The 57671-nt window shown below is 35.1% G+C and carries 51 protein-coding genes and 2 tRNA genes (1 of these 53 only partly in view); 30 read left to right on the plus strand and 23 right to left on the minus strand.

What is annotated here, in order from left to right:
* Positions 1–2318, minus strand: a 2318-nt coding sequence (locus LV89_RS25310) for an immunoglobulin domain-containing protein (protein WP_158279638.1), incomplete at its 3' end; no start/stop codon positions are given.
* A 1125-nt stretch (positions 2319–3443) separates the two neighbouring features.
* On the opposite strand from LV89_RS25310, the gene rplM reads away from it, so the two are divergent.
* From rplM to tsf, 4 genes are all read left to right on the plus strand, one after another.
* Entirely contained in the window at positions 3444–3887 is a 444-nt protein-coding gene (gene rplM, locus LV89_RS19435) for a 50S ribosomal protein L13 (protein WP_109744591.1), read from the plus strand.
* Between the two features lie 112 nt (positions 3888–3999).
* Positions 4000–4389, plus strand: coding sequence for a 30S ribosomal protein S9 (gene rpsI / locus LV89_RS19440; RefSeq protein WP_109744592.1), 390 nt, complete (start codon positions 4000–4002; stop codon positions 4387–4389).
* A gap of 238 nt (positions 4390–4627) precedes the next feature.
* Positions 4628–5431, plus strand: coding sequence for a 30S ribosomal protein S2 (rpsB, locus tag LV89_RS19445; RefSeq protein WP_109744593.1), 804 nt, complete (start codon positions 4628–4630; stop codon positions 5429–5431).
* 181 nt (positions 5432–5612) lie between these two features.
* Entirely contained in the window at positions 5613–6446 is an 834-nt protein-coding gene (tsf, locus tag LV89_RS19450) for a translation elongation factor Ts (protein ID WP_109744594.1), read from the plus strand.
* Positions 6447–6606: 160 nt separating this feature from the next.
* Here the strand turns inward: tsf and LV89_RS19455 are convergent, their stop codons facing one another.
* From LV89_RS19455 to LV89_RS19465, 3 genes are all read right to left on the minus strand, one after another.
* Positions 6607–7863, minus strand: a complete 1257-nt coding sequence (locus LV89_RS19455; protein WP_229201558.1) for an efflux RND transporter periplasmic adaptor subunit — start codon at positions 7861–7863, stop codon at positions 6607–6609.
* A gap of 9 nt (positions 7864–7872) precedes the next feature.
* Positions 7873–12312, minus strand: coding sequence for a CusA/CzcA family heavy metal efflux RND transporter (locus LV89_RS19460; RefSeq protein ID WP_109744648.1), 4440 nt, complete (start codon positions 12310–12312; stop codon positions 7873–7875).
* Between the two features lie 190 nt (positions 12313–12502).
* A complete protein-coding gene (locus LV89_RS19465; RefSeq protein ID WP_146199213.1) occupies positions 12503–12889 on the minus strand; it encodes a hypothetical protein in 387 nt (128 codons plus the stop codon).
* A 187-nt stretch (positions 12890–13076) separates the two neighbouring features.
* Here LV89_RS19465 and LV89_RS19470 point away from each other — a divergent pair, with 187 nt between their 5' ends.
* From LV89_RS19470 to LV89_RS19485, 5 genes are all read left to right on the plus strand, one after another.
* On the plus strand, positions 13077–14303 hold the full coding sequence (locus LV89_RS19470; protein WP_109744597.1) for a metallophosphoesterase family protein: 1227 nt from the start codon (positions 13077–13079) through the stop codon (positions 14301–14303).
* Positions 14304–14374: 71 nt separating this feature from the next.
* Positions 14375–14887 (plus strand): hypothetical protein, encoded by a 513-nt coding sequence (locus LV89_RS19475; RefSeq protein WP_109744598.1) that lies wholly within the window; start codon positions 14375–14377, stop codon positions 14885–14887.
* Complete coding sequence (locus tag LV89_RS25315; RefSeq protein ID WP_158279639.1) at positions 14877–15050, plus strand: hypothetical protein; 174 nt, start codon at positions 14877–14879, stop codon at positions 15048–15050. The genes LV89_RS19475 and LV89_RS25315 overlap by 11 nt, the downstream gene beginning before the upstream one ends.
* 105 nt (positions 15051–15155) lie before the next feature.
* Positions 15156–18251 (plus strand): AAA family ATPase, encoded by a 3096-nt coding sequence (locus LV89_RS19480; protein WP_158279640.1) that lies wholly within the window; start codon positions 15156–15158, stop codon positions 18249–18251.
* A 19-nt stretch (positions 18252–18270) separates the two neighbouring features.
* Positions 18271–19251: a glycosyltransferase gene (locus LV89_RS19485; protein ID WP_109744600.1), complete on the plus strand. Its 981-nt coding sequence runs from the start codon at positions 18271–18273 to the stop codon at positions 19249–19251.
* Positions 19252–19861: 610 nt separating this feature from the next.
* On the opposite strand, the gene LV89_RS19495 is transcribed toward LV89_RS19485, so the two are convergent.
* The gene (locus LV89_RS19495; protein ID WP_109744602.1) at positions 19862–20848 is read right to left on the minus strand and encodes a DUF8428 domain-containing protein; all 987 of its coding nucleotides are present in this window, start codon (positions 20846–20848) and stop codon (positions 19862–19864) included.
* A 393-nt stretch (positions 20849–21241) separates the two neighbouring features.
* Here LV89_RS19495 and LV89_RS19500 point away from each other — a divergent pair, with 393 nt between their 5' ends.
* Positions 21242–21910, plus strand: a complete 669-nt coding sequence (locus LV89_RS19500; RefSeq protein WP_109744603.1) for a YggS family pyridoxal phosphate-dependent enzyme — start codon at positions 21242–21244, stop codon at positions 21908–21910.
* A 42-nt stretch (positions 21911–21952) separates the two neighbouring features.
* Positions 21953–22843, plus strand: a complete 891-nt coding sequence (locus LV89_RS19505) for a carbohydrate kinase family protein (protein WP_109744604.1) — start codon at positions 21953–21955, stop codon at positions 22841–22843.
* A 244-nt stretch (positions 22844–23087) separates the two neighbouring features.
* On the opposite strand, the gene LV89_RS19510 is transcribed toward LV89_RS19505, so the two are convergent.
* From LV89_RS19510 to LV89_RS19530, 5 genes are all read right to left on the minus strand, one after another.
* Complete coding sequence (locus LV89_RS19510; RefSeq protein ID WP_109744605.1) at positions 23088–23378, minus strand: hypothetical protein; 291 nt, start codon at positions 23376–23378, stop codon at positions 23088–23090.
* 160 nt (positions 23379–23538) lie between these two features.
* Positions 23539–24390, minus strand: coding sequence for an anti-sigma factor (locus LV89_RS19515; RefSeq protein WP_158279641.1), 852 nt, complete (start codon positions 24388–24390; stop codon positions 23539–23541).
* Complete coding sequence (locus tag LV89_RS19520; protein WP_109744607.1) at positions 24387–24980, minus strand: RNA polymerase sigma factor; 594 nt, start codon at positions 24978–24980, stop codon at positions 24387–24389. Before LV89_RS19520 ends, LV89_RS19515 begins: the two co-directional genes overlap by 4 nt.
* A 541-nt stretch (positions 24981–25521) precedes the next feature.
* Positions 25522–26073 (minus strand): fasciclin domain-containing protein, encoded by a 552-nt coding sequence (locus LV89_RS19525; RefSeq protein ID WP_109744649.1) that lies wholly within the window; start codon positions 26071–26073, stop codon positions 25522–25524.
* Between the two features lie 196 nt (positions 26074–26269).
* A complete protein-coding gene (locus LV89_RS19530; RefSeq protein WP_109744608.1) occupies positions 26270–26761 on the minus strand; it encodes a DUF1573 domain-containing protein in 492 nt (163 codons plus the stop codon).
* Positions 26762–27301: 540 nt separating this feature from the next.
* On the opposite strand from LV89_RS19530, the gene LV89_RS19535 reads away from it, so the two are divergent.
* Positions 27302–29710, plus strand: coding sequence for an alpha-ketoacid dehydrogenase subunit alpha/beta (locus tag LV89_RS19535; RefSeq protein ID WP_229201559.1), 2409 nt, complete (start codon positions 27302–27304; stop codon positions 29708–29710).
* Positions 29711–29916: 206 nt separating this feature from the next.
* Here the strand turns inward: LV89_RS19535 and LV89_RS19540 are convergent, their stop codons facing one another.
* From LV89_RS19540 to LV89_RS19550, 3 genes are all read right to left on the minus strand, one after another.
* Entirely contained in the window at positions 29917–30501 is a 585-nt protein-coding gene (locus tag LV89_RS19540) for a DNA N-6-adenine-methyltransferase (protein WP_109744609.1), read from the minus strand.
* Entirely contained in the window at positions 30501–31667 is a 1167-nt protein-coding gene (locus tag LV89_RS19545; RefSeq protein ID WP_146199214.1) for a hypothetical protein, read from the minus strand. Before LV89_RS19545 ends, LV89_RS19540 begins: the two co-directional genes overlap by 1 nt.
* Before the next feature lie 89 nt (positions 31668–31756).
* Positions 31757–32536 (minus strand): TdeIII family type II restriction endonuclease, encoded by a 780-nt coding sequence (locus LV89_RS19550; RefSeq protein WP_109744611.1) that lies wholly within the window; start codon positions 32534–32536, stop codon positions 31757–31759.
* A gap of 54 nt (positions 32537–32590) precedes the next feature.
* On the opposite strand from LV89_RS19550, the gene LV89_RS19555 reads away from it, so the two are divergent.
* The gene (locus LV89_RS19555; RefSeq protein WP_109744612.1) at positions 32591–32701 is read left to right on the plus strand and encodes a T9SS type A sorting domain-containing protein; all 111 of its coding nucleotides are present in this window, start codon (positions 32591–32593) and stop codon (positions 32699–32701) included.
* 185 nt (positions 32702–32886) lie between these two features.
* On the opposite strand, the gene LV89_RS19560 is transcribed toward LV89_RS19555, so the two are convergent.
* The 4 genes from LV89_RS19560 to msrA form a co-directional block, all read right to left on the minus strand.
* The gene (locus LV89_RS19560) at positions 32887–35022 is read right to left on the minus strand and encodes a protein-disulfide reductase DsbD family protein (protein WP_109744613.1); all 2136 of its coding nucleotides are present in this window, start codon (positions 35020–35022) and stop codon (positions 32887–32889) included.
* Between the two features lie 174 nt (positions 35023–35196).
* Positions 35197–35853, minus strand: a complete 657-nt coding sequence (locus LV89_RS19565) for a peroxiredoxin-like family protein (protein ID WP_109744614.1) — start codon at positions 35851–35853, stop codon at positions 35197–35199.
* 54 nt (positions 35854–35907) lie between these two features.
* Complete coding sequence (locus LV89_RS19570) at positions 35908–36462, minus strand: RNA polymerase sigma factor (RefSeq protein WP_109744615.1); 555 nt, start codon at positions 36460–36462, stop codon at positions 35908–35910.
* Positions 36463–36729: 267 nt separating this feature from the next.
* Entirely contained in the window at positions 36730–37395 is a 666-nt protein-coding gene (gene msrA, locus LV89_RS19575) for a peptide-methionine (S)-S-oxide reductase MsrA (protein ID WP_109744616.1), read from the minus strand.
* A gap of 137 nt (positions 37396–37532) precedes the next feature.
* Here msrA and LV89_RS19580 point away from each other — a divergent pair, with 137 nt between their 5' ends.
* Together LV89_RS19580 and LV89_RS19585 are read left to right on the plus strand one after the other, a co-directional pair.
* On the plus strand, positions 37533–38249 hold the full coding sequence (locus LV89_RS19580; protein ID WP_109744617.1) for a phosphatase PAP2-related protein: 717 nt from the start codon (positions 37533–37535) through the stop codon (positions 38247–38249).
* Between the two features lie 530 nt (positions 38250–38779).
* On the plus strand, positions 38780–39595 hold the full coding sequence (locus tag LV89_RS19585; RefSeq protein WP_109744618.1) for a phytanoyl-CoA dioxygenase family protein: 816 nt from the start codon (positions 38780–38782) through the stop codon (positions 39593–39595).
* 221 nt (positions 39596–39816) lie between these two features.
* Here LV89_RS19585 and LV89_RS19590 read toward each other — a convergent pair whose 3' ends face one another.
* Both LV89_RS19590 and LV89_RS19600 read right to left on the minus strand, forming a co-directional pair.
* Positions 39817–40458, minus strand: a complete 642-nt coding sequence (locus tag LV89_RS19590; protein ID WP_109744619.1) for a VTT domain-containing protein — start codon at positions 40456–40458, stop codon at positions 39817–39819.
* A gap of 297 nt (positions 40459–40755) precedes the next feature.
* On the minus strand, positions 40756–41517 hold the full coding sequence (locus tag LV89_RS19600; RefSeq protein ID WP_109744621.1) for a phosphosulfolactate synthase: 762 nt from the start codon (positions 41515–41517) through the stop codon (positions 40756–40758).
* A 360-nt stretch (positions 41518–41877) separates the two neighbouring features.
* Here LV89_RS19600 and LV89_RS19605 point away from each other — a divergent pair, with 360 nt between their 5' ends.
* The 10 genes from LV89_RS19605 to LV89_RS19650 all read left to right on the plus strand — a co-directional run bounded on the left by LV89_RS19605 (position 41878) and on the right by LV89_RS19650 (position 51166).
* Positions 41878–42300: a DUF2147 domain-containing protein gene (locus tag LV89_RS19605; protein WP_109744622.1), complete on the plus strand. Its 423-nt coding sequence runs from the start codon at positions 41878–41880 to the stop codon at positions 42298–42300.
* A gap of 43 nt (positions 42301–42343) precedes the next feature.
* A complete protein-coding gene (locus tag LV89_RS19610; protein ID WP_109744623.1) occupies positions 42344–42955 on the plus strand; it encodes a TetR/AcrR family transcriptional regulator in 612 nt (203 codons plus the stop codon).
* Positions 42952–43392 carry a PaaI family thioesterase gene (locus LV89_RS19615; RefSeq protein ID WP_109744624.1) on the plus strand — a complete coding sequence of 147 codons (441 nt, stop codon included), beginning with the start codon at positions 42952–42954 and terminating at the stop codon, positions 43390–43392. The genes LV89_RS19610 and LV89_RS19615 overlap by 4 nt, the downstream gene beginning before the upstream one ends.
* Positions 43393–43522: 130 nt before the next feature.
* Positions 43523–44866, plus strand: a complete 1344-nt coding sequence (locus LV89_RS19620) for a TolC family protein (RefSeq protein WP_158279642.1) — start codon at positions 43523–43525, stop codon at positions 44864–44866.
* A 205-nt stretch (positions 44867–45071) separates the two neighbouring features.
* Positions 45072–46112, plus strand: coding sequence for an efflux RND transporter periplasmic adaptor subunit (locus LV89_RS19625; protein ID WP_109744626.1), 1041 nt, complete (start codon positions 45072–45074; stop codon positions 46110–46112).
* A gap of 84 nt (positions 46113–46196) precedes the next feature.
* Positions 46197–49247, plus strand: coding sequence for an efflux RND transporter permease subunit (locus LV89_RS19630; protein ID WP_109744627.1), 3051 nt, complete (start codon positions 46197–46199; stop codon positions 49245–49247).
* A gap of 170 nt (positions 49248–49417) precedes the next feature.
* Positions 49418–49666 (plus strand): acyl carrier protein, encoded by a 249-nt coding sequence (locus tag LV89_RS19635; protein ID WP_109744628.1) that lies wholly within the window; start codon positions 49418–49420, stop codon positions 49664–49666.
* A 171-nt stretch (positions 49667–49837) separates the two neighbouring features.
* Positions 49838–50176: a helix-turn-helix domain-containing protein gene (locus tag LV89_RS19640; protein ID WP_109744629.1), complete on the plus strand. Its 339-nt coding sequence runs from the start codon at positions 49838–49840 to the stop codon at positions 50174–50176.
* A gap of 12 nt (positions 50177–50188) precedes the next feature.
* Positions 50189–50404 (plus strand): hypothetical protein, encoded by a 216-nt coding sequence (locus LV89_RS19645; protein WP_109744630.1) that lies wholly within the window; start codon positions 50189–50191, stop codon positions 50402–50404.
* 57 nt (positions 50405–50461) lie between these two features.
* Positions 50462–51166: a DNA cytosine methyltransferase gene (locus LV89_RS19650; protein ID WP_109744631.1), complete on the plus strand. Its 705-nt coding sequence runs from the start codon at positions 50462–50464 to the stop codon at positions 51164–51166.
* On the opposite strand, the gene LV89_RS19655 is transcribed toward LV89_RS19650, so the two are convergent.
* Entirely contained in the window at positions 51163–51549 is a 387-nt protein-coding gene (locus LV89_RS19655) for a hypothetical protein (protein ID WP_109744632.1), read from the minus strand. The genes LV89_RS19650 and LV89_RS19655 overlap by 4 nt on opposite strands.
* Positions 51550–51619: 70 nt before the next feature.
* Between LV89_RS19655 and LV89_RS19660 the strand changes: the two genes are divergently transcribed.
* From LV89_RS19660 to LV89_RS19670, 3 genes are read left to right on the plus strand one after another with little or no spacing between them, the layout of a single operon-like run.
* Complete coding sequence (locus tag LV89_RS19660; protein ID WP_109744633.1) at positions 51620–52000, plus strand: helix-turn-helix domain-containing protein; 381 nt, start codon at positions 51620–51622, stop codon at positions 51998–52000.
* Positions 51975–53330, plus strand: a complete 1356-nt coding sequence (locus LV89_RS19665) for an McrB family protein (RefSeq protein ID WP_109744634.1) — start codon at positions 51975–51977, stop codon at positions 53328–53330. Before LV89_RS19660 ends, LV89_RS19665 begins: the two co-directional genes overlap by 26 nt.
* Positions 53327–54979, plus strand: coding sequence for an LlaJI family restriction endonuclease (locus tag LV89_RS19670; RefSeq protein WP_109744635.1), 1653 nt, complete (start codon positions 53327–53329; stop codon positions 54977–54979). The genes LV89_RS19665 and LV89_RS19670 overlap by 4 nt, the downstream gene beginning before the upstream one ends.
* A gap of 51 nt (positions 54980–55030) precedes the next feature.
* Here the strand turns inward: LV89_RS19670 and LV89_RS19675 are convergent.
* Together LV89_RS19675 and LV89_RS19680 are read right to left on the minus strand one after the other, a co-directional pair.
* Positions 55031–55117 (minus strand) — tRNA-Leu (locus LV89_RS19675).
* Between the two features lie 66 nt (positions 55118–55183).
* Positions 55184–55256 (minus strand) — tRNA-Gly (locus tag LV89_RS19680).
* A 232-nt stretch (positions 55257–55488) separates the two neighbouring features.
* Between LV89_RS19680 and LV89_RS19685 the strand changes: the two genes are divergently transcribed.
* The gene (locus tag LV89_RS19685; protein ID WP_109744636.1) at positions 55489–56208 is read left to right on the plus strand and encodes a DUF2490 domain-containing protein; all 720 of its coding nucleotides are present in this window, start codon (positions 55489–55491) and stop codon (positions 56206–56208) included.
* A gap of 82 nt (positions 56209–56290) precedes the next feature.
* On the opposite strand, the gene LV89_RS19690 is transcribed toward LV89_RS19685, so the two are convergent.
* Positions 56291–57136 (minus strand): T9SS type A sorting domain-containing protein, encoded by an 846-nt coding sequence (locus tag LV89_RS19690; RefSeq protein WP_109744637.1) that lies wholly within the window; start codon positions 57134–57136, stop codon positions 56291–56293.
* A gap of 290 nt (positions 57137–57426) precedes the next feature.
* On the opposite strand from LV89_RS19690, the gene LV89_RS19695 reads away from it, so the two are divergent.
* Positions 57427–57671: the start of a sensor histidine kinase gene (locus LV89_RS19695; protein ID WP_109744638.1), read on the plus strand. The gene runs 1492 nt beyond the window's last position; 245 of the gene's 1737 nt are visible here — the first part of the coding sequence; the start codon lies at positions 57427–57429; the stop codon falls past the right edge of the window.

Raw genomic sequence — 57671 nt, forward strand, 5'->3', positions numbered from 1 at the left:
TATGTTGTGGTTGCACTCAAACTTGGCGTTGTAAAGCTCGCTCCACTTGAAATTGATGTTCCACCTGTTGAAGCTGAATACCAAGTTGCCGTTGTTCCTGTTGCACAAGTTGCTTTTAAAGTAACTGTTCCCGTTCCACAAATTGATGCAGGCGTAGTTGTCGGGGCTGTTGGAAGTGGGTCAATAATTACTGAAACTACATTTGTTTCGCCCACGAAATCCGTACAACCTGCACGACGAGAGCAACGTTGAAAATAGGTAGTTTGTGAAATGTTAGTTAAGTCAAGTGTTGCACTGTTTGAATTAACAATTGCAACCCATTCACTTGCATTTGCTTGCGTAAACGTTGAAGCTGTTGTACTCTTCAACCACATATATTCAATCACTCCGCTCCCACCAGATGGCGAAGTAACATTTGTAAACACTGCTGGGTCAAACGCTCCACAATTTCTTTGGTTTCCACCAATCTGACCACCATTTGTAACATTATCACAACAATTTGCACTAAGAGCAACAGCCGTAGTTCCAGTCACAGAACATTTACTACCATTTTTCGCTGTAAAAGTTACAGTTACGGTATAAGTAGTTGCCGCTTGTACACTTGTGTTTGTTACAGTAGCTTGTGTACTTGTAAATCCATTTGAACCAACCCATGAATAGGTTGGAGAACAATTAGCTGATTTTGACGCAGCATCAAGAGTTGCAGTTAATACCACATTTGAACCTTTACATATTGATGTTGGATTTGCCGTAGCAGTTACCGAAGCAATATTTGTTGCAGTTCCCAAATTAATATTAATGTCACCGTCTTTTGAAGCAGTCGTCCAATTATTAGTCCCTCCACTTGTGAGGTTGATTTTAAACCAACTACTTGCTCCAAATTTTGAAATATCATTTAAACTTCCACCTGTTCCAACTTGGAATGCCGCCATATTTTGCGTGTAAGTTCCTGCCAAACCTGCAAAAATACCTGTACCAGAAAATGTACCATTTGAAGTTGGATAATAGTACCAATTTCCTACATTTGGAGCATATCCAGAACAGTGTGTATTGGTAAGTGGGCTACCTGCGGGAGGCGTTCCTGTACGACCCGAATAATTTACAGTTGCCGTAATACAGTCACTTGCACCACCTCCTGTTACACATCCTACAACTTTTAAAATAGCAGTTCCATCGCAAAACTCTGTCAATTCACCCGACTTTACTGTAAAATATTGAGATGGACAAGCAACATTAGCACTACTCTTTAAATCTGAAAACCACAAACCATACGACTTTGTAGCATCACCACAAAGACTACTACTTGATACTGAACTTTTACGAGATAAACATACGGGGTCTTTCCCTTGACAATTTGCATTAACAGTTGCTGTAATAACATTTGCTTCACCTACATAAGCAGTACAACCTGCACGACGAGAACAACGTGTGAAATAGGTTGTTTGTGTAATTGGACCTGCATCATACGTTAAACTTGTTGCTCCAGGAATAATTGACCACTGACTTTGCGTTGTTGTGTTCAAAACTGAAGAAGTCGTACTTTTCATCCAAATAACCTCTAATGCCCCTGCACCACCCGACGGGTCAGTTACACTTGTAAAAGGTGTAGGGTCAAAACCACTACAACCTGTTTGATTAGAACCAATTGTTCCACCTGAGGTTAAATTACTACAAGTTGACGTTAAAGAAACAGACACATTATCCAATTTCAAAGCCGTTCCATTTGTATAACCAACCACTCTTATCTTTGCTGTTCCTGTCGGAGCAGTTACACCTAAAAATTCATATTTAGAATATCCTGAAGAATTATAAACACTACCTGTTACTCTTTTTTCTACTCTACTACCGATAATTAATCCCAAAGAATTATAGAATTCATAACCAACTGAAGCATAATATACAGGATTATGCGTTGAAGCCATAAAACTAATATCATACTTTATACCTGCCGTAGCACTAATAGTTTGCCAAGTATAGTAATTACCCCAAGAGTCATTATTATTCAAAGCAAGTGTATTTCCAGAGTAAGCATATTGTCCAGAAAAAGTAAAAATAGAACCTGCCGGAGAGGCACTCCATCCAGTTGTACCACTATCAAAACCATTATTTGAAAGTAGATTTTGAGAAAATGTCTGCAAAGAGGCACTAAATAGAAAGAAAAGTAGAAATACCTTCCACATTTTAGTTCTACTTAACACATTTGGCATACAATTTGCTTCTTTTTTGATACCGAAATTAGATGATTTGCATAGATTGGACTCAGGCAGATAATCGACTTCAGCACAATTAAAGCTTAAAAACTTAGTAGAGTTTTTCATAAATAGCTATTGTGTTGTTTTAATTTTAGAAACATTTATTTTTTGAGGGTTATTCAAACACTTTTAGAGTGCAATTATTCCTTTTGCATTTGTTGCGAAATGCAAAACACAAGCAACCAATAATTATATCCACTGAAAATATGTTTAGCATTTTCAAAGACATAATTGACTTAGAGACACAAGCCCACAATACTTTTGTTGTGAAAAGCAATTGCGTAAAAAAAAGCGGCAATTTTTCAAGGCCAAAGCGGAACAGGCCGAGATAAATTAATATCACAGAATACTGAATATTATTTTTGGAAGGTAAGGAATATACAAATCAAGCTGAGAATGCTTTACCAATCACGGCAAACACTCACAGTTTAAATCATACAGGATACTCGAATAGAATATATAAATTGATATAACACAGCAGGCTAAGACATTGAGAGAATCGGCGGATTATTTTCAAGGTTTCTTAAATAAAAACGAGGTATTGGCACTCAATGAGCAACGCTATTAATGCACTCAAAGTTTAGACTGATACCAATTCTTATTAAGATATTTGCTGTATTAGAGGGTAAAATTATGTAATTCACTATTAAATTCAAATAAATCTCTCTTAATTTATCATTAATTTTATTTCATATTTAGGCTATACGTAGAATTTAAACATTCAAAGTCATAAAATAGCATATTAGCATTTCTTGCTTATATCTTTTATCATCATTTTTCTCAATTCTCCACGCAATTTCTATTTTTTTCTTTCTCCAAAATCATTATTTAGTGTTACAGACATGGTTATTTTCAGGCACTAAACAATCGTTATTTAGCTTGTTTAAAATCGTTTTGAGTCATCATTTCATATTTTTTTAGAATTATATAAACATTCCCGAAAAGTTTTACAATTCTCTTTGTAAAATATCGAAAAATTCACTAATTTTGCGTTCCCAAATTTTAGCTGGATGCCCGTTCAGAAAAAAATAAGGTCAAATCATTGAAAATCAGAGTCGTTCCAACATCTGATGTACAAATGAAACATTTCCGAATCTTAATAAAAGTCCAACGTAAATGTGAATTTTGTAACACCTTCTGGCAGAGGTGCTTTCGTGAGAAAATATTATCGGACTTTTAAACTATAATAAAGTGGATACTTTAAGTTATAAAACCATCTCATCAAACGTAGCTACTGTTGAAAAAGCATGGGTAGTAGTTGATGCAGAAAACCAAGTTGTTGGTCGTTTAAGTTCACAAATCGCAATGATTTTGCGTGGAAAAAACAAGCCTTCATATTCACCACACGTAGATTGTGGAGATAACGTTATCGTAATCAATGCTGATAAAATTCGTTTTACAGGAAAGAAAATGAATAACAAGGTTTACATCCGCCACACAGGCTACCCAGGTGGACAACGTTTTGCTACTCCAAGAGAAGTATTAGCAAAAAATCCAAGAGGAGTTGTAGAATCTGCGGTAAAAGGTATGTTACCTAAAAACCGTTTAGGAAGTCGTTTGTTTACAAACTTGTATGTATATGCAGGTTCTGAGCATCCACACGCCGCACAACAACCAAAAGAAATCAAATTCTAATCATCGTTATCTTTTATTTAGGGATTAGGAGTTAGGAATTAGGGGTTCGGTTCGCCAACCAACTGATGACTGATAACTGATAACTGATGACTGATAACTTCTCTATAAAAAAATGGCAGAAGTAACTAATACATTAGGAAGAAGAAAAACGGCTGTTGCTCGTCTATATATGACTCCGGGCAACGGTGCATACTCAATAAATGGTCGTACTTTAGAAGACTATTTTCCATCAGAAATTTTAAGAATTATCGTTAACCAACCTTTCGCTTTAACAAAAACTGAAGGTTCTTATGACGTTAAAGTTAATCTTGACGGTGGTGGAATTAAAGGACAAGCGGAAGCACTTCGTTTGGCTATTTCACGTGCATTACAAGAAATCGATGCAGAACGTCGTCCTGCATTGAAAAAAGAAGGATTCCTTACTCGTGACCCACGTATGGTTGAACGTAAAAAACCAGGTCGTAAGAAAGCACGTCGTAAATTCCAATTCTCGAAACGTTAATATTTGGTTATTCGTTATTAGTTACTGGTTATCAGTTGTTAGAAAATTTCTAATCCAATAACCAGTAGCTGATTACTAATAACTATTATTATATTCGTTAGCAAGGCTTACAGTGACCGGTGTCTTGTTGATATTTTTATATTTCATTTTAAATCTTTCAAGGTTTTAGGTATAAGATTTTAGGTTTTAGTTGCATTACTAACCCCTAACTCCCAAGCCCTAACACCTAACACAAAAAATGGCACAATTAGAATACAAAGAATTATTAGATGCTGGTGTTCACTTCGGACACTTAACACGTAAGTGGGATCCAAGAATGGCTCCGTTTATCTTCATGGAGAAAAATGGTATCCACATTCTTGACCTTAACAAAACTTTAGGTTGTTTAGATGAGGCTTGCAATGCTATCAAAGGTATTGTTCGTTCTGGACGTAAAATCATGTTTGTTGCTACTAAGAAACAAGCTCAAGAAATCGTTTCAGAAGAAGCTCGTCGTTTGAAAATGCCATACGTAACTGACCGTTGGTTAGGTGGTATGCTTACAAACTTCCAAACTGTTAGAAAGTCTATCAAGAAAATGGGGACTATCGACAAGTTGTTGAAAGACGAAGTAACTGTTAAAGCATTAGCAAAACGTGAGCGTTTAATGATGTCTCGTGATAAGGAGAAAATGGAAAGAGTATTAGGTGGTATCACTGAATTAACTCGTCTTCCTGCAGCTCTTTTCATCGTTGACGTTAAGCGTGAACATATCGCAGTAGCTGAAGCACAACGTTTAGGTATCCCAGTTTTTGCTATGTGTGATACTAACTCAAACCCTGATTTAGTGGATTTCCCAATCCCAGCTAATGATGATGCTTACAAATCAATCGCTTTAATTACTTTAGCAATTGGTAAGGCAATCGAAGAAGGTTTGATGGAACGCAAACAAGATAAAGATGACGCTCGTTTAGCAGAAGAAGAAGAAGCAAAACGTCTTGCTGATGAGGAAGAAGCTAAAGAAGCAGCTAAAGTAGCGGCTAAATACGAGAAAGAAGATTAATATAATGAATAAGTAAGAATGAATAATTATTAGTTTTCGTTCTTAGAATTATAAAATAATCATTTGCCTAAATAGCCCATAGTTTTCTGTGGGCTATTTGAGTAAAAAATCAACTGAATAATAATTTCTTTACAATTATTTTCAAATTAATAAATTTTCAAATTTTCAAATTAACAAGACAATGGCTATTTCAGCAGCAGACGTTAATAAATTAAGACAAATGACTGGTTCGGGCATGATGGATTGTAAGAAAGCCCTTACTGAAGCAGGTGGTGATTTTGAAGCCGCTATTGATATTCTCCGTAAAGCTGGTCAGAAAGTGGCAGCAAAACGTGCAGATAACGAAACTAACGAAGGTACTGTATTAATCGCAATCAGTGCTGACGGAACAAACGGTAAATTAGTAGCTTTAGCTTGCGAAACTGAACCAGTTTCAAAAGTTGCTGACTTTACTGAATTAGCTTCTGCTTTATTGGCTTCAGCAGTTGCAAATAATGTTGCTGATAAAGATGCTTTATTAGCTTCTACTTTAGCTGACGGACGTGTTGCTCAAGAAGCAATGGTTGAATTGACTGGTAAAATTGGTGAAAAAATCACTATCGCTGGTTATGAAAACGTAACAGCTGACAAAGTTGTTTCTTATATCCACTCTAATAATAAAATCGGTGTTTTAGTAGCATTTGCTAACGTCCAAGGTACTGATGTTCAAGAAGTTGGAAAAGACATCGCTATGCAAATCACGGCAATGAAGCCAGTTGCTTTGGATAAAGATGGCGTTGATTCAGCTACTATCGAGCGTGAAATTGAAGTTGGTAGAGAGCAAGCTCGTGCTGAAGGTAAACCAGAAGCAATGTTGGATAAAATCGCTGCAGGTCGTTTAGAGAAATTCTACAAAGAATCTACTTTGTTGAACCAACAGTTTGTAAAAGACGGTTCTATCAACATTAAGCAGTTATTAGAACAAACTCAAAAAGGTTTAAGTATCTCTTCTTTCAAAAGAATTGCTTTAGCTTAATCTCTGAGTTAGGAAATATTAAAAAGGGCTTTTTCTTCGAGAAAAAGCCCTTTTTATTTGGAATGGATTATCTGAATTATGATTTTTTGGATTTAATAATTGCAGGATTTTTAGTAATCTTAAAATCCTGCAATCGTATCAATCTTAGTTCTAACATCCTCTACTCCTCTTCAGTCATATTTTTCATCTTCATCAATAAAGTATAAGCTCCTTTTGTTACAATTGACTTATTAGTGAATGCTTCTCCATTGAGGATTTCGATGAAACCGCCTTCTTTATTACCAACTTTGACTTCTATAATTGAAAATTGATTGGTTTTATCTTCAATAAAAATGAAATCTTTTCCTTCAAAATTAACTACTGCGTCTTCAGGCAGTGTTAAGGCTGAATTGTTTTTTACTTCAATCTCAGCATTCATATACATTCCCGGCAAAAGATTTTTATCATAATTTTCAAAGTGACAATGCACATCTGCAATATGCTCGGGAGAAAGGTCTTTACTAATTAGAATTATCTCACATTGATGTTTTTTATTAGGTTGATTATTGGTGTAAGCAATTACTTTTTGCCCAATCGACAATTTATTAAGGTCTTTCTCAAATACACTAAGGTTCAAATGTATATCGGTTGGATTGACCAATTCAAATAAAATATCAGATGGATTGACGTATTTACCAATATTAACATTCACTTTTGAAACAAAACCGTTGATAGCAGAATAAATATGAACACTTTTAGAAAGGTTTCCTTCGGTCAAAGTTTTAGGATTGATATTGATTAATTTCAACTTTTCAGCCAATGCACTTAGATTAATTTTTAGCATTCTATATTCCGATTCTGCTTGTTGAAAAACCTTATCACTACTGGCTTGGCTTTGATTTAATTCCTTTTGGCGTTGGTATTCTTTCTCGACAAAAAACAATTTCGATTGATTGATTAAATAATCTTGTTGCAACTGAATATACTGCTGGTCTTCCATCGTGGCGATGATTTCTCCTTTACGGACAAACATTCCCGGTAATAATTTTGACGACTTTAAATATCCACCTAAAGGCATACTTACCGAAACCATATTTTGAGGCGGAACGTCAATTTTGCCATTCAATTTAATGATGGAAGAAATGTTTTTACGTTCCAAACTCCCCGTAACGATTTCAGTATTTTTACGCTGCGCAGCCGTAAGTGTTACGGTATTTTCTTCTGTATTTTTAGCTTCTGAAACTTGTTCAGTAGTAGGTTTTGAGCCACACGCCCAACATAAAATAAGGCTTGAAATTAATAACAACCTCACCCCCAACCCCTCTCCAAAAGAGGGAGTCTTCATCCGAAAAAACGTCTTATTAAATAGCGTTAAAATTATGCTATAAATCGCTTTTATCACTTTTTTAAATATTGAAATGATGATTATATTTTTCATGATATTATCTTAATTTCTTGATGTGAAATAATTGATGTGAATGATGCTTAAATTAAGTTCTTTAATAGCATCAATATAATTTGCCTGAATACCAATTGCCTGATTGGTCAGCATTACCCAATCTAAATAATTAATATCTCCGTTGGTAAATTGTTTATTTGCCGTTTGGATAATTTGAGTAGCATTTGGCAAGGCTTGTTGTTCGTAATATTGAATGGTTGCCAAATTGTTTTGGTACATCAAAAAAGCCTTCTGAAACTCTTTTTCAAGCGATTGTTTTTGTTGTAAAAAAGCACTTTCAGCTACTTCTTCGTACATTTTTGAAGCGGCAACTTTTGCCTTCGTAGCAGATTTAAAAATCGGGACATTTACCCCAACTTGAACTGTTGTAAAACGACTACCTAACGAATAATAAACATCATCTGAGCCAATACCTCTAATTGTACCAGAAAAAAGCCCTACGTTGAAATCTGGCAAAAGTTTAGTTTTTTCCAAAGCGGTATTGGCAATACTTAATTGCTTTTGCTGACTATAAATTTTGAGTAAAGGATGGTCGGCAATTGCGGTGCCGTCTGCCGTTAAAATATCTTTAATTTTAAATTCTTTAGCGTCAGGTTCTAAATCGGCATCTGTATTGAGTAATAATTTGAATTGAATTTTAGTTGCGTCTTTCTCTTGACGAACCATTTTCAATTGTAAATTGATATTTCCTCTTTGGCTTTCGGCGGTCGTTTTTTCTAAAATATTCGTTTCACCTTTTGTTAAACGCAAATCGGCTTTTCTGAGAAATTCTGCGTAAATCGTATCAATTTTGAGCAGTAATTTTTCTTTTTCGTTCCAATAAACAAGCGAGTAAAAAGTCTCAGTAACGGCTCGTTTCAGCTCTGCTTCTCTGAGCGTTACGCCCAAAGCTACCACTTTCCATTCTTCGGTAAGTAAATCTTTTTGGCGAGCATACACTTTGGGAGAACTAAACGATTGCGAAGCTCCTAAACGATTATCAAAATAAATACTATTGTTTTGACCGAAATCACCTACAAAATTGGTAGTGGGCAAATTATGATAAGTTTTTATGAGTTGCTCCTGATAATTAGCTCGCAACTTTTCACTTTTAACCCCTAAATTTTGATTTATTGCCGTACTAATGGCAGTTTCTAAAGTTATAACCTCACCCGAAGCGTCGGTCGCCCCAGCCCCTCTCCGTTGGAGAGGGGAGTTTTGAGCGTTGATGTTATTATTCAATGAAAATAAAGTCAATAAAATGACAATGCTTGTCGCTGTTTTTAGGTCTAATGTTTTCACTCCTTTTTCAAAAATGATGTATAAAATTGGTAGAACGAAAAGCGTTAGGAATGTAGCTAATAACAAACCACCAATAACAACTGTTGCTAATGGACGTTGAACTTCTGCTCCTGCTCCATTGCTTACTGCCATTGGCAAGAAACCCAAAGACGCAACAAAGGCAGTCATTAAAACAGGTCTTAAACGCAACATTGTACCTTCCAAAACTATCTTTTTCAAATCGGTCATACCATCGTGTTTGAGTCGGTTGAATTCAGCAATTAAAACGATACCGTTCAATACCGCAACCCCAAAAAGGGCAATGAAACCAACGCCCGCACTGATACTGAAAGGCAAACCACGCAATGCCAAGAAGAAAATTCCACCAATAGCAGAAAGTGGAATGGCTGAATAAATCAATAAGCCTTGTTTTACCGAATTGAAGGCAAAGAATAATAACACAAAAATCAAAATCAACGAAACTGGCACGGCAATCATTAAGCGTTGTTTGGCTGCATTGAGATTTTCAAAAGCACCACCGTAAGTGACATAATAGCCCGTTGGGAATTTCAATTTTGTCTCTACTTTTTGTTGTAATTCCGTTACAATACTCTGAACATCTCGGTCTTGAATATTAAAGCCAATTACGATTCGACGTTTGGCATCTTCCCGCTGAATCTGATTTGGACCATTCTTGATTTCTACACTTGCTAATTGAGAAAGTGGTATTTGCGTACCTTGTGGCGTTGGAATTAAGAGATTTTGGACATCTTCTAAATTTTTACGTTGGTCGGTATTTAATCTTACCACCATATCAAAACGCTTTTCTCCTTCAAAAATCAAACCCGTACTTTGTCCTGCAAAAGCAGTATTTATCACTCGGTTAATGTCGGCAATTGATAAATTATACTGAGCAATCATTTCACGTTTGTACTCAATAATAAGTTGTGGCATTCCCGTTACAGGTTCAACATAAAGGCTCTTTGTTCCTTGAACAGTATTGACGATTTTACCTAATCTATCAGCATACAAAGCCAAAGTATCCAGATTTTCACCAAATATTTTACAAACCACGTCTTGTCTTGCCCCTGTCATTAATTCATTGAAACGCATTTGAACAGGATATTGAAAACCAACCGTAATTCCGGGAACATCGTCGAGAGCTTTGGTCATTTTTTCCGATAAATCATTGAAGGTTTCGGCAGAAGTCCATTCACTTTTATCTTTCAAAATCACCATCATATCACTACCTTCCATTGGCATTGGGTCGGTTGGAATTTCGCCGCTACCAATTTTCGTAACCACTTTTTCTACTTCTGGAAATTGTGACTTCAGAATATGGGCAGCTTTTTGGGTACTTTCAATACTTGTTGAAAGATTACTACCTGTTAAAACTCTTGTCTCAACAGCAAAATCGCCTTCTTCCAAAGCAGGGATAAATTCACCGCCCAAAGTTGTCAAGATAAAAACAGCAAGGATAAATAAACTAATGACTGTGCCTAAAACCATTTTGGGATGTCCCAAAATTTTAGCCAAAGTATTTTGGTATGCACGCTCAATTTTTCCCATTAATCTATCCGAAATATTGGGTGTATGTTTCGTTTTCTTACTCAAAAACAAAGAACTCATCATTGGAATGTAGGTCAGCGACAAGACAAATGCTCCCAACAAAGCAAAGGCAACAGTCTGAGCCATTGGTTTAAACATTTTCCCTTCGATTCCCTGAAGTGTAAAAATGGGAAGGTAAACAATCAAAATAATAATTTGCCCAAACACGGCACTATTCATCATTTTACTGGCTGAATAATTTACTTCGGTATCCATTTCAGCTTGGGTAAAGCGGTCGATGGTTGTTGCTTGGCTATCTTCCGATAACTGTTTACTGACAACTGATAACTGATAACTGCTCAAACGGTGCATCACCGCCTCAACGATAATTACCGCACCATCAACAATCAGTCCGAAATCTAATGCTCCTAAACTCATTAAATTTCCACTTACGCCAAACGTATTCATCAAGATAATGGCAAAAAGCATCGCCAAAGGAATAACTGAAGCCACTAAAAGTCCTGCTCGGAGATTTCCCAAGAATAAAACCAAGACAAAAATGACGATTAAAGCACCTTCTAAAAGATTTTTCTCCACCGTTCCGATGGCGTTATTTACCATTTTGGTACGGTCTAAGAATGGCTCAATAACCACACCTTCGGGTAAGGTTTTCTGAATTTGGGCAACTCGTTCTTTTACATTTTTAATGACTTCACTACTATTTGCCCCTTTTAGCATCATTACAACGGCTCCAGCCACTTCACCCTTGTCGTTATAACACATAGCTCCGTAACGAGTAGCATAACCAATTTTCACCTCAGCAACGTCTCTGATAAATAAAGGTGTACCACTTGACGTTGATTTTACGGATATATTTTCAATATCTTGAATTGTACCAATCAATCCTTCGCTACGAATGAATAAAGCAGTCGAAGATTTTTCGATATACGCACCTCCTGTATTCTGATTATTCTTTGCTAATGCCGAGAAAACGTCATCAATTGTTAAACCGTAAGATTGTAATTTATGGGGATTCACAGCGATTTCGTACTGTTTTAGCTTCCCACCAAAACTACTGACTTCAGCAACACCTTTAACGCCCAATAATTGCCGACGAACAATCCAATCTTGAATAGTACGTAATTCGGTTTCGTCAAATTTGCTTTCATAACCAGCTTTTGGGCGGACTACATATTGATAAATTTCGCCTAAACCCGTTGAAACAGGTCCTAATTTTGGCAAACCAATTTCTGGTGGAATTTCAGCTTTTACTTCTTGCAAACGTTCTGCGACTTGTTGTCTCGCCCAATAAATATCCGTTTCGTCATCAAAAACGATAGTCACTACGGACAATCCAAATCTGGAAAAACTCCGAATTTCTTTTAAGCCTAAAATATTGTTATTTGCTTGTTCGATAGGAAAGGTAATAAGTCGCTCAATATCAGTTGCCCCAAATGACGGAGCAACCGTAATAACCTGAACTTGATTATCTGTAATATCAGGCACGGCATCAATCGGGAGTTTGGTTAATGAAAAACTACCATAAATCATCAAGGCAATGGTAAATAACCCAACGATGAGTTTATTGCCGATAGAAAAATGAATGATTTTGTTAAGCATAGTAATATAATTATTTACTTCGGCTGTCATACATGGGCAATCAAAAATTGAATTCAGAAATTCTTAATAATAAGAATAACCCTAACAATCATTGATAACTGAAAGCGAACAGTCAAGTAATTTTGAAATACAGATAGATACTCAAAAACAACAAACGTGTTCATGAGGCAATGATAAAATCAAGAAAGGATTAACAAAATTTGGGAGGTTGCCAAATAGAAGAAAGGAACGAAGACGTTAAAAAAGTTGGTTGATAACGATTCACAACTTTAGCTTCGACAAAAGGATTGAATATTGGAAATGTAAGATTTTGAGTAGGTAAATCTGCCGTAAAAGTGGCGTAATTCATGTGAAAATGCGTTTTGAAAGGCAGTTTCATATCTTTTTCATAGTCTCCGTCATTGACTGTTTCGGGCGTGTAGTGCATACACAAGAACTTCCAAAGCGTTAAATTTCTGTTTTGTTCTTTATGCTCTATGAAATGCTCTATCAAAAAAGGAAGTTTCAACGCCTGATACAATTCAGTCGTTGAAAACATATAAATGATAAGGAGCGATATGGCAACATATTTTTTCACACGACAAAGATATAGAATAATTTATTTGAGTGTGCTTTACATATCTTATTTCGTTAATTTGCGACCTTGAAATTTTAACAAAATATGAAACGCCCATACAAAAAACTTTGATACATAAAGAAATTATTAGGCGTTCCAACTGTGTCCCAATCTAATACCATTAAAAATATCTAAACATTATAATCAGATGAAAATTCTGCATACTGCCGATTGGCATTTGGGTAAACGACTTGATACTTTTTCTCGTTTGGAAGAACAACGAGAAGTTTTAGAAGAAATCTGTGAAATTGCCGACCGTGAAGCCGTTGAAGCGGTCATTGTGGCGGGTGATTTATTCGACAACTTTAACCCTTCATCAGAAGCAACCGAACTTTTATATACCACTTTACACCGTTTGTCTGACAATGGTAAACGTGCCATTATTGCCATTGCAGGAAATCACGATTCTCCCGAAAGAATTGAAGTTCCCGACGCTTTGGCTCGTGCCTGTGGAATTATTTTCGTAGGTTATCCTAATACTGAAATTAAGCCTTTTCGTACACAAGCGGGCGTGGAAGTGACCAAAACAGATAAGGGTTTTGTAGAATTAAAACTCCCCGAAAGTCCATTTCCTTTACGCTTAATCTTAACGCCCTACGCCAATGAATTACGGTTGAAAAAAGATTTAGGAGCAGAAGATTCTGAAGATGCTTTGCGGATTCATTTGCAAAATCATTGGCAAGAATTAGCCGATAAATATTTTGACAATCAAGGCGTTAATATTTTAGCAAGTCACCTATTTTTCATGAAAAAAGGAGGCGAACAACCCGAAGAACCCGATGACGAAAAACCAATTTTACACGTAGGCGGTGCATCGGCAATTTATTCTGAAAACATTCCCAAGCAAACGCAATATGTGGCTTTAGGACACTTACATCGCTACCAAATTATTGATAAAAGTCCTTGCCCAATTGTGTATTCAAGTAGTCCTTTGGCATATAGTTTTGCAGAAGCAAATCAGACAAAATTTGTAGTTTTACTCAATGCAGAACCCAACAAACCTATTGAATATCAACCCATTGCATTATTAAAAGGCAAAAAACTTTTACGTGAAAAATTCCATAACATTGATGATGCCGTTGCTTGGTTGGAGGAACACGTGAATGATTTAGTAGAAATCACGATTGTGTCTGAAAGTTATTTGGAAGTAACCGACAAACGACGATTATTAGATGCCCATCAAGGATTAATTCAGATTATTCCAGAGATAAAATCGCAAGGAACAGATGCCCAAGAGGGTATTCAAATTGATTTGACGATGGGCATGGAAGAACTATTTTCTGCCTATTTCAAACAACATAAAATCGGGAAAGGGCAAGAGCCTTCGGAGGGGTTGATGGCGATATTTAGAGAGGTGCAGGGGGAAGAGGATTGAAAATAGAATTTCGATAAATCTCCTATTTTCAAGAGTAATTTCTTATATTTGTTTACCTAATTTTTTGATAAATGTCACCTATTAATGAAGTAATTGATAAACTTACAAACTCAATTGAGAATGTAAAATCAGGGGAAAGTTTTAGGACTACCATGTTGCCTTTTTTGCCGAATGACAAAGGGTTTTCAAAAGGAAAATGGAAGTTTGATTGGACTAAAGAATCGACTGAAATACAAAGGCAAATTTTCAAATTAGTCACATTGGAGAATCCATCCATAATTCATGGATTAATAAGCATTGAAGACAAAGGCGACCTTATTTATATGCACCTTATTGAAAATGCAAAATTTAATAAAGGAAAAGAAAAAACGTATTATGGTGTAGCCGGTAATTTGGTAGCATTTGCTTGTAAAACTTCATTTGAAAAAGGCTATGACGGATTCATTTCTTTTACTTCAAAATCAAAATTGATTGAACATTATAAAAAATCATTAGGAGCAAAAATATTCATGGGAAATGTAATGATAATTGACACTCCTGAATCATTTAGGCTCTTTAAAAGATACTTCCCAGATGAAAACTAACATTGATTTTAAAAAATTATCTACGGCTGACTTGGACATAAATGGAAATTTAGAGCCAATCACCAAAGAAATAGAAGAGGCATTATCTGAGTTTTTGAAAAATAGAAAAAAGACTAAACGCTATACATCGAATAACGATAATAAAGTATTAGTTAACGTATAATCATTGTAAAAAGTAATAAGTCCGTCCTTTGTCTTTGTGATGAAGGACGGATTTATTTTAAAAAACCTATTATCTAACAATAGCACATTTATAATTTCAAGAAAAGTGATACCTAAATACCTAAAAATAAAAGGATTATATTCTTACAAATCCGAGCAAGAAATACATTTTGACCAACTAACAGAAGCGGCTCTATTCGGGATTTTTGGCTCGGTTGGTAGTGGGAAGTCATCAATTTTAGAAGCCATCACTTTTGCTCTTTATGGAGATACTGAGCGTTTGAATAGCAAAGGTGATGACCGAACTTATAACATGATGAATCTGCGTTCAGATGATTTGAGCATTGACTTTGAGTGTTTGGCGGGAAAAGATGCTCAACATTATCGGTTTTCGGTGCGAGGAAAACGTAATTCTAAAAATTTTAAAGATGTAAAAACCTTTGAACGAAAGGCGTATTTAAAACTCAATGAAGAATGGAGTCCGATTACGGCAGAAGATGTAGCTGAAAAGGTTATTGGACTGAGTTATGAGAATTTCCGTCGGACAATTATTATTCCACAAGGACGTTTTCAGGAATTTATTGAGTTGCGAGATAATGACCGCACCAAGATGATGAAAGAGCTTTTCAACTTGGATAAATACGATTTGAGTAGAAAAGTGGGGAGTCTGAATACTAAAAATAAACTTACTCTTTCAAATTTAGAAGGGCAATTAATGTCATTGGGCGAAGCTACGCCTGATATGGTTGTGCATCATGAGTTTGAATTAAAGTTGGCTCGACAAGAAATCAAGGTTTTTACTGAACAATTGGAGGTTGAAAATGAGTTTGATAAAGCTCTCACTGAACTTCGACAAGCTACCGAAAAAATACAGATTTTGAACGTTCAAGTGCTTGATTTAGAGAATAAAAAAGACTTTTTCAAGCAAAAAGAGGAAACGTTAAAAATCTACGAAATCTGTTCAAGACAATTTAAGTCTTTATTGGAATTGAAGAAATCGAACAAGGCGGTTTTGGAGCGAAATCAGGAGGTTTTTCAAAAAAATGAGAAACAATTAACTTTAATCGAAAAGTCCTTGATTGAGGCGAAAGAAAAACTTGATATTTTACGCCCACAATATGACCAAAAAGAAGCCCTTTTAACTGAAGCTAAAGAATTAGAAACAGTCATTGAAATTCTCGAAAATCAGGTTCAACTAACTAAAAAATCGGGAGCAATTGAACGGGGTTTAGAAATACAAAAAACGAAAGAAAACGAGTTAGGTTTACTGAAAAATCAAAAGCAAGATGCCGTTTTAGCCAATGACAAACTAAAAACTGAACTCCCTAATATTCAAGAATTTAGCTCAATAAAAACTTGGTTTAACGAAGCCGATTTTTTGCAAGAAACTAAAAGAAAAACGCATGATGAAGCAGGCAATTTACAGAAAGAATTAGTTAAACAACAAGACCTTAGAGTTGAGAAAATTTCAGCTATCAATCAACATTTTTCTTTGGAAATTCCAACGGACTGTACCACTGAAATCTTAGAAAATGCTTTTGCTGATTTACTCAAAAAGGCTGAACAGGAACAACAAATTCTGACTGAAAAATTAGAACATCTTAATACGCAAGCGGTTTTACAGCAATACGCAACCGACTTGAAAGATGGAGACGAATGTCCTTTATGTGGAGCTGTTCATCATCCTGCTTTGTCGCAAAATGGGCATGATTTTAAGCAAGAAATCTCAATTATTAAGGTTAAAATCAGCGATTTTCAGAAACTGCCCTCTCGTGTACGTACTGCCCAAATGCCCGTTGAAAAGATTTTTTCTGAAATTTCTAACTTAGAAAAAAACAAAACTGCTATAAGAAATAAATGGGATGAAATAAAGACAAAAATTGAAACTCACGAGCAGAATTTTATCTGGGAAAAATTTGATAAAGCTGACCGTGAAGGCTTTGAAAAAACATTCAATTCTATCACCGAATTACAAAAACAAATCTCTGATAATGAAATACTTATCAAAAATTTAGATTTAAAATTTGAGCAAGACAGTCAAGCTAAAATCAAGGATATTGACACGCCTTTATTGAACTTACAAAATGAGATTTCGGGTTTAAAAATCACGATAGAAACATTAAGCAAGCAACTGAGTAAAATACAATTGAGCGATTATGAAAACCTGTCGAAAGAGGAAGTGTTATCAAAAATAAAATCACTCAAAAATCAATATGAAACGTTAAAAAATGATTTTGAAACAACGCAGAAAAAAGTAAGTGATTTTGAGCAAGAAAAAAATGTCATTGCAGGTAGTCAACAAGCATTATCGGAAGTTTTGAAAGAAGCCCAATGCGAACTCAAAAACACGCAAGAACAAATAGAAAACTTGTTGGTTATCAACAACTTTGATTCTGAAAATAAAATTTCTGACATTCTCCAAGAAGCGTTGGATATTGACTTGGAACGTTCGGAAATTGAAATGTATAATACTACTCTAAAAACGCTAACGCAAGAATTAGAGACGTATCAGAAAAACTACGAAAATCTAACTTATGACCCCGAAAAACATAAAGCGGTAAGCATTAAAATTGAGGAAATAACAAACAATCTCAACATTCAACGCAAAGAAGAAGGACGAATTGGGGGGCTTTTGAAGAAGGCTCAAGAAGATTTAGCCAAGAAAATGGAGTTATTGAAAGAGCAAGAAAAACTCAAAATTCGTGAACAACATTTGAGCGATTTAGCAACGCTTTTTAGAGGAAATGGCTTTGTTGATTTTGTTTCGAGCGTACATTTGCAGAATCTTTGCAATGCCGCCAATGTCCGTTTTCATAAAATGACTCGCCAACAATTACATCTTGAATTGGGTGATGACAACAGTTTTTGGGTGCGTGATGTGCTAAATGGCGGACGTTCAAGGCTTTTAAAAACGCTTTCGGGTGGACAAAAATTCCAAGCGGCTTTGTCGTTGGCTTTAGCTCTGGCGGATAATATTCACACATTGACGGAATCAAAACACAACTTTTTCTTTTTAGATGAAGGTTTTGGTTCGCTCGACCGTGAGTCTTTACAGGTTGTTTTCGAGACTCTAAAATCTCTCCGAAAAGAAAATAGAATTGTTGGTGTAATTTCACACGTTGAAGATTTACAACAAGAAATTGACCGTTATTTGACTGTTCGGAACGATGAAGAATTGGGAAGTTTGATAACGGTCAATTAATCGCATAAAATTAACATTCATGAACATCTTAATTTTCCATAATTCGGTATTACCAGTTAGTAAATACGGCGGAACTGAACGCATTATTTATTGGTTGGGTAAACAATACACGCAAATGGGGCATCGAGTTACTTTTTTGGCTCAGGCTAATTCCCAAAGTGATTTTGCCGATATAATTGTGTATAATCCTGCTTTATCTGTTGACTCGCAAGTGCCTGATGACATTGATATTGTTCACCTCGACCACACGCCTGTTCATCCGCTTCGTAAGCCGTACATTGTGATGATGCAAGGCAATCCGAGTTTTGATTTAGATTGCGATTTGAATACCATTTTCGTGTCTAAAAATCAGGCAACTCGCTATGGTTCAGAGGCTTTCGTACATAATGGTTTGTATTTACCTGACTACGGCAAACCTACTTTCACCCAAAAAAGAACGCATTTACATTTTTTGGCAAAGGCAGCTTGGCGACTCAAAAATGTAAAAGGAGCAATTGAATTAGCCCGAAAAACGAACAATAAATTAGCCGTTTTAGGTGGTTCTCGACTAAACTTAAAAATGGGTTTTCGCTTTACGCCGTACCCAAGTATTAAATTTTACGGAATGGTTGGCGGTGAGGAAAAGAATCAATTGTTGAATAACTCTAAGGGTTTATTATTCCCTGTTTTATGGCACGAACCTTTCGGAATTGCTCTGATTGAAAGTTTGTACATGGGTACGCCTGTGTTCGGAACGCCGTATGGTTCTTTGCCCGAATTGATTACGCCAGAAGTTGGTTTTTTATCAAACAGAAAATCGGAATTGGTTGCTAATATTAACGATATTGAGCGTTTTGACAACAAGAAATGCTCGGAATATGTAGCGGATAATTTTACTATCAAACATACCGCTGAGGCATATTTGAAGTATTATGAAGTGGTGATGAATGGAAAAACTATTAATCAAAAACCGCCAAGAGAAATAGAAAAACCTGATAAGTTTTTGTATTGGGGAGAATAGGTGTGGTGGATTTGTTACTGGGAATTAGTGGACTGGTTACTGGAATGAAGTTATTTAACTTTTTTTGAAGTTATCCATTTATAAAGTAATTGTACCCTTGAAATAAATACATCTTTATTAATTAGATAATATAAGATAATGATTAGAAGAACTTCGAACCTAATAGGGGGCGTATTTACTTCTGTTTTTTTATTGGGAAGGTTTATGAAAAAACCAACAGAAAAATTTTTGATATGAGGGAAAAATACGGTAATATTAAAAAGTCCAAGAACTAAAAGTAGTCCAGTGAAAGTAACTCCCCATTCAAAATTTCTGAAATACAAAACAGCATTTATTACTGTAAAGGCAAGAGCAATGTATTGATAATTTGTGATGAAATTTTCAATAAAAATAAATGAGAAAAATGTATAACACATTATTAAACAGACAATTACAAAAGGAATTAATTGTTTCTGTTTTTTATTCAAATTCATTTTATTTTCTTGAGTATATTTAAAAATGTTGTTTTACGGAAGTCGTCGTTTTGAACGACGACTTCCGTTGAAGCTCAAATATACAATGATTTTTAAAAACCAGTAACCCATTCCCAATCCACCAATAACTAAACACGCTACTTAACTTCAAAAACGCCCTCTCCTATTCTATATCCTTCTGAGTAAAGTTCAATGATGTGCTTTCCTTCTTTATATGATAACCCACGACTGTAAACAAATTCTACTGACTGATGAGAATTGTCGTAGATAATTTTCTGTTTTGCCGTATAAGTCATTTCTTTATTCTTGTAGTTGAACGTTCCCGAACCCGTTGCCATGTCTGCAATCGTTGCTCCTGATGGGTCGATAATTCTTAGGAAAATCGTTTTTGCTTCACGAGTCGTCACTTGATTTTCTTGTAAATAGAATGTAATTCTTACTTTATCTACTCTTTTTGAACGATAAACGCCTCCGTCACTTTCCTTTCCTTTCGTTGAAATTGCATAAATATTGATACTTTCGGCACGTAATGCAGCCGCTTGAGACACTTTTTCGTTTAATTCTCGGTTACGAGCTTCTACTTCTTTGGCACGGTCTGCTAATTCTTTTTGCTTGATAGTAAAATTCATTGCCGAATCGCTCAATGCTCTTTGGGCGTAAGAAATTCCTTCTAATAAATTCTGCGTTTCTTTACTCAATGAGTCGTTTTTGGCAACTAAAATTCCATTTTCTCTACGTAATTTGTTTAATTCTACATCTTTCTGACCCAACAAAATCATGTATTCTTTGATTTTCGATTGGTATTTTTTCACCGAAAATCCTTCCATTTTTTGCAACGAAAGTTTATCAGCCTGCAATTGTTCTTTTGCACGCATCAATTCTTCTACATTTCCACCAAGTTTTTTGATTTCAATAATCTTGCTATTCAACTGATTTTCGATTGAATCCAACTTTGTATTTGCCTGCAATAATTCTTTGGCTTGTAAAGTCGTAATTTCTTCAGCTTTATGATTATTCTGACGCTCACGAACGTATAAAAAACCCAATGCTAATGCTAAAAGTCCTAAGACTGCCACAGCAATTTTCAGTTTATTTTCGCTTTGTCTATTCGGATTATACTCCATTTCAGATTTTTTATATTTAATGGGTCGTGTTAATTTAAAAACGCTTTTTCTTGTCTTTTATTTAAAAAAATAATCCACGAACAATGTTTAATTTTACAAATCTAAGTTATTGCAACTGATAACGCAAAAAATTGTAATAATCAACTAATCCTTATGAGTTATCGGTCATTTAATTCAGATTGTATTTCTAATTATTTTAGGCTGACGTAAGTAATGAGACAAAATAAAACGCTATTTTAAAATATCACAAACCATTGATAATCAAGTTTATGATAATCGTAAATCGTAATTCTTAAATCGTCATTGTACTTACTTCGACAATCAGCGAAAACAAACATAATTTAATTTATACAGTTTTAAGTCAAAAGTCAATAGCTTAAAACAATTCAAATAATGAATATAGCAGAAAATATAGACAAAATCAAGGCTGAATTGGCAGGTACTTCTGCCCGATTGATTGCCGTTACAAAAACGAAGCCTTTAGAAGACTTACAAGCCGCTTATGATGCCAATTGTACAATTTTTGGGGAAAATAAAGTCCAAGAAATGGTGCAAAAATGGGAAGTGTTACCCAAAGATATTGAATGGCATTTAATTGGACATTTACAATCCAACAAAGTGAAGTACATGGCTGAATTTGTAGCAATGATTCACTCGGTAGATTCTTTGAAATTGTTGCAAGAAATAGACAAACAAGCCTCAAAACATAACCGAGTAATTGATTGTTTGCTACAAATTTATATCGCCCAAGAGGAAACCAAATTTGGATTATCGGAAGATGAAGCTCGTGAGATTTTGGATTCAGAGGAATTTAAAGCCATGAAAAATATCCGAATTGTGGGAGTAATGGGCATGGCAACCAATACCGACGACCAAGAGCAAATCAGATTGGAATTTAGAAGTTTAAAAACGTTCTTCGAAACGCTGAAATCGGAATATTCTGCAAACGAAAACTTACAATTCCGTGAAATTTCAATGGGAATGTCTGGCGATTTTATGATTGCAGCCGAAGAAGGTTCAACCCTTGTGCGAGTTGGTTCTGCCATTTTTGGAAGTCGATAATCAATTACAAAAAATAACCATTTTATAAACATTAATACAATAATGCCATTTAATCAAAATTATATCTGCTGCTTTGGGGAAGTTCTTTGGGACTTGCTACCATCTGGCAAACTTCCCGGAGGAGCTCCCATGAATGTTGCCACCCATTTACAAAATTTAGGAACTCCGTCGGTAGTGATAAGCCGTGTTGGGAATGATGAATTGGGCGATGAAATCAAGACATTTTTGCAAGACAAAAACTGTACACTTGACTTCATTCAAACCGACGAAAGCCACCCAACAGGAAAAGTAAACGTATTTTTATCCGAAAAACACGAAGCTACTTATGAAATCGTTCACCCTGTGGCTTGGGATTTCATCAGTATTTCTCCCGAAACAATCGACTTAGTAAAAAACGCTAAAGGCTTAATTTTCGGAACATTAGCTTGCCGAGATACGCATACAAAAAATACATTATTAGCCTTGTTAGAAGTTGCTCCGCTAAAAATTTATGATGTCAATTTGCGTCCTCCGCATTATACACAAGCATTGGTTGAGACGTTTTTACACAAAGCCGACATTGTCAAAATGAACGAAGATGAGTTAGAAATCATCACAAATTGGTACGGATTTACGGAAGGCAATGACGAACAAAAATTGTCGCAATTGAAAGATAAATTCAATTTACAAACGCTTATTGTAACGCAAGGAGGAGATGGTGCGATGGTTTTGGCAGAACAAGGATTCTACAAATCAAACGGCTTTAAGGTAACGGTAATGGATACGATTGGCAGTGGAGATTCATTTTTGGCGGGTTTCTTGACCAATTATTTAGCAGGAAAACCTATTGATTATGCCCTCACGTATGCGTGTGCTTTAGGTGCTTTGGTGGCATCACACAAAGGAGCAAATCCACCGATTCAGGAAGTTGATATTTTGGAAATGATTGGTTGATTGGTTACGGGTTGATTAGTTACTGGTTATTGGTTATTGGAGATTGGTTACTGGTTAATTGGTTATCAGTTGATTAGTTACTGGAAATTAGTTTGCGTGTTTTCCCCTTCACCAATTTCCAGTAACTAATAACCAATTTCTAATAACCAGTAACCAATAACCAGTAACCAGTAACCAATAACCAGTAACCAATAACCAGTAACCAATAACCAGTAACCAATAACCAATAACCAATTCCCAGTAACTAATTCAAAACCATTTTCGGGAAACGATACATTTGAGAATCATAAACCATCAATTGGTCGATTTCTAACTCAAAGTATTTGTATAAAGGCGAACGTTCGAGTTGCTTATGAATATCGGGTTTGTCTTTGGCATTCATGGTTATCCAACCACGCCCAACCTCCGCAGAAATTGCGTAAGAATCAATCACTCCTTTCAATATCAGCTCATTAATTACGCCACGATGTTTGGGAACGAGACTCATAAAATCCTCATCAATACTAAAAAAAACACTTACCTGATATTTGTTCATCTTACGTCTTTTTGATTCTTGGTAAATATAGCGGTTATTAGGGATTAGGCAAATAGGAAAGAAAAATACTTTCAACTACCAAGGCAAACATAAAAAAAACCTTGACAGTTCGATTTACTATCAAGGTTTTTAGTTTAAGAATGGGTAATTGAACCAAATCTTACACGGCTCCCATTACGTAAACTGCTCCTTTTGGACCAGCTTCTGTGGTACTTCCTCCTGTATTTTCCAATGAAATCGCAAAAGCTACTGCGTTTGAGAATGACTTCATTTTCAAAATATTTCCTTTGCTATCAATCATACCTGCATCAACGGGTTTGCCGTCAACAATTGCCCAAAGTTGGTATTGTTTTCCTGTTGGAACTTCTGGCAATGATAACGCTGAAAGATATACTTCTTGCTTAGTTTTATCAAAATAAACTAATGCTTTCGCTTCTGGTGCAACTTCTTGCCCTGACAATTTAATAATCTTCACATCAGGGTTTTGTAAAATTGCTAATTCTTCTTGATAGCTTGCTTTCAAGGTCTGCCCTTCTTTGGCAAGAATTTGATTTTGACTTTCAAGAGCTAATACCTTTTCTTCCGAATTTTTCCAATTCTTGAAGAACCAAATATTTGCCCCAATACTTAGGGCTAATAATACCCACGAAGCCGCCATTTTAAAGATTGACCTCTGCGAGGCTGACGATTCGTTACGCTGATTGAGATTGATTACCTCACGAGGCTCAATGTCTTCTTTTACTGTTTGGTTAATCCCTTTTGAATACTTTTGCTCAACTGTTTTATGCTCATTAAAAAGATTGTCCATTATTTTATCTTTCAAAAAAGCAGGAGGTTGTTTTTCATATTGCAAAGCATAAGTTTCAAGTGAGTTTCTAATAGCATCTAATTCTTGGCGAATTGCAGGGTATTCCAGTGCCAGACGTTCCACTTCTGCCGACTCCCCAGCAGTAGCTACACCTAACACGTAGCTTTCTAAAATGCCTGATTCTATATATTCCTTAGTGTTCATATCCATTTATCTAAAATTGCCGATAGCAAAACAAGTCCAAATTGTACAAAAAATTGTCTCAACTGCACAATAGCAGCTTTAACACGAGTTTTCACTGTTCCCAAAGGTATTCCAAATTCATCTGCTACTTCTGCCTGTGTATAACCTTTGAAATAGAGTAATTCTATCATCTGTTGGTGTTCTGGGCGAAGATTCTCAACTACTTTTTTCAAACCAATGGCATCGACATCAAACTGACTATTTTCTTGATTATCAATCACGTTTATGTTTGAATCAATGTCTTGATTTCGTTGTGAATTTTGAAATTCTTGTGAGCGGATTCGGTCAATGGCAGTATTTCTTGCTACGTTCAGTATCCACGTAAACAAAGTTCCTTTAGAGCGGTTATAGCCGTCTATATTTTTCCAAATCTTCACAAAAGAATCTTGCATAACATCGGCGGCTATTTCTTCTGAGCGGACTATTTTCAAAATAACGCCATACAATGCCGATGAATAATTATCATACAAGATGGAGAAGCCTCGTTGGTCTTTGCTTTGCAGCAACACCACCAGAGCGTCTTCAGCTATAATCGTTTTACGTTTAGACATGAGTGTATTTTATCGATGAATGAAGTATATTTATTCATACTTACCACATTCTGATTTTTGATGGCTTAATAAAGATAATGGTAATAATTGAGAGTTTCCAAAGGAAAATATTTAATCTTAAAAAACGCTGGAATACTTTATTCAAGACTAAAGTATAAAATAATGAACAATATGTTTTAAAAATTGTTTAAAGTTCTTTAAAAATAGGTATTTAGAAATTTTCGGGTTATTTCACAAAATATAATAAATTGGAAATAAGCAGTTTATGTTTTTAAAGGTCACATACTTAAATATGGCTTATTGAGTAATTTTAGAAACAAAGGACTTTCTCATTTTGGAAAGCCCTTTGTGTATTACCCATTATTAAACCACACCTGTCTATTAGGCGTGGAGGGAATCGTAAAATGAATCATAAAGGAAAGTACATATTAATTAGCGATAAAGCCGCCACTTATTAAAAGACAGGATAATTATTACCTCTCTTTGCTAATTAATATTCTGTACTTCAATCCTTTATCCCGCATTTTTTTCTCTCCATACCTTACATCTTAGGCAATACTACGGCGTCTAATACGTGGATAACACCATTTGATTGATACACGTCATAAGTAGAAATGTTTGCCATTCCGCCATTTTCGTCTTTCAACACAATATTATGAGAACCATTGAACATAGCTGTTAGCGTTCCACCACTAACGGTTTTAAATGTAGCCTTTCCTCCTCCTGCTTTAATTGCCTTAGCAATTGCATCAAAGTCATATTTTCCTGCTACTACGTGATACGTTAATACTTTTGCTAAAGTTGCTTTATTTTCTGGCTTCAATAATGTTTCAACAGTTCCTGCTGGTAAGTTTTCAAAGGCATCATTTACAGGGGCAAAAACTGTGAATGGTCCTTTTGTTTGTAGAGTAGTTACTAAATCTGCTGCTTTTACGGCTGCAACAAGTGTTGTATGTGCTTTAGAGTTAACGGCATTTTCAACAATATTTTTTGTTGGATACATCGCTTCCGAACCTACTGTAACGGTTTGAGCGTTTATTGCAAATGATGCTATACCTGATATTAATCCGAATACTAATGTTACTTTTTTCATTTGTTTGTGATGTTTATGAATGTTTTTAATTTGATGATGAATTGTGTGTATCATTAATGAACTTACAAACAGATTTACGGTAAACAATTGTAGTTGGATTTAGTTAGACGAAAAAAAAAGCAAAAAACCCCACAAATGTTTCCATCTGTGGGGTTTTATATTTTCTAACCTAATTGCTTAAAATTCGCAAATAGAATTATTTTCCTGATTTTTTCTTAGCTGGAGCTACTGCTTTTGCAGGTGCTGGAGCTGCTGCTGGAGCAGTTTTAGAAACTGTTGGAGCTGGAGCTGGTTCTGCTGCTGCTGCTGGAGCTGCTGATTTTGGATTCACTTCTCCTTTGATTGATAATACAATTTGTGGACTTTCTGAATTACTTACAACTGTTACAGTTTTAGAGAAGTTACCCGGACGACCTTGTGAGTTGAAAGAAGCAGTAACTTTTCCTGTTTTACCTGGCATTACTGGGTCTTTTGTCCAGTCTGGCGTAGTACAACCGCATGAAGCTTGTGCGTTTGAAATTACAACTGGAGCAGTACCTGTATTTGTGAATTCAAATGTATAAGTAGCTTGTGTTCCTTCTTCAATTTTACCAAAATCATGAGATTCAGTTTTGAATTTGATAATTCCTTGAGCATTAGCGAAGGTTGCTACGAACAAAAATGCGAAAACGAAAAGTAATTTTTTCATGTCTAAATTTGATTTGTTGTTAAATATTTATTGATACCTTGTAATTTACTGAGAACTAAATTTTGTGCTTTTTTACACAAATGAAGTGCAATTTAATTTAAAAAAATCTTAGAATTTTAAGAGAATTGAATAAAGATTTTTCGATAAACAAAAGCGAAGAATATTCTTTTAATTCCTTGACTTATCACTCTTTAATCATCCCTTCCGATAATTCTACGAAACAAAAGTAAATGCTCTGAAAAGCTTTGCAAAATCTTTGCCAATCTTTAACAAATCATTAACAATAGATATTAAGCATATCACCCCACAGCAATGTTTGTTGTACTAATTAATTTTTTGTATTTTTGAGTTGAAATTTGATGTTTGAACCACCATATATAATGGTCAAAATTCACTATCTGGAACTACGAGGTTTGATATTTGGTTGTTTTAGAATCAAATATTATGCTCAAATAACGTAATTCCAACATCAAACATCGAATCATAAACATTGAGCATCGAAATTCAAATCTCGAACATCGAAAAACCCATACCCCAGCCTTGGAAAACACACTACTATCCGAAGTCCTCACATTCAGCAAAGAGTCGGTCTTGGCTGATTACCGTATTATTCGTTTGAGTCGAGAATGTAGCTTATTGGTCAGAAAAGAGGTTTTTGCAGGACGAGCGAAGTTTGGAATTTATGGCGATGGCAAAGAATTATGCCAATTAGCACTGGCTCGTGCTATGCAAGCTGGCGATTATATTTCGGGATATTACCGTGACCAAACCATTGTAGCGGCAGTTGGTGATATGACATGGACTCAGTATTTTTCTCAATTATACGGACATCCAGACGTTGAATTTGACCCACACACAGGCGGGCGTACCATGAACAACCACCACGCTACTCGTTGGTTGGACAAAGATGGCAAATGGCTTGACCAAACTAAACTATATAATTCAATCGGTGGAGTTTCTTCAACGGCAGGGCAAATGCCTCGTGCAGTTGGCGTTGCGTATGCGTCTAAACTTTACCGTCAACAATCTGAATTACAGAACATTTCAGAAAATTTCACCCGTAACGGAAACGAAGTTTGTTTCTCAACTATTGGCGATGCTTCTACCTCTGAAGGTATGTTTTTGGAATGTGTTAATGCGGCAGGTGTTTTGCAAATTCCTTTAGTGATGTCGGTTTGGGACGATGGCTACGGAATTTCTGTTCCTTCTGAATACCAAACCACAAAATCTTCTATTTCAAAAGCATTGGCAGGATACCAACGCAATGAAGACGAAGCTGGTTTAGAAATATTTACAGTAAAAGCATGGGATTATGTCGGCTTAATGGAAACTTACCAAAAAGCGGCTACTTTAGCTCGTGACTTTCACATTCCTTCATTGATTCACGTTGAAGAAGTTACACAACAACAAGGACACTCTGCTTCTGGCTCGCACGAGCGTTATAAATCAGCCGAAAGACTACAATTTGAACTTGATTTTGACTGTAATTTAAAATTCCGTGAGTGGGTAATTTCTGAAGGATTTGCTACGGAAGAAGAGCTACAAGAAATTGATAAAGAAGCCGTAAAAGAAGCTCGTCGTTGCCAAAAAGCAGCTTGGCAAGCTTATGCAGATTCGGTAAAACCAGAACGTGAAGATGCTCTTTCGTTGATGTACCAAGCGGCTGCCGAAACCCAAAACGGAGCAGAAGTAAAAGCCATTGCCGAAGATTTACGCAAAGCGGTTAATCCTATTCACCACGAAAATGTGGTAGCAGTAAGAAAAGTTTTACGAGCTTTACGTTTTGAAGAATCTCCTGCCAAACAAGGCTTACGTGAATGGTTGGCAAAAACGGCAGAACTCAATTTTGAACGCTTTGATTCTCATCAATTTAGTATTTCTGACGAATCTCCACTGAAAGTTCAAGCCGTTGAGCCTGAATATGATGGCAATTCGCCAAGTATTGATGGGCGTGAGATTTTGAATAAAAACTTCGACCATTTATTCACAATTGACCCTCGAATTTTTATTTTAGGAGAAGACGTTGGGAAAATTGGTGATGTAAACCAAACACTGGCAGGATTACAAGAAAAACACGGAGAACTCAGAATTACCGATACGGGAATCCGTGAAATGACCATTGTTGGACAGGGAATCGGAGCAGCAATGCGTGGGCTTCGTCCAATTATCGAAATTCAGTATTTAGATTATATCCTTTACCCATTTGCAACACTTTCCGACGATTTGGCTTGTTTGCAGTATAGAACGGCAGGTGGACAAAAAGCTCCTTTAATTATCCGTACTCGTGGACACCGTTTGGAAGGTATTTGGCACTCAGGTTCTCCGATGTCGGTATTATTAGGTGGTTTGAGAGGCGTACACCTTTGCGTACCTCGCAACATGACCCAAGCGGCAGGAATGTACAATACCCTTCTCAATTCAGACGACCCCGCCATTGTTATTGAGTGCTTGAATGGCTATCGTTTGAAAGAAAAATTACCAAATAACCTCCACGATATGCGTGTGCCTTTGGGTGTACCTGAGGTTATCAGAGAAGGACGTGACATTACGATTGTGACTTACGGTTCTATGTGTAGAATTGTAATGGAAGCAGCTCGTCAATTAGAAGAAATGGATATTTCGGTAGAAGTGATTGACGTTCAAACACTTTTACCTTTTGATGTTTCGCACAAAATTGTGGAATCTATCAAAAAGACCAACCGTGTGATTTTTGCCGATGAAGATATGCCAGGCGGTGGGTCGGCATATATGATGCAACACGTTTTGGACGAGCAAAATGCGTATCGTTATTTAGACTCGAAACCCGTTTGTTTGGCGGCTGTTCCGCACCGACCAGCTTATAGTTCAGACGGTGATTACTTCTCGAAACCAAACGCAGAAAACGTTTTTGATGCAGCCTACGCCATGATGAGCGAATTTAATCCTCAGCGTTTCCCGAAGATATATTAAAAGTAACACAGATTAACGTAACACAGACTTCAGTCTGTAAGTCAAGTTAACACCTCAATAGTTTTAACAGTCCCCTGTGACTATTGTAAACTTACAGACTAAAGTCTGTGTTACACATATTCCACACAAATGAAAAAAATCTACGCAATTATTACCTTCTGCCTATTTTGTGGCTACTCTTTATTTTCGCAAATACTACTGTTGTGTTAATGAAACAATTCCAATTTTTTACGGTCTGAACCAATCTTTTCATCTATTAAATTTGAAATATCTACTACTGCTCCATATTCTATAAATGTCTCATAAAACTTGTAATAATTATCTCCCCAATAAATCATAGCACAAGCCATTGGAGCACCTTTTCCTATATCTTGACCATTTTCTAAAAATTTTAGTCTTGTGTCATATAAAAAACAAATGGCTCTGGCTTTTGTAAAAACAAACCTCTTCCAGTGTGAAGTATTAGCTGCAATTGGAATTAATGCCAATACTTGTGAACCAAATTCAGTATTTGCATGGGCACATTTTGCCAACCAGTTTTTGATAGTAGTACCTCTTTCTTTATCTATTCCGTAAGGAGGATTTACAAAAATCGTTGGATAATTCCATGATTCTTTCAGTCCGTCATGTTCTGGCAGTCTATATTCTGTTTCAGCATTAACAACAGAATACTCGTTTGAGCAAGGGTCGAGGTCAATACTACCACCGTAAAAGTCTTTTACAGCTTTAACGTACTTGTGTGGTGTACCCCAACTTTGACTTAATGTAATTATACTTCTACCTGCACTCATTATAAAATTGTTTTCCAGTTTTTGTTTTTTAACTCTTCTAATTCATTGTTCAAATCTATCAAACTCTTTTTACTTGGAGAAATGACATTAAACCAACTTTCAACCGTTTTCAGGTTATCCTTAAAATATTTCAGTAGAATTCGGTCAGCTTCAATATTCATCTGAACTTTTGTAAACTGATTCTTCTTTTTATCTTCTTTGTAACTTGATAAAAATGTATCTCTAAGAAATTGGAATTCTGGAATTGGGTTCAACAATAATTTATCAATAAAATCTGATAATCCTTGGTCTGTTAAAAACAATAACCAGTCGTAAGATTGAGCTAAAACCATCAACTCTTTTTGAAAATGCTCTTCGCTAAAACTTAACTCTCCATCTGACGTTTTCTTAATCCAATTTCCATGATTACTAACAATGCCAATCGTTAAAATGAATCTGCGGAGTAATTCTTTATCAGAAGAGAAAATAATCTCTTCCATCAATTTCACATAAGGTTTGATTATATAAGAACCATCACTTTTGTAGATAATACCTTGCATTTCACCTACATCACAACGAATTTTTTGTAGGGAAGATGCCATTCTTGCAACATAAGCACCCTGTTTTGCTTTTTCAATTGTCTGCGGACCTTTGGTCATACCTTCTTCAACGCCAACTCGCTTACATTCAAACATGGCATAAGGTTTTCTATTTTGCTCGTAAATATGAAGTTCTAAATTTCTACCTTCATCTGATTTAATACTGCATAAGAGAAAGGAGTTTTCAGATGTAGCAATCGTACAGGCGTTACGAAGAATGTTATTACTCAAAAGTTGATTATTCTTACGCTCAAAACCTGTCAAATCAAAACCTGTCGCTTGAAGTGCCTTTAAAATTATGTTGGAGGTTATAGATTTTTCAGATTTATCTATCGTTAGAAAAGAACTACGCACAATTGGATGAAGCGAATATTCTACATTATGTGTAATGTCTGGATTACCGTATTCAGCAAGTCCACGCTCAATAGAAATTTGATTATTCAGTCCCCAAGTTTTGAGTAAATAGTAGGTGATGATTTCAACTAATGTCCCCAATGCTCTTCCAGAAGCCTTTTTGGGGTCTTTGGTATGTTTAAATACTTCTTCCGCTAAAACTTTTTGTAATTTATCTACTGATTCGTAAGCCATATTTTTCTTTTTGGTAAAGGTAGTTTTTTTAGTTGGAAAGACATTTTTGATTATAAGATTTTTATTGACATTTTCAGAATTTAACAATATTATACATACAAATATTCTTCAAAAATTCGTTTCTTAAACTCTTCTCCAAAAAGATTTATCTCATTAGTTATTTCGCTATAAATCCCTTCTCCACCAATCAAACTCCAAAAATCATCCCCAATCAAAACTATACTATCTTCTTGAATATCAAACCATTTCGTTAGAATAATTTCATCTATATTATACGGCAGAGCATAAAAAACAAAATCCACTTGCGGTGGATTCATGGCTAATAATTTAAACATTTTCTCTTTACTCGCCCTGATTTGAAAATTGTCGGATGGCATTTTATCCAACTCAAAAGCATATTTAGTATTTGTCATTTCATTATGAATAAAAATATCACAAGTTACGCTTACAGGAATAGGCTCACCACCGCCTTGTCTTATATATTCAAGTTCTGTTTTCCAATCTGGTTTTGCTTTATCTTTTCCTTTAATACTGTGTTCTAATCTATTCAAAACCTCTTGAATTCTTCTCAAACTTTCAGTTCCAACAGTTCCATCAACGGTATGTCCCATTGAGCAATTTCCATGTGCTTCAATGGCTACAACTTGAGCTAATTTTTCCCATACACCACCAAAAGGAGTTACAAAACGTCTTTCAAAATGTGAGCCTTTAAAGATTTCATCTGGAACTAAGGCGGCGTAAAGTGGTTTACTTGCATGATGCTTTTCTTTGACAAATGGGTCGTTTACCAAAACGTTTTCCATTACTCTATCCATCATTTTTGATACTACTTCTTTGATAGCTAATGCCACTCGCTCTTGTTTATTCATAGGGTTGATTTTGTTGAGACTTAAAGTTAAGCAAAAGATTGATGATGCCCAAGTATGCAGTCGCATGAGGCAATAATTGACTTTTCAACTTTGAAAGCAGGAACGTATTTCTTGAAACTCCAAGCAGGTGAAAAATCAGTAACTCGGAAAGTGGTGAAGTTTTAAGTGTAGTGATTAGTTATTGGGAAATGGGAAAATGGGAAAACTGGAAAATGGGAAAATGGGAAAACTGGAATTTCTCCTCTAAATTCTGGACTCATTTTTTGAAGACACATTTAAAACAATTAGGGGTTAGATTTTAGTAGCGTTCAAACAACTAAAACCTAACCCCTGATAACTAACCCCCCCCCCTACTTCCCTTCAAATTTCGCCTTCCCTGCATCTAAAAATTCAATAAATTTCTTAATATCTTGGTCAAAAGCTCTTGGTTTTACTAATGGTTTAGCATCTTCATTCGGATTCACCAAGCAGTAATATGGCTGTGCATTGGCATTGAAATGCGTGATTTCAAAATCAAGGTTTTGGTCGCCAAGTGTTGTTTTTTCTAAACCATCATCTTTTGACGTAAACCATTCACTCTTTGGCAATTCTGTTTTGTCATCTACGTACAAAGCAACCACAACATAGTCATTTTTGAGTCGCTTCAATACTTCTGGGTCAGACCAAACGCTGGCTTCCATTTTTCTACAATTCACACAACCGTGTCCTGTGAAATCAATGAAAATCGGTTTATTCACTTTCTGAGCATACGCTACGGCATCTTTATAGTCAAAGAAACCTTGAATACCGTGTGGCAATTTCAAAAATGAACTATATTTTACCGTTTTAGGAAAATCTGGATTTGAACTTTCAGCTACTTCTCCTGAACTTCTTGTCAATACAAAATCTTGCGTTTCAGTTGGCGGTAAAAGCCCAGAAAGAGCTTTCAAAGGAGCTCCAAATAACCCTGGAATCAAGTAAACCACAAATGAGAATACCGACAAAGCAACCACTAATCTACCAACGCTCAATTTCTCTACTTTATCATCATGTGGCATTAAGAATTTACCTAATAAATGTAAGCCCATCAAAGTAAATGTAGCAATCCAGATTGCTAAGAAGATTTCTCTGTCTAAAATTCTCCAGTGGTAAGTTTGGTCAACCGTACTGAAAAATTTAAGGGCTAAAGCTAATTCTAAGAAACCGAAAAATACTTTAATGGTATTCATCCAACCACCTGACTTCGGGATTTTCTTTAACAATGAAGGCGATAAAGCTAATAACACAAATGGCGAAGCTAAACCCAAACCAAAGCCAAACATTCCGATAATTGGTTTTACAAATTTACCCGATGCTCCTAACCCTAACAATGTTCCCACAAATGGACCTGTACATGAAAACGAAACCAAAGCCAAAGTAAATGCCATGAAAAAAATACCAATAAAACCACCTCTGTCCGACTGTGCATCTACATTATTGACAAAATTTGAGGGTAATTGAATTTCAAATAAACCTAAAAATGATAAACCAAAAATGATAAAAATCGTGAAGAAAAGTAGGTTTGGAAACCAGTGCGTACTGATAAAATTGGGAGCGGCTTGCCCTAAAGTAGCTGCAATCACCGTTCCGAACAAAACATAAATTCCAATGATTGATGCTCCGTAAAGAAATGCTTTTCCAACACCATTTTTTTGTTTGATGAAAAAACTAACCGTCATCGGAATCAACGGATATACGCAGGGAGTCAAACAAGTAGCTAAACCAACTCCCAAAGCAATCAAGAAAAAGGTTAAAATTGACTCTTCTTCTGGTTTTTCTTCGGTAGATTCTGTACTTGAAATCGTTGTAGATGAGTCTGAAACAGCAACAGGAGCAGAAACTGATTCCGCTACACTATCAGCAACATTTTCAGTTACCGCAGTGGTCGGAACAGCTTTCTCCTCCTGTTGAGTTGATTCTGTATTGGTAGCAGCCGTTTTTTCAGCTTCTGCTTTTAATTCGTCTTCAGTTTTTTTTTTTGCAGTTGCGTCTGTTGCCGCACCTGCTTTTCCTTCTAATTTGAAAGCTCCTTTTACAGGAACACATTGCCCCGTTACATCCGAGCAAACTTGTCCATCATACGTTCCTTCAATTATTGGTTTTTCTTTTAAAATCTTAACCGATTGACGCATTTCGCCTTTTCCTTCAAAATAAGCAACATCTCCATCAAAAATATCGTCGTGTTTCTTGATTGATTTGATTGATTTTAAACCTCCAACTGCTTCAAAAGAATCATTAGTTTTTAACTTAATTGTTGAAACTATTGGACCAACGCTCGGACTAAAATCTGAAGCATAATGATGCCAAGATTTATCCATTTTTAGCGTAAAAATAATATCAACAGTTTCTCCAACGGCAGGATTAGGTTTTGATAATGCCCAAGACCATTTGGCAGGTGTAACTTTCTGAGCATTGACGCTCACAGCAAGCGTTAAAAGAAGAATGAAACTAAAAAATATCTTTTTCATTTGAAGATGGGTTGTAAGGAAATAATCAATGGTTAGTTAGATTTCCGTAATTGTAAACGTAAAACGCTAATAATTAAGTATTGATTGCAAATTTAATAATATGTTACTGCATTTAAAAGGTTTGCAAAATAAGTAGCCCTATTTTGCAAACATCTGACCTATATTTAACTTTTATTAGAAATTTTTAATTACTTCTATCGGTAAATTATCATTCAAATATTGGGCATAATGAGCGTTGGCAATTGTTCCATCTGTATTTATCAAAAACTCTGCCGTTAATCTACTCTTTGAGCCATCCATTTCATAATTTCCTTTGTACGCCTTTGTTCCTTCGCTGGCGGCGGCTTTGCCTCCCTTAAAAATAAATCCTTTCATCACTTTTGCCATTGATTTTGTAACACCAAAAGTATCATACAATGTTCCATTTGGGTCGGCGATAAGTGTAAACGGGATTTCTTCGGTAGTTGCATATTTCATCAAGTTTTCATTTGATGATTCATAAATTACTATCAATTCAATTCCTTTTTCTTTCAAGTTTTTGTATTCCTGCATGAGCTGATGCACATGAGCATTGCAAACAGGACAGCCCACAAAGCGTTCAAAAATAACAACGGTCTTTTTCCCTTTTAAAGTGGTACTACTAACGGTTTTTCCCGTAACGTCTGTCGTTGTAAAATCTGGAATTGATTGATTAACTTCCAATTTTGTCGGAACATTGGCATTTGCATCAATAAACAAATAACCAAAAAGTAAGCCTATTCCACCTAAAATAGCAAAAAGCGTTTTTCTTAATGTCTGTGATTTGCGAGTGATTTTCTTTGTGTTTTCCATGATTTAATGTTTTAAAATTTATTTACAAACATTAATATCAGGTTTTTGAAAATATCACTCTGATGTCAAATTTTCTTCCGAAAGCTGACGCATTTTATCTAAACATTTGTTCTTTTGGCTACTGGCAGAATGTTTATTTTTATAGCCTATTTTTTCCATTATTGTTTCTATAGAATCACCAAACCAAAATGATAATCTTAATATTCGCTGACAACTTACGGACAATCGGAACATCAATTCTGAAATTTTTTCGCCTAAAGAAATCCGTTCTTCAAAATCCTCTAATTCACAAAAATCGCATTCTTCCAAATCTTCAAAATTTGCTTGATACACCAATTGATTAGTTCTTAACTTTTTCAACCATATATTTTTAGCAATGGCAAACAAATATGTTTTCAACGAAGCCGTGAGCGTAAAATGTGGCTCTTTCGATTTTTGAAGCAAAACAATAATTGCTTCTTGGAATACATCTTCTGCATCTGCCGTATTACCTGAATTATGCTGAATGTAATAAGCAATTGATGGGAAATAGAATTTATACAGCAAATCAAAAGCTGCATTTTCTTCTTTTCTGATTTTCAACAATATGTCGTTTTCTTCTATGAACATGATTTTAAATTGAATGATTTAGGCTTAATACCAATCATTTCAAAATATCACCCTTATTTCTTAACGGAACTTTAAACTATTTCTCGCAGACAAATTTAGACCACTGATTGAACAGATTTTACAGATTTACACTGGGACACACAGTCTGGGACGCACAGTCTGTGACGCAGTCAGATAAATAAAAGAATAATCAGCGAAAATCAGTATAATCCGTTCAATCTGTGGTCTATCGTTTCTCTTATGACAAACCCTTTATCTTTCCGTTTCTTATTTATCTGTTTTCAATTTCTCTTTGAAAACCTTATTCAATTTTTCTAATTTCGGACGAATAACTACTTGGCAATAAGGATTATGACCATTCAAGGCATAATAATCTTGGTGATAGTCTTCGGCAGGATAGTAGTTTTTTAAAGGTAAAATTTCGGTAACAATCGGATTCGGGAAAACGTGTTCTGCATTCAATTTAGCCTTCCAAGCTTCTGCCGCTGTTTTTTGAGCTTCGTTTGAGTAATAAACACCAGAACGATACTGCGTTCCTTCGTCTGCACCTTGGCGGTTTAGTGTTGTTGGGTCATGTGTTTTCCAGAAAATCTCTAAAATGGTATCAAATGACACTTTTTTAGGGTCATACACAACCTGTACCACTTCAGCATGACCAGTATTTCCTGTGCATACTTCTCTATATGTTGGATTGACAACTGTACCATTAGCATATCCAGATTCTACTTTAACTACGCCCGATACTTCTTGGAAAACCGCTTCTGTACACCAAAAACATCCAGCTCCAAAAGTAATGGTTTCTGTACCTGCAAGATTGACTTTTTCTTCGTTCATTTTTTTATTAATTTTCTGATTTTCAGGTTTTTGACCACACGAAACACTTGTAAACAATGTAATTATTCCAAGAATTAGTGCATTAAATTTTGTATTCATTGTTGATAACATTTAAAAGTTGATGTAATTTTGCGGTCTATTTGTGATTGAGCGAATGGTGAATTAGTGATTTATCAGAACAGAATACCCATTAATTCACAATTCACTCAATCACACCTAACACAAAACCACAAAAGATGTCAAAAAGTTATATACCAGTAGCTTTACAAAACTGGAATGATTCTTTATCCTCTACGGGATTTACGCCAAAATTACTCACAGCCATTGCAGTCTTTGTGTCGGGTGCAATGCAATTTCCAACATATTTTAGAAATATTCAGCAACGTCAAGGTACTGTTCTTAACGATTTTGTCTTAACAAACATTCCAGCCATAGATGTTTCCACCCCAATTTTTGCTATTATTTATGGATTATTGGTTTATATGCTTCTACGAATACTAAAACATCCACAACTGTTTTTACTTTTTGCCTTAACTTTTGTCATCGAAACGGTCTTTCGGATGACAACCATTTATTTAGTTCCCCTCAATCCACATCCTGATTTAGTTATCTTGCACGACACCTTTGCCGAGCTTTTAATTTATGGCGATTCTGAACCAATTACGAAAGATTTATTCTTTTCTGGACATACTTCTACAATGGTTATGATTTGGCTATTCGTCGAAAAACCGTATGAAAAACTCATTGCTGCTATTGCAACTTTTATCTTGGCATTTTTATTATTAATTCAACACGTTCATTACACCGTTGATGTATTGGGAGCATTCTTTTTTACGTATCTTTCATACCTAATTGCCCGCCAAATCGTTCATAAAAAATGGCAAATAACTTGTACCATTATGTTTGGCTTTTACGTTGTTTTACAAACCGTATTTATTTTAGGAGCTAAATAAGCCTAAACATTATTTTAGTACAAATATGACGAAAGGTCTTATTTTATGTTAATGAAAGAACAAGTTTATCCAAATCCTGAGTAATTTTGTTGAGTTAGAGAAATGATACAAAAAAACATGATTTCAATCATTGTAAAAAAACGGAAAATCTCATAAACTTTCCAAGATTAATTAACAATTTTCTAACAAATAAATTACAATTCAATTACATTGCATTAATTTGCATCGTTTTATCAAAAACTCAAATACTGTTTTTTGATTTTGTTAAGAAAGTAAATTTAGTTCTGCCCAACTAAGTTTATTGAAGAGGTCGAAAAATAGTAAAACTTCCTTTTGTACAATTTTTTACAAGGCTAATTTCAAAGATATAAGATTAGTTTTTGTAGCGAGAAGTTTGTCAATTTGAAAATTATCTAATTTGAAAATGCGACTATTCGCTTCCCGAATATTATCATTTTCAAATAGTCAAAAAATCACAGGTTTTCAAATCTAAAAAGTTCTTGTAAACCACTTAAATTAAGGGTAAAAACATGGTAAAGTTCGAGTACAAAACCTTCCAATTCGGAGAGGCTCTAACTCAAGAGCAGAAAGATTATTTCCGTAAATACGGTGTAATTCAATTTAAAAATTTCATCAACGCCGACACCATAAAAACATTTATTGACGAATTAAATAAAATCGAAAAGAAATGGTTGGATGAGGGCATTGAAAAAATAAACGGAATTCCCTTGAAATTCGGGAAAGACCCTCAGGGTAATAAAATGATTCAAAGAATGTGCTTTACTAACAAGTATAGCCCAGTTTTAGGTGAATTTTTGAAAGACCCTCGCTTGCAATTATTGGTTGAATTATTAGCTCCTTATGACGGACGCATCAGCGAAGACGAAAAAGATGGCTTAGTTTTCAATCACTACGTAAACTCGCCAAACAGTAAATTCACACAAATGGGATGGCATACAGACAGCCCTCGTGACTTATTCTTGGGACAAAAGATTCTTCCGATGTTGAACGTTGGTATTCACTTGGATACTTGCCCTACATCAAACGGAGGTTTAAGAGTATTACCTGGAACTCAAAATCAGAGTGTATTCAAATTATTGTTTGGCAAAAAACAATTTGTTGACCACAATCCAGATGCCCGTGAAGTTGGTTTTGAAATTGACGCTGGTGATTTAACTGTTCATGATGGACGTTTATGGCACCGTGTTGAGGTTTCTCCAAACATGGGAGAAAAATCACGTCGTCGTGTAATGTACGTACCAATTATAACTGGTAAATTCATGCCGAAAAACGAAAACAGCAAAACGCCTTTCTACCACAGATTCGCAAAAGTTGTTCAGAAATAGGTTATTAGAGAATAGATTATAGAGAATAGAGGATAGAGAATAATAAAAAAGGCTTCAAAATTGAATTTTGAAGCCTTTTTTGTGTTATAAGGACTAAGAAAAAATATTCAGATTATAAATATTTGAATCGAATTACACTCTATAATCTATCCTCTATAATCTATCCTCTATTCTCTATTCTCTATTCTCTATTCTCTAAAAATCTATTCTCTAAATAAAACTTACTTACTAAATTTCGCTTTTGCAAAACCAATAATCATTGGCAAAACAGAAACTGCTACGATGCCTAAAACTACTTTTTCAAAGTTATGTTTTACCCATTCGTTAGTACCCAAGAAATACCCCAATGAAGTAATACCAGTCACCCACAAAATAGCTCCTAAAATACAGAAAGTAATATATTTTGAGTAAGTCATGCTACCAGCACCCGCTACAAACGGAGCAACCGTTCTGACGATTGGAACAAAACGAGCCATAATAACCGCTTGTCCACCATGTTTTTCATAAAATGCTTCTGTTTCTTCAATGTGGCTACGTTTCAAAAATAAAATCTTTTCTTTTGACTTGATAAAATCACTAAAGAATTTTCCGACAAAGTAATTGACGTTATCGCCCAATAAAGCAGCCGCAATCAACAAAGGAATTACAAAAGTCAATTCAATTTTGCCAGTTGTAGATGCCAATACACCCACTGCAAATAAAAGGGAATCGCCTGGTAAAAGAGGCATTACAATAAGCCCAGTCTCTACAAAAACAATCAAGAAGAGAAGTGCATAGGTTAGTGTGCCGTGTTCAGCAATAAATTGCGAAAGTGCAGCTAAAGGGTCTTTAAGGAGTTGTAAGACGAAGTTAATAATTTCCATTTTTTTCAGTTATCAGTTAACAATTATCAGTAAACAATTATTAGTTATCAGTAAACAATTATCAGTTATCAGTAAACAATTATCAGAACTTCTTCATCATAAGCAATCGCTATAAAAAATCAACGGTTTCATTTATCGCAATTAACTGTTTATTCAGTGTCTTAATTGTCAATTACTCCCTATCAATTACTTAGTTAGATAATGACAAGAAAAAACAGTTATCAGAAATTATGATTACACCACCTTCTGATAACTGCTGAATGATAGCGGTTCGCCGCCCGACTATTTACTATAATTTTATTTATCTAAGAAATGAGAGAAAGTATCACCTCTTAATCCTAAACGAATAGTTTCTAAAGAGATAACTTCGTGCGGAGCGATATTTCCAACGTTTACGTTAGCACCTACCAATTTCACAAACCATACTTGTTGTGCTTTTTGTGGAGCTTCCCAAATAATTTTATCTTCTGGAATTTCAGTTAAAATTTCTTCTACCAAACCCTGACGTACTTCACCTGATGCACGGAAAAGACCAACGTTTCCACCCTCACGAGCTTCACCGATTACTTTCCAAGCTCCTGCTTCAAGTTCTGCTTTCATTAATTTAATCCACTTGTATGGAGGAATTATTTTGGTTTCGTCTTTAGACCCAACCTCTGAAAGTACCGTAACTTGTTTAGCTAAAGTTCTGATATATTCGCATTTATCATCTTGTTCCATTTCCAAAGAACCATCTGAAACTTCTGCGTATTCCATTCCGAATTGGTCTAAAACACGACGGTATTCATCAAATTGATTTCTAACAATAAAGGCTTCAAATAATGTTCCTCCAAAATATACAGGAATACCTGCTGATTTGTAAACAGCTAATTTTTCTTTTAAATTAGGAGTAACAAAAGAGGTTGCCCAACCCAACTTAACAATATCAGTATATTCGGCACTGGTTTCTAAAAAGTCCTCTACTTGTCTAATACTTAATCCTTTATCCATCACCATAGTATATCCCTTTTGGCGTGGTTTGGTGGTTCTTTCTGGTATTTGGTTAAGTGGATAATTCATATTCTTCGTTATCTTTATTGGTTGTCAGTTATCAGTTATTTATTTTTTGTTGATGTATCCTAAAATCTTTATCAAATAATACATTTAGGTAGAAATAATTTTACATCTATCAACGTATCATTTATACTTGAAAACAGATTATAGAATGTAAAATTACTTATAACCTTTTTATTCCACAACCTATTCTATGGGCAGTTTGTGTTAATTCAATACTTAAACTATCTAATTATTTAATAATCAAATACTTACTATCTTTACAAAAATAACTTTTCTTAGAATTATAAAAAAAAAAACTTAAAAAGTTGTTCAACTAAACAGTGTTCAGTAAATTTACATCGTTTCAATTAAATAAACTCAATTATGAAAAAACTATTTGCGTTAATAATTATTGCATTTGCATACGCTCATGTAGGTTATGGTCAGTCAGTTAGCAAAGATGCTATTTTAGGTGAATGGCTGGCAGAAAGTAAAGATGGGAAAGTATTAGTCTATAAACAAGGTGAAAAGTATTTCGGAAAAGTTAGTTCGGGAAAAGATGGAGCAAAAAAAGATATTCATAACCCTGATGCTAAATTAAGAGAACAAAATATCGTTGGTTCGGTCATACTTAAAGGTTTTGATTTTACAGGAAAAGCATGGGAAAATGGAACAATCTATGACCCAAACAATGGAAAAACCTATTCATGCACGATGAAAATGAAGAATGCGAATGAACTTGAAATCAGGGGATTTGTAGGAATTTCTCTTTTAGGACGAACCACCGTTTGGACAAGAGTAAAGTAATTTTAATGAAAATTGGAGAAATCGTTTTCTCGAATGACATAATATGGGGATAATAGAAAGAAAGGAAAGAGACAAACAAGAAATGCGGTTGAAAATTTTGGAAACTGCACAACAAATTTTTATTGAAGAAGGCTTCGAGAAGGCTTCAATTCGTGCCATTGCTGACCGAATTGAATACAGCCCTGCTACGATTTATCTGTATTTTAAAGACAAAAATGAGCTTTTCTTTTCTGTGCATGAAATGGGTTTTGAAAAATTAATTCTTGAAATGACAATCGCCATTGAAGGTATTACTGACCCTATTGAGGAACTACGTGCCAGAGGTTTTGCTTACATGAAATTTGCCTTTCAAAATCCTGAAATGTACGATTTGATGTTTATTCAAAATGCTCCGATGGAAAGTATCAAAGAATCAAGCGTTTGGACTTGCGGACATCAATGTTTTGAATTACTGTGCCAAACCATTCAGAAATGTATAGACCAAAATTATATCAGATTCGATGATATTTACATTGCATCAATGTCTATTTGGTCATTTATGCACGGTTTAGTTTCTCTGAAAATTAGAAATCGTTTCCAAAAATTTGGCGAAGCTCACGTAAATGAATTAATGAAAAGTTCTGTTGAACAAATGATAGCGATAATTTCAAAATGAATAATCCAGCTTTAGAGTTTTTTAAAAGTAATATTGGCAAAACTTCTGCAGAAGTTAGCCCCTCTCCTTTCGGGCGTTGGTTGAACGGAACTTTAACCGCAGTTGAGGAAGGTTCGTTAACGGTAGAATTCATTGTACGTACAGATATGTGTAATCCTGCTCATATTCTGCATGGAGGCGTTGCCACAAGCATTTTAGATGATGTAATCGGCATGACGGTTTTCTCGATGGGAAGCCAAATTTTCTATTCTACCGTCAATCTGAGCGTTGATTTTTTGTTTGCCGCAAAACCTAACGAAAAACTAACGGCAAAATCTAACATTGTACGAATGGGCAAAAAAATTGCTCATGCAGAAGGCGAAATTCGTAACGAAGCAGGGCAAATTATTGCCAAATGTACCACCAATTTAGTCGCAACGAGTAACGTCGTAAAATAGTCATTAGGGATTAGGAATTAGTTATTGTTGGGAAGTTTTAGGAACACTTTTACCTAAAACCCAACCTCTAAAACCTAATCCTAAAAAAATACCCCAATACTAAACACTGTTCAGTAATTAATTTATGTTTATGAAAAAGATATTGATTTTTCTATTAATAGGGTTCGGGAGTTTTGGGCAATCCGACATCCTGAACAACTATGTACAAGAAGGTTTGAAGAATAGTCAGACCTTAAAACAGCAAAATTTTCAGTTGCAAAAAGCTGTTTTTGCCCTCAGTGAAGCCAAAACTTTATTTAAGCCAAATATTAATTTCAATACTACACTTTCGACGGCTCAGGGTGGTCGAAAAATTGAAATCCCTATTGGAGATTTGGTCAACCCTGTTTACTCAACCTTGAATGCTTTGACGCAAACCAATGCTTTTCCGCAAATTCAGAATACCTCAGAACAATTAGTTCCGAAGGATTTTTATGATATGCGTGTAAAAACAACCATGCCACTTTTGAACGCTGAATTGAAGTATAATCAAGCTATCAAGAATGAACAAATATCATTACAACAAACTGAAATTCAGGTTTATAAGCGAGAATTAGTAAAAGATATAAAACTGGCTTATATCAATTATTTGAAAGCAACTGAAGCGATTAAAATCTACGAAAATACGCTTAAACTTCTCCACGAATCAGAACGTGTCAATGAAAGTCTTATCCGTAACGGCTCGGCAAATCCAACGGTTTTGGTACGAACACGCAATGAAATTTCAAAATTCGATGCCGAAATTGATGCTGCCAAAAGCAATCAAAAAAATGCCGCAGCTTATTTTAATTTCCTGCTAAATCGTGATTTCACAGAGAAAATAACCCTTGATAGTTTAGGTAAAGAAGGTTTGAAATTTGACTTAGCCGACGGACATCGGGAAGAATTAGACAAAATCAAGACAGGCATTGAAATTAATCGTCAGATTTTGGGTCTAAATCAATCTTATAAAAAGTGGAAAATTGGAGCATCGTTAGACGTAGGTTCACAAGGACGATTTGCCCAAATTGCGGGTGCTGACAAAAACTTCATTTCGCCCAATGCTTTCGTTTTATTAGGTATTTCTTTTGACTTACCTGTGTATTCTTTTGGGCGTAATCAACTGAAAATCAAACAATCTGAAATGGAAATTGCTTCATTAGATGCTCAAATGCAACAGGTGCGAAATCAGTTAGATTTACAATCAGAATTAGCAAAAAACTCTTTGAATTCAGCCAAAGAAATTTACGAATCAAAAGCATCGCAAGTGTCAACCTCGGAAAGATATTACCGTGATATGATGCGAAGATACAAGGAAGGAAATTTGAACTTTATTGAGTTGTTGGATGCACAAACCCAAATAACAACGGCTCAATTACAGCAGTCTATTTCTTTGTTTGAAGTCTGGACAAAATGGGTAGAATTGGAGCGTGCGAAGGCAAGTTTTCAATTATAAATATACAATCGTGATGGCACGCAGATAACGCAGATACTTCGTAACGCAGATTTCCGCAGATTTTTATTCTGAAAATTCAATAAAATGTTTAATCGAATAAATAAGTGTCAATTTTTAAAAATCTGTGAAAATCTGCGTTGCCGTAGGCATCTGCGTCATCTGCGTGCCAATAGCCAATATTTGTCAATCATAAAATACATTAAACATGAAAAAAATATTCATACCATTATTCCTAATTCTTTCACTATTAGCAAGTTGTGGAAAGAAAAAAGAAGTTAAAAAAGCGTTGATTGAAGACGACATCATTGCTGTAAAATTGGTGGATGTATCTCACGCAAATTCTACCGAAGCTATCAAAGCATCGGGTTTGGTGGGTTCATTACAAGAAGCTCGACTTTCGTTTAAAACTGGTGGAATTATTGAAAAAATCTTTGTGAAAGAAGGACAGAATGTTAGAAAAGGGCAATTATTAGCCACTTTAAATCTTACAGAAATTAATGCTCAGGTGCAACAAGCCAACGAAAGCGTACAAAAGGCTGAACGTGACTTAAAGCGTGTCACCAACCTTTACCGTGACTCGGTAGCCACTTTAGAGCAAGTACAAAACCTAACCACCGCCCTAAGCGTAGCGAAGCAATCGCTTGAGATTGCTTCCTACAACCAAGGGTACTCCAAAATTTATGCTGCAAACAATGGCGTTATTGTAAAAAAACTGATGAACGAAGGCGAATTGGCTGGACCGGGAACGCCCGTTTTTTTCATGAATGCTTCTGGAGCTAATGACTGGGTTATTAAAGTTGGCGTGGCTGATAAAGATTGGACTCGCTTGCGTATGGGCGACCGTGCGATGGTGAAATTAGACGCTTTTCCAGACCAAACATTTACGGCTATTATTTCCAACCTTTCACAAGGAGCAGACCAAAGTTCGGGTTTGTATCAAGCTGAATTAAAATTGAATACGCAAGGCAAAAAAATGGCAACGGGTTTATTCGGAAATGCCCAAATTACACCTTCTGTTATTCAAAAACATACTTCAATCCCAATTGAAGCCATCGTGGAAGGTAATGGAAATGAAGCCTCTGTGTATGTTGTAGAAAATGGGAAAGCACGTAAACTTCCCGTACAATTAGCAGGAGTGGATAATATAAGTGCTTTTATTACAAGCGGTTTGGCTGGTATTTCTCAGGTAATCACCGACGGTTCTGCCTATTTGGTAGAAGGTAGCAAAGTAAAGGTGGTAAAATAAATTGGGCGTTTTTAAAAGCGATTACCTTGGCAAAACTCGTAATCCTTTCTTAAAACTTAATACAAAATACTTCGTACTCGAAATATGAAAATCTCTGAATTCTCAGTAAAAAACTATCAATTCACGCTGGTCGTGTTTTTAGGCATATTATCCATCGGTATTTTCTCCTTGCTGAATATGCCCCGTGGCGAAGACCCCGAATTTGCTTCGCCCCAATTTGGCGTTACCGTCATTTATCCCGGTGCTTCTCCGAAAGATGTAGAAGAGCTTGTTGCAGACGTTGTTGAGAAAAAACTCAATGAATTAGACAACATGGACAGAGTACGCAGTACCATCGTGGACGGTGCGGCTATTTTTCAGGTTGAATACGATTTTTCGTCTGACCCAGAAGAAAAATATCAAGAAATTGTGCGTGAAATGAACTCCGTTCGGAAGGAATTACCCGCTGATATTTTAGATATTCGCATTGAACGTTACCAACCTGATGGCGTAAATATCTATCAATATGCTTTAGTTTCGGAGAATTTACCTTACAATAAATTAGAAAAATATGCTGATGATTTAGAAAATCGTTTAGAAAAAGTATCGGCTCTCAAAAACATCAAATCATGGGGATTTCCTAAGCGTAAAATTTCGGTAGAACTCAATTTAGACAAATTAGCTCAAGATAAAATTCCGTTAAATCGTGTTTTGGGAGCAATTCAGTCAGAAAGCGTCAATATTCCCGGTGGTTCGGTCAATCTTGGTGCTAAAAAATTCAACGTCAAAACGTCTGGTAATTATAAAAATCTTGATGAAATAAAAAATACAATTGTCTTTACCAACGGAACAAAAATCGTTAATCTGAAAGACATTGCCGAAGTAAAATACAACTACGAAGACGAAACGCACCAAACCCGTTTGAACGGACACCGCAGCGTATTTGTAACGGCTTGTCAGAAATTTGGGCAAAATATTATCAAAGTAAAATCACAGACTGAACCAGTTATTGAGGAGTTCAAAAAAACACTTCCTCCATCTGTTGATTTGGTAAAAGTTTTCGACCAAGCCGAGTCAGTTCAAAAGCGTTTGGCTCGTTTTGCCAAAGATTTCGGAATTGCTATTTTGCTGGTTCTCATTACACTACTTCCATTAGGTTCACGGGCGAGTTTGGTGGTAATGATTTCCATTCCACTTTCATTAGCCATTGGACTTTCACTTTTATACATTTTAGGTTTCACGATAAACCAACTTTCAATCGTAGGAATGATTGTGGCTTTAGGAATTTTGGTTGATGACTCTATCGTAGTAGTAGAAAACATTGAGCGTTTCTTACGCATGGGCGTACCACGAAAACAAGCCGCCATTGATGCCACCAAACAAATCAGTTTGGCAGTAATTGGCTGTACAGTTTTATTGATTTTTGCCTTTTTACCCGTTGCCAATTTACCCGAAGCCGCAGGGAAATTCATCAGAAGTTTACCAATGGCAGTAAGCGTTACGGTATTGGCGTCCATGTTTGTTGCTCTTACCATTGTTCCATTCTTATCAAGCGTTATTTTAACAAATCACGAGAATCCAGAAGGGAATTTCATTTTGAGAGCCATGAAAAAATTGATTTCCGCTACTTATGGGCGTTTGATGGATTGGTGTTTAAAACACCCCAAAACAACCTTAACGGTAGCTTTGGGCGTATTTTTTGGTGTCATGTTTATTGCCAAACTCTTTTTAGGGTTCTCCCTTTTCCCAACTTCCGAAAAACCGATGTTTCTCGTCAATATCAGTACACCTGTGGGAACAAATTTACAAACAACCGATAAAGTTGTTCGTTTTGCAGAAGAAGAATTAAAGAAAGTACCCGAAATCAAAAATATTGCCTCCAATATCGGCAAAGGTAATCCTCGAATATATTACAATGTTATTTCCCCTGCTGAAACGGAGAATTTTGCTCAATTATTTGTCCTTTTGGAAGATATGGAAACCCAAGAGAAAAAAGATATTATCGACCAACTCAGAGGAAAATTGGTCAATTATCCCAACGCAAAAATTGAGGTAAAAGATTTTGAACAAGGACCTCCATTAGAAGCCCCTTTGGCTTATAGAATCTTCGGCGATAATCTGGATAGTTTAAGAATTGTAGCAGGACAAATCGAGAAAATATTAGCCAACCAAACTGGTACAATTTACATTGATAACCCGCTAAAAGTACAACCAACCGACTTTAGAGTAATCGTCAACAAAGAAAAAGCTGGTCTTTTAGGTGTAAATACATCTGATATCGACCGCATGGTTCGTTTGGGAATTGCAGGTTTAAATGTAGGAACTTTTAGAGAAGACGGACAAACTGACGACTACAATATTAATGTGTCGATACCACGAAGCAATATAAAACAAGATTTTAGTGTATTTTCTAATTTGTACGTCAATAACGTTTTGGGAACGGCAATTCCGTTAAAACAATTGGTTGAAATTAAGTTTGAAACCTCTCCTACCCAAATCAGACATTACAATAAAGAGCGTTATGTAACCGTTGCGGCTTTCTTGAAATCGGGGTTCAACACCTCACAAGTCAATCAAGAAGTCATCAAAAAGTTAAATGCGTTTAAATTTCCGAAAGGATTTTCGTACAAAGTAGCGGGCGAAGCAGAAAATGCAGAAAAATCTTTTGGGGGCATAGGGGTAATCATCTTGATAACTGTCTTCGGAATGATAGCCATTTTAATTCTTGAATTTGGCAATTTCAAATCGACCCTCATCGTGCTTTCAGTAATTCCTTTGGGAATTGTAGGAGCTATTTTAGGACTACTCATGGCAGGCGAAACACTTGGCTTTACCTCAGTCATAGGTTTTATTGCACTGATAGGAATTGAGATAAAAAACTCCCTCCTACTCGTAGATTTTACCAATCAATTACGTGAAGAAGGCATGGAACTCGACGAAGCCATCCATCAAGCAGGAGAAATTCGTTTCGTTCCGATTTTGCTCACTTCATTTACAGCCATTGGAGGATTAATTCCATTAGTAATTGAATATTCCGATTTGTATTCGCCCTTAGCCATTGTGTTAATTGGCGGTATAACCAGCTCAACTTTGTTGGCTCGTTTGGTAACACCAGTAATGTATAAACTTTTGCCACCAACCATCAACAGGCATTAGGAATTAGCTGAATCTTAGAAAAGTTAAATATTCTTAATTTTTGTTTTCTAATATCTGTTTTAGGCATATTTATTCATTACAGTAAAAAATTACCGTTTTAATGGCACTAAATTTTAATAATACTCGTTAAATAAAGAAATATCGTCAAAAACATTAAACTCCTCAGCACAATGAAATTCAACACAAGCACTTTGACTCAATTTTTATCACGGAATTTTTATATTAATCCGAGATTAATCTCACCCCAAAAACGATTCTACGCCGACTTGGGAATGAACTCATTGGAATTTTTAGAGGTCGTAGTTTATTTAGAAAACACGTATGGCATTACCTTGCCAGACAATGAAATAGATAAAGTTCAGACTATCAGACAACTATCAGAATTGATAGAAGCCAATTTGATAGCCGTAGAAGCATAAGAATACATTTTAGTGGTTAGAGGGTTCAAGGTTTAGACATATTGTCTAAGCCTTTTTTTATGGGTTGTGATGAACAAAACCTAAATATATCCTCAAAAACTTGCGAGTGACTATACCTTTATTTATTTTTGACAAAATTAGTCCAAAATAATATTTCCAAACAATCCAACAATGCAAATCATACAGCATGAAACTTTTGGGGAATTGATACGACATTGCCGTGAAGAGAAAAACCTGCCTTTACGAAAGGTAGCGGCGGTTTTGGATGTGGATACCAGCACACTCTCGAAGATGGAGAAAAACCTCCGACATCCCAACCGTGAACACATCGAAAAATTAGCGGAACTCTTTGGATTGAATACTGAAGAATTACGTTTGGCGTTTCTCTCCGACCGTGTGGCGTATCAATTAGCTCAAGAACCCATCTCTGAGCAAGTGCTGAGAGTTGCCGAAGAAAAAATTAAATACATTCGCTCTAAAAACATCGTACAAGGGGTTTTAGAGTTTTAAATCAATCATATTATGTACACAGCCATCAATGGAGTTTTTGAAAATGGGCAGTTTATTCTTCAAGAAACTCCGCCAACGACCAAGAAATCAAAGGTATTAATTATGTTTATGGATGAAATTGAAACGCCTTTTGTAAACGAACCAAACTCAAAAAAAGGAGTACGTCTGGGTAGTTGGGCTGATAAAGGATATTCAATTCCTGATGATTTTAATGAACCAATGAATTAATTAAATTAGCTCTGAAATATCGTTAAAAGTTTTTGGGGTTTTAAAATAGTAGAAAATATGAGTTATTTAATACAGGATAAATTGATGATGATTGAAGAGGAAGATTTTCAGAGGGAAATAATTTATACTCAAAAAAATGATAATCAAAGACTTAGAGGTATAGATTTATTTTGCGGGATTGGAGGTTTCAGATTAGCAATGGAGCGAAATAATATTGATTGTGTATTTTCTTCTGATATAGATTCATTTGCTCAAAAAACTTATGCTGAAAATTTTGGAGAAAAACCTTACGGAGATATTACTAAAATTGATGCTTCTGAAATACCTTCTTTTGATATATTAACGGCAGGATTTCCTTGCCAGCCATTTAGTTATTCAGGTCTCAATCAAGGATTTGAAGATAAAACACGTGGCACTCTATTTTTTGATGTACTCAGAATTATAGAGTATCATCAACCTAAAATGTTTTTTTTAGAAAATGTTAAGGGATTAAAGTCTCACCTAAATGGTGAAACATTACAAATCATTATAAAATCATTGGAGGAACAAGGATATAAAGTAAAATGGAAAGTTTTAAATAGTCTTGATTTTGGATTACCACAAGCGAGAGAAAGATGGTATTGCGTTGGTTATAAAGAAGATATAGATTTTCAATTTCCAGAGGGCAAGAGAAAAGGAGTAATACTAAAAGATATTATTGATGAAGAAAGTAATAATAACGAAAAGTTGAAATTGGGGAATTGGGAGACAAATTATAATTAGCTAAAATTTCTGTAAAATGTTTTAAATTGGTCGTCCCATACTTCCAATTTGTATAGATAAGTAATACTGACCGCTGTTGCAGAACCGTAAAAATTTACAATTGTGTTTAACAATTCATGAGCTATGTTTCTTTCATCTGGTGTATCATAAGGACGTATGTAGGCTCTATAATTTTTACTGAAATACATATTTTCAAAATAGAAAAAATCTTCTGGTGAATTTCCACAAAGATGAAATCTGATGTTAAAGATTTCTTTTAACTTTTTTTCTAAATCAGTTTTTGGGACATCTGTTGAGTCTAATCTAATAGTATTCTTTTCTTTACTAAAAGAATCAGAGATAATTATTCCTACAATGTTTTCATTTAGAACCGCACTTTGCATAATTTGATAATTTTATTACACTACAAATATAGGATAAATTATTTTAAAAAGAAAATAAAAATAACAAAATGTGAATAAAAATAACAAAATAGATTCAATTAATGCAAGAATAAAGCAATTGAGGTTAAATAATAACTTAACTCAGCAAGAGTTTGCGGATAAAATAAATTCCACGAGAGCAATGATTGGACAAATAGAAACGATGGTAGCCAATCCTACGCTCAACATGATAATAAATATTGTTTCAAATTTTGAGATTACTTATGACTTTCTAATTGATGGAAAAGAAAGATTGGAAGAAAATTCTTTAAATCATTCTTTACAAAATCAAGAAATTGAATTTTTAAAAAAAGAGGTTGAGTTAAAGAATGAAATAATCGAATATCAAAAGCAACTTTTAACAAGCAAAACAAATAAACCAATAGATGAAAAGCCTCTACAAAACAACTAATCGCAAAGAATTTGCAAATACAGTTTTTAAACAAATTTCGAATGTTAAAGATGGATGGAATAGATTAAAGCATCTTATTTCAGAAAGTAAAGACGTAAATAAAAGGAGTATTCCCAAATATAATCTTACAAATGTTATCTATGTTTCAAAAGATAAAGTAAAAGCTGATGACCTTGTATCTGGCGATAACATAAGATTTTTTATAGAGCCTTTTTTTCAAAATAATCAGTTCTATGCTCATCTTTCGACTCAATGGAGATTTAAAGATGGAAAGAATTTGGATATAATTAGTGTACGAGACTTAGTAAATAATGAATATAGTGATTTATTTAAGATAGAAATCACTGACAAAACTTTTGAACTTTTCCAGCTTATTGATACCATTGAAATTCAAAAAAATAATTATAAAGAGGTGGTAATAAATAGTAATAATATCAGATGTAAACAAAAAATCTACTTCGGTTCGCCAGGCACGGGCAAATCAACGGCAATGCAAAAATTTGCTAATGAAAATGGTTTAGAAGTTATCCGCACTACTTTTCATCCAGATACGGATTATCATTCTTTCGTAGGTGGCTACAAGCCCGTGATGAAAGACGACAAAATCACCTATCAGTTTGTCCCACAGGCATTTACGAAAGCTTACGTGCAGGCGTACCTAAACCCAGATAAGAATTATCTCTTGGCAATTGAAGAAATAAATCGGGGTAATTGTGCTCAAATCTTCGGGGATTTATTCCAATGCCTTGACCGTAATCCAGACGGCTATTCATGTTATCCTATTGATGCTAATGCAGATTTGGCTAATTATTTAGCATCGCAGGGTTTAGAGAATCCAGAGCAACTGATTTTACCTGCCAATTTGCTGATTTACGCTACGATGAATACCTCCGACCAATCGCTTTTCCCGATGGATGCAGCCTTCAAACGTCGTTGGGATTGGCAATACGTACCGATTGAATTTGATGAAAAAGCCAATGAAATTAAGATAGTTTTTGATAATGAAACGCAATATTCTTGGCGTTTATTTATTGAAAAAGTGAACGAAAAAATCAAGGAGATTACCAAGTCAGAAGATAAAAAAATTGGCGTTTATTTTGTTTCAGTTGATGAAAACAACACCATTTCCTTAGCCCAATTCCAAAACAAAGTAATGTTTTATTTATGGTCAGAGATTTTTAAAGATGAACATGAATCAGCCGATAGCATTTTCAAATATAAAAATTCAGACGGAAATGAAACAGACTTCACTTTTAATGAACTCTTTGAAAGTGAAGGACTTACAAAACTAAAAGGGTTCATGAATTATCTGCTAAAACCTATTCAATGAAAATCATCATCGAAGAATACGCCTACGACTTATCTTTAATTTCGCCCATTCTGAGCGAACGATATTACGTTCCCCTTCAAAATCAGCGTTGTAAGGTTAATTATATCGGTTACTATTTTGAACCCGATATGAACGAACCCGTGATGATTTTGCCAAAGGTTTTTATTGAAAATAATCGAGTATTTGGGAAATATAGCCCCGAAGACATTTTTGATTTAGACCATAATCCAGATATTCGAGAATCCTTGCGAAAAGAGAAGAAATTAGACTTTCTTTTCAGCATCACCACATGGCATTATTTAGCAATTCGCCAGTTTCAAAAACGTCAGCAAGCTAATACTATTACCGAAAGTAGCGATTTAGCAAATGTCATTTCAACGTTGGGAGAAAAAGATGTTACTGAATTGGATTTAATCCAGAGTATTATCCGCTTCAATCGTGAAAATCAAGCTTTGTTTACCTTCATTAAAAAGACAAATTCAGCCCAAAATCAGCAAGTAAGTTGGCACAAAACCATTGCCAAGAAAATGCCAACGTTACAAAATGGTTCTCCCGTATATGTAGAGACACTTACGAAGCAAAAAACGATTAATTATGATGAAGAGTTATTAGTAATTTTATCTTCGGTGCTAAGCTATTTTAATAAAAAATATTATTTTCAAATCGCTACAAATCAACTATTTACACCATATAAAGGCAGGGATTTAGAAAACCTAATGAAGCGTGGAACGGTGATTTTGAAGCAAATAAAGTACAAATACTTTTCGGATAAATTATTGAAATTATGGGATTTATTGTATGCTTATTTTCTTCGTCAAGATAAAATAAAGAGTAAAAAACATCACAAAGAAATCGTTTTGGTTCGAGACTTCAATATCGTTTTTGAGGACATGATTGATACGCTTTTATCAGAGCCAAATTTACCTTCACACCTCAAAAATCACAAAGACGGTAAAGAGATTGACCATATTTACCCTTATCAAGATTTATTGACGAGCCAAGACCAAATTTACCATATTGGAGATAGTAAATATTATAAAGACACGACCACGACGGGTCAAAATGCCATTGCCAAGCAATATACTTACGCAAAGAACGTAATTCAGTACAACATTGATGTATTGAACAAAGAAGGTATTTTGGAGAATAATATTCGTTATCGTGATGAACTGACTGAGGGGTATAATATCACACCAAATTTTTTTATCAGTGCGGTGCTTAATGATAGCTTAGATTTTCAGAAAGAAGGCTTGGAATACAAAAGTGATTTCAAACAAAATAATCATTTCAAAAATAGGCTTTTCGATAGGGACACACTCATTTTACAGACCTATAATATCAATTTCTTGTTTGTACTTAACGCCTATGTAGCCAATAATCAATCACAAAGAGATAAATTCAAAGGTTCTGCCAGAAGTTTATTTCGTAAGAAAATTGTGGAGTTTTTAGATAAGAAATATAATTTCTATACCATAAAACCAGAAGGAAATTTAGAAGACTTTGTCGTAAAGAACTTTAGATTTTTATCAGGAAAAATGTACCGTCCTTCGGGTTGGGAAGATAGACTTCTATTGGCTTTTGAGAAAGGTAATGATAACGAAAAGTTAGAAATTGTAAGAGGGGAGATTTCGGAGTATCGAATTAGTTAATAAAAACAAAAAAGGAGCAAACATCAATTGACATTTGCTCCTTTCGGATAATGGTACCGGGGACGGGAATCGAACCCGTACGAACTTACGTTCACAGGATTTTAAGTCCTGCGTGTCTACCAGTTCCACCACCCTGGCATGAATCTGAGCCGAAACCCTTCATCTTAAACTTAAAAAGCACCTAAAGGTGCTTCTTTTAAGCTGAGCGAAAAACCGGGTTCGAACCGGCGACCTCAACCTTGGCAAGGTTGCGCTCTACCAGCTGAGCTATTTTCGCATATTGTTCTGGTGAATTGTGGTACAAAATTAGTGCTTTCATTTTTTGTATGCAAGTGTTTTTTGAAAAAAAATTATAAAAAAAATGTAACTATATCCATAAATGCCTGACAACACTATACTTATAAGAATCAATAAATTTTAAAATATTTTTAAGAACAAGTTAACCAAATGTAAAATGATAGGTTTTAAGGGTGATTTTAGATAATTTTACGGTTATATAAATTATTTTTATGTACAAATTCCTAACCACAACCTTCCTTATTTTCTTCTTTGCCAATTGTTATGCTCAAGAATACTCTCATTTTTCTTCTTGGAACAGATTTGTAGTTCAAAAAAAAATTAATGACCATTGGGAATTAATGGGCGATGTACATATTCGTCGTCAAAATGATTTCACTTCTTCGTCAAACAGTCCTTTTTCATTGAAATTAATGGAAGGTTATCGCTTTACTACTATTTATAGAAATCATGGCTTTGCCTTTTCGTTTGCTCCTTTTTTTCTACACACTTATCCTCTCTATGCAAAAACAAAAGATTTAAGTGTTGCTGCAAGGAGTGAATTACGACCTTCATTTTTTACAGAATGGTCAAAAAATCTAAATGAAAAATGGGTTTTTCTCTCTCGATTTGGTTACGAGTATCGTATTTTTAAGAGAGTGGACGACACATGGGGAGATGAACAAGGACGAATCCGTTTGCGTATGCAAATAAGGTATAATTGGGACGAGAATAATACTGTTTTTGTCAGTGAAGAACCTTTATATAATATTCCCCCGCATTTACCTGCAAACTCTTTTAGTCAAAATCAGCTTTATTTTGCTTTTAATCATGACTTTTCGCCTCATTTTACGGCTGAATTGGGCTATATGTGGAATCACAGACAGAGGGCTTCATTGGTAGAATTTGATGAAGAAAATGTTTTACAAACGCACTTCATTTTTAGGCTCTAAAATATATTGAGTGAATGGAAGGTTGAGAGATTAGTTTGTCCAATATTCACTCAATCACTCAACCTTCCATTCACTCAATATATTACTCAATCACCACTCTTTTAGCCGTTCCGTCTTCGCCTTGTGTTACTGTTACGAAAACTGTTCCTTTGGCATTTTTCTTCAAATCAACTTGTCCCATAAAGTCCCCTTGAAAATCTTTTATTTTCTGAGAACCCACTTCTTTTCCATTAATGTCGGTAACAGTTACATTGATGTCACCTTTTTGAGGAGCAAAGAATTTAAGATTCAATTTATTGTCAAAAGGCTTATTTGGATAAATTTTGAGGGCTTTTACCGTTTTTGATTCATTCATAAAATCAAAATCTTTCATGTCTCCGTCAAACTTAAATCTAAAATCTTTCACCATTGGTTCAAGAGATCCTAAAAGTTTTTTATGGTCAAAATCTTTGAATTGTTTTTCCACATCTTTGCCAAAATCTTTAAAGAAAATAGTCATATCTTCATTATCTCCGTCGCCATCCAAATCTTTCTGGATTCTTTTGCCGTCTTTGTAAATCTCTACTCTTTTTTTCTTCTTGCCTTGTGGAGCATTATGCGAAAATGGGCGTTCTTCATCATTTTTTGACCTCATTCTTGCCCCTTCTCCATCTTTATTAATTTTGATTCTGATGTGCTTACGTTCTCCATTTCCAGAGGCAGTTAAAAGGGAATCTGAAATATGATTGATAAGTTTATCTTTTTCGTCGGCACTCATTCCTTCCACATTATAACTACGGTCGAAAACTTCTTTTTTACCATTTTCCGACGATTCAATATGAATTTTAAGTTGTCCGTTTTTTTCTTCAATATTTTGAGAAACGTTTTTTTGTGCCATTGCCGACATTCCCAAAGTGAGCAATAAAGCCGATGTGATTATTTTTTTCATTGGTATATTTGGTTAAAATATGATTCGTTTAATTCACAGGAAAGATTCATGTGGTACTTATTTAGCAAATAAACGAAGCTTCCTCAATATCAATTCTTTATCTGCTGTTAAAAGATGTTAAAGCGAATACAAGAGGTAGTTTTTACGTTAATTTTGCTGACAAGTTATAGACACAAAAGTTTTTAGAATGTTGCATGAGAGGTATTAGGTTTTCGGTATTAGGTATTAGTTAAAAATATTTCGTCAATAACTAACTCCTAAACCCCAACCCCTAACACCTAAAAAAGAAAATGACTAAACGGAAAATACAATATATCATTGCTTTGATGGCTTTTGCTTTGTTAGGTTTAATTGCCTTTCAAATGTATTGGCTTGGCTTTACGGTACGCTCAAAAAATGACCAATTCGGGAGCGATGTACGTGATGCGATGCAACAAGTTGTACGGAAATTATCTCAACAAGAGATGTATTATTTTATGCAACGAAAAATTGCTTCAGAGGAAAATAAAAAGCAGTTATTAGCCATCTCAAAACC

The organism is Arcicella aurantiaca (assembly GCF_003148625.1).
Classification (GTDB): domain Bacteria; phylum Bacteroidota; class Bacteroidia; order Cytophagales; family Spirosomataceae; genus Arcicella; species Arcicella aurantiaca.

What these genes read in the sequence shown, in the direction of transcription:
- LV89_RS19670 (WP_109744635.1), top strand. Translation starts at nt 53,327, where the DNA reads ATGAAAATCATCATCGAAGAATACGCCTACGACTTATCTTTAATTTCG.
- LV89_RS19665 (WP_109744634.1), top strand. Translation starts at nt 51,975, where the DNA reads ATGAAAAGCCTCTACAAAACAACTAATCGCAAAGAATTTGCAAATACA.
- LV89_RS19560 (WP_109744613.1), bottom strand. Translation starts at nt 35,022, where the DNA reads ATGAAAAAGATATTTTTTAGTTTCATTCTTCTTTTAACGCTTGCTGTG.
- LV89_RS19640 (WP_109744629.1), top strand. Translation starts at nt 49,838, where the DNA reads ATGCAAATCATACAGCATGAAACTTTTGGGGAATTGATACGACATTGC.
- LV89_RS19610 (WP_109744623.1), top strand. Translation starts at nt 42,344, where the DNA reads ATGGGGATAATAGAAAGAAAGGAAAGAGACAAACAAGAAATGCGGTTG.
- tsf (WP_109744594.1), top strand. Translation starts at nt 5,613, where the DNA reads ATGGCTATTTCAGCAGCAGACGTTAATAAATTAAGACAAATGACTGGT.
- LV89_RS19605 (WP_109744622.1), top strand. Translation starts at nt 41,878, where the DNA reads ATGAAAAAACTATTTGCGTTAATAATTATTGCATTTGCATACGCTCAT.
- LV89_RS19645 (WP_109744630.1), top strand. Translation starts at nt 50,189, where the DNA reads ATGTACACAGCCATCAATGGAGTTTTTGAAAATGGGCAGTTTATTCTT.
- LV89_RS19505 (WP_109744604.1), top strand. Translation starts at nt 21,953, where the DNA reads ATGCCATTTAATCAAAATTATATCTGCTGCTTTGGGGAAGTTCTTTGG.
- LV89_RS19455 (WP_229201558.1), bottom strand. Translation starts at nt 7,863, where the DNA reads ATGAAAAATATAATCATCATTTCAATATTTAAAAAAGTGATAAAAGCG.
- LV89_RS19510 (WP_109744605.1), bottom strand. Translation starts at nt 23,378, where the DNA reads ATGAACAAATATCAGGTAAGTGTTTTTTTTAGTATTGATGAGGATTTT.
- LV89_RS19540 (WP_109744609.1), bottom strand. Translation starts at nt 30,501, where the DNA reads ATGAGTGCAGGTAGAAGTATAATTACATTAAGTCAAAGTTGGGGTACA.
- LV89_RS19685 (WP_109744636.1), top strand. Translation starts at nt 55,489, where the DNA reads ATGTACAAATTCCTAACCACAACCTTCCTTATTTTCTTCTTTGCCAAT.
- LV89_RS19585 (WP_109744618.1), top strand. Translation starts at nt 38,780, where the DNA reads ATGGTAAAGTTCGAGTACAAAACCTTCCAATTCGGAGAGGCTCTAACT.
- rpsI (WP_109744592.1), top strand. Translation starts at nt 4,000, where the DNA reads ATGGCAGAAGTAACTAATACATTAGGAAGAAGAAAAACGGCTGTTGCT.
- LV89_RS19460 (WP_109744648.1), bottom strand. Translation starts at nt 12,312, where the DNA reads ATGCTTAACAAAATCATTCATTTTTCTATCGGCAATAAACTCATCGTT.
- LV89_RS19655 (WP_109744632.1), bottom strand. Translation starts at nt 51,549, where the DNA reads ATGCAAAGTGCGGTTCTAAATGAAAACATTGTAGGAATAATTATCTCT.
- LV89_RS19500 (WP_109744603.1), top strand. Translation starts at nt 21,242, where the DNA reads ATGAATATAGCAGAAAATATAGACAAAATCAAGGCTGAATTGGCAGGT.
- LV89_RS19495 (WP_109744602.1), bottom strand. Translation starts at nt 20,848, where the DNA reads ATGGAGTATAATCCGAATAGACAAAGCGAAAATAAACTGAAAATTGCT.
- LV89_RS19525 (WP_109744649.1), bottom strand. Translation starts at nt 26,073, where the DNA reads ATGAAAAAAGTAACATTAGTATTCGGATTAATATCAGGTATAGCATCA.
- LV89_RS25315 (WP_158279639.1), top strand. Translation starts at nt 14,877, where the DNA reads ATGAAAACTAACATTGATTTTAAAAAATTATCTACGGCTGACTTGGAC.
- LV89_RS19600 (WP_109744621.1), bottom strand. Translation starts at nt 41,517, where the DNA reads ATGAATTATCCACTTAACCAAATACCAGAAAGAACCACCAAACCACGC.
- rpsB (WP_109744593.1), top strand. Translation starts at nt 4,628, where the DNA reads ATGGCACAATTAGAATACAAAGAATTATTAGATGCTGGTGTTCACTTC.
- LV89_RS19520 (WP_109744607.1), bottom strand. Translation starts at nt 24,980, where the DNA reads ATGTCTAAACGTAAAACGATTATAGCTGAAGACGCTCTGGTGGTGTTG.
- LV89_RS19485 (WP_109744600.1), top strand. Translation starts at nt 18,271, where the DNA reads ATGAACATCTTAATTTTCCATAATTCGGTATTACCAGTTAGTAAATAC.
- LV89_RS19570 (WP_109744615.1), bottom strand. Translation starts at nt 36,462, where the DNA reads ATGTTCATAGAAGAAAACGACATATTGTTGAAAATCAGAAAAGAAGAA.
- LV89_RS19620 (WP_158279642.1), top strand. Translation starts at nt 43,523, where the DNA reads ATGAAAAAGATATTGATTTTTCTATTAATAGGGTTCGGGAGTTTTGGG.
- LV89_RS19650 (WP_109744631.1), top strand. Translation starts at nt 50,462, where the DNA reads ATGAGTTATTTAATACAGGATAAATTGATGATGATTGAAGAGGAAGAT.
- LV89_RS19545 (WP_146199214.1), bottom strand. Translation starts at nt 31,667, where the DNA reads ATGGCTTACGAATCAGTAGATAAATTACAAAAAGTTTTAGCGGAAGAA.
- LV89_RS19615 (WP_109744624.1), top strand. Translation starts at nt 42,952, where the DNA reads ATGAATAATCCAGCTTTAGAGTTTTTTAAAAGTAATATTGGCAAAACT.
- LV89_RS19630 (WP_109744627.1), top strand. Translation starts at nt 46,197, where the DNA reads ATGAAAATCTCTGAATTCTCAGTAAAAAACTATCAATTCACGCTGGTC.
- LV89_RS19565 (WP_109744614.1), bottom strand. Translation starts at nt 35,853, where the DNA reads ATGGAAAACACAAAGAAAATCACTCGCAAATCACAGACATTAAGAAAA.
- LV89_RS19580 (WP_109744617.1), top strand. Translation starts at nt 37,533, where the DNA reads ATGTCAAAAAGTTATATACCAGTAGCTTTACAAAACTGGAATGATTCT.
- LV89_RS19625 (WP_109744626.1), top strand. Translation starts at nt 45,072, where the DNA reads ATGAAAAAAATATTCATACCATTATTCCTAATTCTTTCACTATTAGCA.
- LV89_RS19690 (WP_109744637.1), bottom strand. Translation starts at nt 57,136, where the DNA reads ATGAAAAAAATAATCACATCGGCTTTATTGCTCACTTTGGGAATGTCG.
- LV89_RS19470 (WP_109744597.1), top strand. Translation starts at nt 13,077, where the DNA reads ATGAAAATTCTGCATACTGCCGATTGGCATTTGGGTAAACGACTTGAT.
- LV89_RS19555 (WP_109744612.1), top strand. Translation starts at nt 32,591, where the DNA reads ATGCAGTCGCATGAGGCAATAATTGACTTTTCAACTTTGAAAGCAGGA.
- LV89_RS19475 (WP_109744598.1), top strand. Translation starts at nt 14,375, where the DNA reads ATGTCACCTATTAATGAAGTAATTGATAAACTTACAAACTCAATTGAG.
- LV89_RS19635 (WP_109744628.1), top strand. Translation starts at nt 49,418, where the DNA reads ATGAAATTCAACACAAGCACTTTGACTCAATTTTTATCACGGAATTTT.
- LV89_RS19515 (WP_158279641.1), bottom strand. Translation starts at nt 24,390, where the DNA reads ATGAACACTAAGGAATATATAGAATCAGGCATTTTAGAAAGCTACGTG.
- LV89_RS19530 (WP_109744608.1), bottom strand. Translation starts at nt 26,761, where the DNA reads ATGAAAAAATTACTTTTCGTTTTCGCATTTTTGTTCGTAGCAACCTTC.
- LV89_RS19550 (WP_109744611.1), bottom strand. Translation starts at nt 32,536, where the DNA reads ATGAATAAACAAGAGCGAGTGGCATTAGCTATCAAAGAAGTAGTATCA.
- msrA (WP_109744616.1), bottom strand. Translation starts at nt 37,395, where the DNA reads ATGAATACAAAATTTAATGCACTAATTCTTGGAATAATTACATTGTTT.
- LV89_RS19590 (WP_109744619.1), bottom strand. Translation starts at nt 40,458, where the DNA reads ATGGAAATTATTAACTTCGTCTTACAACTCCTTAAAGACCCTTTAGCT.